General features: G+C 54.6%; 44 protein-coding genes and 1 tRNA gene (2 of these 45 running past the window's edge). 19 read left to right on the plus strand and 26 right to left on the minus strand.

Features of this window, described 5'->3' with window-relative positions; all coding sequences use genetic code 11:
* Both IPM28_03700 and IPM28_03705 read left to right on the plus strand, forming a co-directional pair.
* A protein-coding gene (locus IPM28_03700) for a protein kinase (GenBank protein ID MBK9172097.1) crosses the window boundary here: on the plus strand, positions 1 to 2,912 show its 3' portion. The gene continues 1,432 nt to the left of window position 1, outside the view; the window shows 2,912 of its 4,344 coding nt (coding positions 1,433-4,344); its start codon lies off the left edge, out of view; its stop codon occupies positions 2,910 to 2,912.
* Positions 2,913 to 2,976: 64 nt separating this feature from the next.
* Positions 2,977 to 6,888, plus strand: coding sequence for a protein kinase (locus IPM28_03705; GenBank protein MBK9172098.1), 3,912 nt, complete (start codon positions 2,977 to 2,979; stop codon positions 6,886 to 6,888).
* A gap of 8 nt (positions 6,889 to 6,896) precedes the next feature.
* Here IPM28_03705 and IPM28_03710 read toward each other — a convergent pair whose 3' ends face one another.
* From IPM28_03710 to IPM28_03720, 3 genes are all read right to left on the minus strand, one after another.
* A complete protein-coding gene (locus IPM28_03710) occupies positions 6,897 to 9,209 on the minus strand; it encodes an alpha/beta hydrolase (GenBank protein MBK9172099.1) in 2,313 nt (770 codons plus the stop codon).
* Between the two features lie 133 nt (positions 9,210 to 9,342).
* Positions 9,343 to 9,804 (minus strand): hypothetical protein, encoded by a 462-nt coding sequence (locus IPM28_03715; GenBank protein ID MBK9172100.1) that lies wholly within the window; start codon positions 9,802 to 9,804, stop codon positions 9,343 to 9,345.
* A gap of 90 nt (positions 9,805 to 9,894) precedes the next feature.
* Positions 9,895 to 10,944, minus strand: coding sequence for a hypothetical protein (locus tag IPM28_03720; GenBank protein MBK9172101.1), 1,050 nt, complete (start codon positions 10,942 to 10,944; stop codon positions 9,895 to 9,897).
* Positions 10,945 to 11,075: 131 nt separating this feature from the next.
* Here IPM28_03720 and IPM28_03725 point away from each other — a divergent pair, with 131 nt between their 5' ends.
* Positions 11,076 to 11,768, plus strand: a complete 693-nt coding sequence (locus IPM28_03725) for an SDR family oxidoreductase (protein ID MBK9172102.1) — start codon at positions 11,076 to 11,078, stop codon at positions 11,766 to 11,768.
* 58 nt (positions 11,769 to 11,826) lie between these two features.
* Here IPM28_03725 and IPM28_03730 read toward each other — a convergent pair whose 3' ends face one another.
* On the minus strand, positions 11,827 to 13,260 hold the full coding sequence (locus tag IPM28_03730; protein ID MBK9172103.1) for a DUF4412 domain-containing protein: 1,434 nt from the start codon (positions 13,258 to 13,260) through the stop codon (positions 11,827 to 11,829).
* Between the two features lie 158 nt (positions 13,261 to 13,418).
* On the opposite strand from IPM28_03730, the gene IPM28_03735 reads away from it, so the two are divergent.
* Positions 13,419 to 13,991: a sigma-70 family RNA polymerase sigma factor gene (locus IPM28_03735; protein ID MBK9172104.1), complete on the plus strand. Its 573-nt coding sequence runs from the start codon at positions 13,419 to 13,421 to the stop codon at positions 13,989 to 13,991.
* Here IPM28_03735 and IPM28_03740 read toward each other — a convergent pair.
* From IPM28_03740 to IPM28_03755, 4 genes are read right to left on the minus strand one after another with little or no spacing between them, the layout of a single operon-like run.
* On the minus strand, positions 13,988 to 15,643 hold the full coding sequence (locus tag IPM28_03740; GenBank protein ID MBK9172105.1) for a SpoIIE family protein phosphatase: 1,656 nt from the start codon (positions 15,641 to 15,643) through the stop codon (positions 13,988 to 13,990). The two genes, IPM28_03735 and IPM28_03740, sit on opposite strands and share 4 nt — an antisense overlap.
* Positions 15,644 to 15,654: 11 nt before the next feature.
* Complete coding sequence (locus tag IPM28_03745; protein MBK9172106.1) at positions 15,655 to 16,170, minus strand: RDD family protein; 516 nt, start codon at positions 16,168 to 16,170, stop codon at positions 15,655 to 15,657.
* A gap of 18 nt (positions 16,171 to 16,188) precedes the next feature.
* A complete protein-coding gene (locus IPM28_03750; protein ID MBK9172107.1) occupies positions 16,189 to 18,495 on the minus strand; it encodes a protein kinase in 2,307 nt (768 codons plus the stop codon).
* 28 nt (positions 18,496 to 18,523) lie between these two features.
* Positions 18,524 to 18,988 carry an FHA domain-containing protein gene (locus IPM28_03755; protein MBK9172108.1) on the minus strand — a complete coding sequence of 155 codons (465 nt, stop codon included), beginning with the start codon at positions 18,986 to 18,988 and terminating at the stop codon, positions 18,524 to 18,526.
* Between the two features lie 424 nt (positions 18,989 to 19,412).
* On the opposite strand from IPM28_03755, the gene IPM28_03760 reads away from it, so the two are divergent.
* From IPM28_03760 to IPM28_03780, 5 genes are read left to right on the plus strand one after another with little or no spacing between them, the layout of a single operon-like run.
* Positions 19,413 to 20,951 (plus strand): efflux RND transporter periplasmic adaptor subunit, encoded by a 1,539-nt coding sequence (locus tag IPM28_03760; protein ID MBK9172109.1) that lies wholly within the window; start codon positions 19,413 to 19,415, stop codon positions 20,949 to 20,951.
* 31 nt (positions 20,952 to 20,982) lie between these two features.
* Positions 20,983 to 21,723 (plus strand): ABC transporter ATP-binding protein, encoded by a 741-nt coding sequence (locus IPM28_03765; protein MBK9172110.1) that lies wholly within the window; start codon positions 20,983 to 20,985, stop codon positions 21,721 to 21,723.
* Positions 21,720 to 22,436, plus strand: a complete 717-nt coding sequence (locus IPM28_03770) for a hypothetical protein (GenBank protein ID MBK9172111.1) — start codon at positions 21,720 to 21,722, stop codon at positions 22,434 to 22,436. Before IPM28_03765 ends, IPM28_03770 begins: the two co-directional genes overlap by 4 nt.
* Positions 22,437 to 22,484: 48 nt before the next feature.
* Positions 22,485 to 23,720 (plus strand): ABC transporter permease, encoded by a 1,236-nt coding sequence (locus IPM28_03775; protein MBK9172112.1) that lies wholly within the window; start codon positions 22,485 to 22,487, stop codon positions 23,718 to 23,720.
* A gap of 1 nt (position 23,721) precedes the next feature.
* The gene (locus tag IPM28_03780) at positions 23,722 to 24,981 is read left to right on the plus strand and encodes an ABC transporter permease (GenBank protein MBK9172113.1); all 1,260 of its coding nucleotides are present in this window, start codon (positions 23,722 to 23,724) and stop codon (positions 24,979 to 24,981) included.
* Between the two features lie 54 nt (positions 24,982 to 25,035).
* Here the strand turns inward: IPM28_03780 and IPM28_03785 are convergent, their stop codons facing one another.
* From IPM28_03785 to IPM28_03795, 3 genes are all read right to left on the minus strand, one after another.
* The gene (locus tag IPM28_03785; GenBank protein ID MBK9172114.1) at positions 25,036 to 25,833 is read right to left on the minus strand and encodes a YIP1 family protein; all 798 of its coding nucleotides are present in this window, start codon (positions 25,831 to 25,833) and stop codon (positions 25,036 to 25,038) included.
* Between the two features lie 141 nt (positions 25,834 to 25,974).
* Positions 25,975 to 26,961, minus strand: a complete 987-nt coding sequence (locus tag IPM28_03790; GenBank protein ID MBK9172115.1) for a dipeptide ABC transporter ATP-binding protein — start codon at positions 26,959 to 26,961, stop codon at positions 25,975 to 25,977.
* Between the two features lie 16 nt (positions 26,962 to 26,977).
* Positions 26,978 to 27,982, minus strand: coding sequence for an ABC transporter ATP-binding protein (locus tag IPM28_03795; GenBank protein ID MBK9172116.1), 1,005 nt, complete (start codon positions 27,980 to 27,982; stop codon positions 26,978 to 26,980).
* A 201-nt stretch (positions 27,983 to 28,183) separates the two neighbouring features.
* Here IPM28_03795 and IPM28_03800 point away from each other — a divergent pair, with 201 nt between their 5' ends.
* The gene (locus tag IPM28_03800) at positions 28,184 to 29,905 is read left to right on the plus strand and encodes a S41 family peptidase (GenBank protein ID MBK9172117.1); all 1,722 of its coding nucleotides are present in this window, start codon (positions 28,184 to 28,186) and stop codon (positions 29,903 to 29,905) included.
* 77 nt (positions 29,906 to 29,982) lie between these two features.
* Here IPM28_03800 and IPM28_03805 read toward each other — a convergent pair whose 3' ends face one another.
* Both IPM28_03805 and IPM28_03810 read right to left on the minus strand, forming a co-directional pair.
* On the minus strand, positions 29,983 to 30,150 hold the full coding sequence (locus tag IPM28_03805; protein ID MBK9172118.1) for a hypothetical protein: 168 nt from the start codon (positions 30,148 to 30,150) through the stop codon (positions 29,983 to 29,985).
* 46 nt (positions 30,151 to 30,196) lie between these two features.
* Positions 30,197 to 31,633, minus strand: a complete 1,437-nt coding sequence (locus IPM28_03810) for a M28 family peptidase (protein MBK9172119.1) — start codon at positions 31,631 to 31,633, stop codon at positions 30,197 to 30,199.
* Positions 31,634 to 31,717: 84 nt separating this feature from the next.
* Between IPM28_03810 and IPM28_03815 the strand changes: the two genes are divergently transcribed.
* Both IPM28_03815 and IPM28_03820 read left to right on the plus strand, forming a co-directional pair.
* Positions 31,718 to 33,748: a S9 family peptidase gene (locus tag IPM28_03815; protein MBK9172120.1), complete on the plus strand. Its 2,031-nt coding sequence runs from the start codon at positions 31,718 to 31,720 to the stop codon at positions 33,746 to 33,748.
* A 1-nt stretch (position 33,749) separates the two neighbouring features.
* Positions 33,750 to 35,432, plus strand: coding sequence for a M1 family metallopeptidase (locus tag IPM28_03820; GenBank protein ID MBK9172121.1), 1,683 nt, complete (start codon positions 33,750 to 33,752; stop codon positions 35,430 to 35,432).
* 432 nt (positions 35,433 to 35,864) lie between these two features.
* Here the strand turns inward: IPM28_03820 and IPM28_03825 are convergent, their stop codons facing one another.
* The 3 genes from IPM28_03825 to cyoE are packed head-to-tail and all read right to left on the minus strand — an operon-like array spanning position 35,865 to position 37,964.
* A complete protein-coding gene (locus tag IPM28_03825; protein MBK9172122.1) occupies positions 35,865 to 36,311 on the minus strand; it encodes a DUF420 domain-containing protein in 447 nt (148 codons plus the stop codon).
* A 22-nt stretch (positions 36,312 to 36,333) separates the two neighbouring features.
* On the minus strand, positions 36,334 to 37,059 hold the full coding sequence (locus IPM28_03830; GenBank protein ID MBK9172123.1) for a cytochrome c oxidase subunit 3: 726 nt from the start codon (positions 37,057 to 37,059) through the stop codon (positions 36,334 to 36,336).
* A gap of 2 nt (positions 37,060 to 37,061) precedes the next feature.
* Positions 37,062 to 37,964, minus strand: a complete 903-nt coding sequence (gene cyoE, locus IPM28_03835) for a protoheme IX farnesyltransferase (GenBank protein MBK9172124.1) — start codon at positions 37,962 to 37,964, stop codon at positions 37,062 to 37,064.
* 164 nt (positions 37,965 to 38,128) lie between these two features.
* Between cyoE and IPM28_03840 the strand changes: the two genes are divergently transcribed.
* The 3 genes from IPM28_03840 to IPM28_03850 are packed head-to-tail and all read left to right on the plus strand — an operon-like array spanning position 38,129 to position 41,970.
* Positions 38,129 to 39,676 carry a cytochrome c biogenesis protein ResB gene (locus tag IPM28_03840; GenBank protein ID MBK9172125.1) on the plus strand — a complete coding sequence of 516 codons (1,548 nt, stop codon included), beginning with the start codon at positions 38,129 to 38,131 and terminating at the stop codon, positions 39,674 to 39,676.
* Positions 39,677 to 39,687: 11 nt separating this feature from the next.
* Positions 39,688 to 41,286: a cytochrome c biogenesis protein CcsA gene (gene ccsA, locus IPM28_03845; protein ID MBK9172126.1), complete on the plus strand. Its 1,599-nt coding sequence runs from the start codon at positions 39,688 to 39,690 to the stop codon at positions 41,284 to 41,286.
* A 6-nt stretch (positions 41,287 to 41,292) separates the two neighbouring features.
* Positions 41,293 to 41,970, plus strand: a complete 678-nt coding sequence (locus IPM28_03850; protein MBK9172127.1) for a tetratricopeptide repeat protein — start codon at positions 41,293 to 41,295, stop codon at positions 41,968 to 41,970.
* A gap of 1 nt (position 41,971) precedes the next feature.
* Here the strand turns inward: IPM28_03850 and IPM28_03855 are convergent, their stop codons facing one another.
* From IPM28_03855 to IPM28_03865, 3 genes are all read right to left on the minus strand, one after another.
* Positions 41,972 to 43,015 (minus strand): hypothetical protein, encoded by a 1,044-nt coding sequence (locus IPM28_03855; GenBank protein MBK9172128.1) that lies wholly within the window; start codon positions 43,013 to 43,015, stop codon positions 41,972 to 41,974.
* Between the two features lie 48 nt (positions 43,016 to 43,063).
* Positions 43,064 to 43,519 carry a GNAT family N-acetyltransferase gene (locus tag IPM28_03860; GenBank protein MBK9172129.1) on the minus strand — a complete coding sequence of 152 codons (456 nt, stop codon included), beginning with the start codon at positions 43,517 to 43,519 and terminating at the stop codon, positions 43,064 to 43,066.
* Positions 43,520 to 43,617: 98 nt separating this feature from the next.
* Positions 43,618 to 44,928 carry a PDZ domain-containing protein gene (locus IPM28_03865; GenBank protein MBK9172130.1) on the minus strand — a complete coding sequence of 437 codons (1,311 nt, stop codon included), beginning with the start codon at positions 44,926 to 44,928 and terminating at the stop codon, positions 43,618 to 43,620.
* A 187-nt stretch (positions 44,929 to 45,115) separates the two neighbouring features.
* Here IPM28_03865 and ruvX point away from each other — a divergent pair, with 187 nt between their 5' ends.
* Positions 45,116 to 45,511, plus strand: coding sequence for a Holliday junction resolvase RuvX (gene ruvX, locus IPM28_03870; protein ID MBK9172131.1), 396 nt, complete (start codon positions 45,116 to 45,118; stop codon positions 45,509 to 45,511).
* A 26-nt stretch (positions 45,512 to 45,537) separates the two neighbouring features.
* On the opposite strand, the gene IPM28_03875 is transcribed toward ruvX, so the two are convergent.
* Positions 45,538 to 47,907 (minus strand): penicillin acylase family protein, encoded by a 2,370-nt coding sequence (locus tag IPM28_03875; GenBank protein MBK9172132.1) that lies wholly within the window; start codon positions 47,905 to 47,907, stop codon positions 45,538 to 45,540.
* Between the two features lie 48 nt (positions 47,908 to 47,955).
* On the minus strand, positions 47,956 to 49,377 hold the full coding sequence (locus IPM28_03880) for an aldehyde dehydrogenase family protein (GenBank protein MBK9172133.1): 1,422 nt from the start codon (positions 49,375 to 49,377) through the stop codon (positions 47,956 to 47,958).
* A 161-nt stretch (positions 49,378 to 49,538) separates the two neighbouring features.
* Between IPM28_03880 and IPM28_03885 the strand changes: the two genes are divergently transcribed.
* Positions 49,539 to 49,615, plus strand: a tRNA-Arg gene (locus IPM28_03885).
* 90 nt (positions 49,616 to 49,705) lie between these two features.
* On the opposite strand, the gene IPM28_03890 is transcribed toward IPM28_03885, so the two are convergent.
* From IPM28_03890 to IPM28_03910, 5 genes are all read right to left on the minus strand, one after another.
* Positions 49,706 to 50,647 carry a hypothetical protein gene (locus IPM28_03890; GenBank protein MBK9172134.1) on the minus strand — a complete coding sequence of 314 codons (942 nt, stop codon included), beginning with the start codon at positions 50,645 to 50,647 and terminating at the stop codon, positions 49,706 to 49,708.
* A 1-nt stretch (position 50,648) separates the two neighbouring features.
* On the minus strand, positions 50,649 to 51,521 hold the full coding sequence (locus IPM28_03895; protein ID MBK9172135.1) for a hypothetical protein: 873 nt from the start codon (positions 51,519 to 51,521) through the stop codon (positions 50,649 to 50,651).
* Entirely contained in the window at positions 51,522 to 53,066 is a 1,545-nt protein-coding gene (gene hutH / locus IPM28_03900) for a histidine ammonia-lyase (protein MBK9172136.1), read from the minus strand. It abuts the gene before it with no gap.
* Between the two features lie 361 nt (positions 53,067 to 53,427).
* Entirely contained in the window at positions 53,428 to 54,702 is a 1,275-nt protein-coding gene (locus IPM28_03905; protein MBK9172137.1) for an imidazolonepropionase, read from the minus strand.
* Positions 54,703 to 55,170, minus strand: coding sequence for a hypothetical protein (locus IPM28_03910; GenBank protein MBK9172138.1), 468 nt, complete (start codon positions 55,168 to 55,170; stop codon positions 54,703 to 54,705).
* Between the two features lie 96 nt (positions 55,171 to 55,266).
* On the opposite strand from IPM28_03910, the gene hutU reads away from it, so the two are divergent.
* Both hutU and IPM28_03920 read left to right on the plus strand, forming a co-directional pair.
* On the plus strand, positions 55,267 to 56,931 hold the full coding sequence (hutU, locus tag IPM28_03915; GenBank protein ID MBK9172139.1) for a urocanate hydratase: 1,665 nt from the start codon (positions 55,267 to 55,269) through the stop codon (positions 56,929 to 56,931).
* A gap of 289 nt (positions 56,932 to 57,220) precedes the next feature.
* Positions 57,221 to 57,671, plus strand: partial view of a hypothetical protein gene (locus IPM28_03920; GenBank protein MBK9172140.1) — the 5' portion only. 167 nt of this gene lie beyond the right edge of the window; 451 of the gene's 618 nt are visible here — the first part of the coding sequence; its start codon is at positions 57,221 to 57,223; its stop codon lies beyond the right edge, outside the window.

A 57,671-nucleotide genomic window follows, 5' to 3' on the forward strand; every position in this document is an offset into this window, starting at 1 on the left:
TCGATTCGGTCTCGACCGATCCGATCGCAGCCGGCACCGAGCTTAAGGTCGATTACATTCTCGATGGCAGCATTAAAAAGGCGAATGACCGGCTTCGCGTTACCGTTCAGCTGCTTGACGTCGCCGAGAATGCCGCAATTTGGGCGACCTCGATCGACGAAACACTTTCGGACGTCCTGACTCTCGAGGACACTTTATCAAATCGGGTGATCGAGTCGCTTTTGCCTCAATTGACCGGCAGTGAACTCGAAGAATTTGCAAAACGCGGTACCGATGTTCCTGAGGCCTTTGAACACTATATGCGGGGCCGATATTTCTTCAACTCGTTTACCGAAGATGGCCTTGCAAAGGCATTCGTAAGCTTTCATCAGGCGATCGCTGCCGACCCAGGCTACGCTCTCGCCCATGCCGGCATCGCAGACTATTACAATTGGCTCGGGATGATCGGCGTTCTGCCTCCGCAGGAGTGCTTCCAACCGGCCATCGCCTCGGCTTCGCGAGCGGTAGAGATCGATCCGCACCTGTCGGAGGCTCATGCAAGCCTGGGCTTTTCGCTTCACGCAGGTGAATACGATTGGTCGCGTGCCGAGCACCATCTCCTGACCGCCCTTGATCTTAACCCCAGCAATGCGAGCGCATATGTTTGGTATTCGATCGTCCTTTTTACAGAAGGTCGTTTTGACGAAGGCCTCGAATATGCGAGGCGAAGCATCGAGATCGATCCGCTTACGCCTTTCAATCACCACAATCGCGCGTGGGGACTCTATTACGCACGAAGATACAGCGACGCCGAGGCCCACTATCAGCGCGTCATCGCTGAGTTTCCCGATTATAGTTTTGGGCATTTCGGCCTTAGCAAGGTCCAGCGCCTGATCGGAAAGACCGATCTCGCGCTCAAGGAGAATTCACGGGCCCACGAACTGATGGGCGAGGGGATATTTTCGATGCTTGCCGAGGCCGAATGCCTGGCTGCGGACGGCCGGCAGGAAGCGGCTGTTAAAAAGATCGAACGGCTGAAAGAACTGTCGGCGGATCGTTTTGTCTCGCCTTACGGATTTGCTCTCGCATACATGTACCTTGATGATCGTGAAAATGCGCTCGCGCATCTTGAGCGTGCATTCGAGATGAAAGAGCCCTGGCTCAATTGGATGCACATCGAACCGGTATTCGACCCGCTTCGCGACGAGCCGCGATTTAGGTCCATCGCCGAAAAGATCGGTTACAACGCGTTCAAGGCAAACTATTCTTCGATCTACGACTCAGATAGATCGAATGATAAGAATCAGGCGACGACCGGTAGTCGATCTCGCGCTGTCCGGAGGCTCCATGATCGTACGACCTTGGTGATCGATGAAACGAGCATCACCGACAGCGGTGAAGGCGAAACCGGCAGATGGCCGCATCCGGCTGCCCGCTGGCGGCAGGCGGCCACCATCGGCGGCATCATCGCATTATTAGTAGTTGGCTATATCGGCGTTTCGAGATTTATTGCTCCTCGATCACCGGTTTTGCGTCCGATCGGTTATCAGAACCCGACCCTTGTCGTTCTTCCGTTTTCTTCGGATGAGCCGGAAGATTTTAATCTCGGCGTAGGCCTTGCCGACGCTCTAACGAACAAACTAGGGAACATTCGCAGTTTACGGGTTTTATCGGCGAATACGGGCCGGGCATTGGGAAGCGCAGAGCCGAAAGAGATCGCCGCTGACGTCGGTGCCTCATTCATTGTAAAAGGCCGTCTATTGCGGAACGATGGGCGGACCATCTTGTCAGCCTCGCTTATCAATACCGCGGCGGAAAGCCAGGTGTGGCAGGAGGATTTCGCCGCCGACAACGAAGACCTTTTCGGTATGCAGACACGACTTGCCGAACGAATATGGAACTCATTGGGCATCATTCCCCAACCGCTTGAGAGGCTTCAGGTCGAAAAGAGTTATACCCAGGATCCAGAAGCATATGAACTTTACTTGATCGGTCGATACCAGCTGACCCGCCGAACATCGGCAGATCTTCGTCAGGCTATTACTACGTTCGGCAATGCCATCAAACTTGACGTCAATTTCGCACCGGCCTATGTCGGAATGGCAGACGCCTACGCGCTCCTGAACCTCTACGATGTCGACCCGCCCCCGGACGCATATCAACGAGCCAAGGAAATGGTGACGCGGGCATTATCGATCGATGATGGGCTTGCTGAGGCTCATGCGACCAACGCCTACATCAAATTTTACGCCGATCGTGACCGTAACGCAGCCGAATTGGATTTCAGGCGGTCACTGCAGGTCAATCCCTCTTTGTCGCAAGCTCATCACTGGTTCGCATTGTTTCTCGCAGCAACGGGAAAAACCGTTGAAGCTCGCCAAGAGATCGAGACCGCCCGTTCACTCGATCCGCGCTCGTTGGCGGTCCTCTCGGCTATCGCAGTCGTGAACTTCTACACTGGCGATGTACAGGGTGCCATTAGCTCTGCAAATCAGACGCTCGAAATCGACAGGACTTTCGTGCCCGCCCTCAAAGTCAAGCGGTGGGCGTATTCGGTTTTGGGCGATCGACCGGCGGCTGCGGCAACGTTCGTAAAGGAAGTCAATTACAGCGGAGGATCCGAGGGCGATCCCGGGTGGCAGATCATCGCCGTCCAGGTCGGACGTGCAGGAGCCGAAAATGGCGAGGCAGCCGCACGGCTCGCGGCGGCCGCGGCCGCGCCCGAGATACGGGCGAACCCGTCGGTATACGCCTACGAGACCGCCCTTGCCTATCTTGCGCTTGGTGATAAAGAGCGAGCTCTCGACCATCTCGAACGAGCCGAATCATCGCGTGCTCATGGGTTCAATTTCGCGGAAGTCGACCCTCGGCTGGAATCTCTTAAACGCGAACCCCGCTTTACACGCCTTCTTGAACGCCTCAAGAACCCCTAGCGACCGCTTCCATCGCCCGCATTAGGAAAGCGGATTGACCGGCATCGAGACTGGTGGCAGAATTGTGTTTCTACCCCTACACGCTCTCGAACCCACGAATATGCCGCTGGCGGACGACAATTTGGGATCCACAATGATCGGCGAACGCGTCGGATCCTATCTTCTTGACGAGGAGATCGGCCGAGGCGGAATGGGCGCTGTTTACCGTGCTGTCCGCGTTGACGGGGAATTTGAGCAGGTCGTCGCGATCAAGTTGATAAAACGCGGAATGGATACGGACGCCATTCTCCGTCGCTTCAAACGCGAGCGCCAGATCCTGGCAACTTTAGACCACCCGAACATTGCCTATTTTCTGGGCGGCGGTTCGACCGAGAGTGGTTCGCCATATTTTGTAATGGAGTATATCTCCGGGCGTCCGCTATACGCGTATTGTGATTCTGAGCGCTTGGCGATCCGCGAACGCCTTCTCATCTTTCGGCAGATCTGCTGGGCAGTTCAGGCCGCACATGAGATACGCGTCGTCCACCGCGATCTCAAACCTTCAAATATAGTCGTCAGTGCAGAGGGTAGGCCAAAGCTGCTCGATTTCGGGATCGCAAAGGCACTCGAGGCCGACGCCGAAATGACCGACCACGAGCCAACCGCGACACAATTGCGCGTCATGACGCCCGAATACGCGTCGCCTGAACAGATCTCAGGCGAAGAAACTGGGCCTTCATCGGATATTTACAGCCTTGGGGTCATATTATACGAACTACTTACAGGCCATCGACCTTACATAATTCACCGAAACGACGACGCTAAAACGAAACAGATCATTACGGCAGAATATCCGCTCGAACCGAGTGATTCGATCGACCGCGGCGAAGGTCTCATCCCGATCGACGGCCGGCCTTCATCGATCGCCGACATTCTCAACCGGCGGCGTACCGACCTGACAGAGCTGCGGCGAGCGTTAAAAGGCGACCTTGACCGCGTGGTGCTCAAAGCACTTCGGAAATCGCCCGCCGAGCGCTATTCCACGGCCGCCGAATTCGCAGATGACATCACTCATTATCTCGAAGGAAAGCCGGTAAATGCCGAACATTACCAGCCTGGCCGCATTACGCGACACAGGCATGGTCACGACAAGCTGAGACTCGCAATACTTCCCTTTAATGTTCTGAGTTCGACGACCGGTGACGGAGGCGACGAATTTGTAGGTATCGGCTTCAGCGATGCCCTCATTTCGCGGTTGAGTGTCGTCAAGCGGCTTGTTGTCCGGCCGACGACATCGATCCTTCCGTTTTCTGGTTCCGATCCGTTCGATGCGGGCCGCAAACTCGACGTTGATTATGTACTTGACGGTAACGTCCGCATTTCCGGCGATCGTATCAGAGTTTCGGTTCAACTGCTCGACGTTAATGGCGGATCGACCCGTTGGGCGCGTGCTTTCGACGAAAGGACAGGTGACGTACTTGTGCTCGAGGATTCACTTTCCGAACAGGTTGCCCGTTCGCTGCTTCCTGAACTTACGTCCGAAGAACAGGTTCGCCTTGAACGGAGAATAACAAATAAGCCGGCTGCTTACGAAGCGTATCTGCGAGGGCGGTATTTCTGGAGTAGATTCACGGATTCTGATCTTCAGAAGGCGATCCGCGAATACAAACAGGCGATCGCGATCGACCCCGAATACTCGCTGCCATATATCGGCCTCGCAGAATTCTATATTTGGTCAGCGATCTTTGGTGAAATACCGGCGCGCGAAGCATTTCCGGAAGCGCGGAGTGCGGTTCGAAAAGCTATCGAGATCGATGGATCGATGGCGGAGGCCTATGCCGTTTCCGCATTCATTGAATTGCTTTACGGTTGGGATTGGCCCGAAGCCGAATATCTTGTGACCAAAGCATTGGATATCAACCCGAATTACGGGTTCGCACACGAATGTTATTCCAATCTACTCTGTTCGCAGGGAAGGTTCGACGAGGCAGTTGATGAGATAAAGCGTGCTGAATCATTAGATCCCGTCTCACCCCGTTCGATCTTGATGTCGGCCTGGACGCTATATCAGGCACGGCGTTTTGACGAAGCGGTCGCAGCCGCACGAAAAGCCAACGAAATGCAGCCTGATTTCCCTCAGGGCCTGCTTCATCTGGGGAACTGTTTGACCGCGGCCGGCGAGCATGACGAAGCTGTTACCGTACTGCGTCGAAGTTCTGAATTATGGGGCGGCTCGGGCCTGCCGCGGCACCTGCTTGCATTTGCGCGTGCGAGCCAGGGAAACCAGGTCGCGGTCAGCGCGATCCTCTCAAAAATGCTTGAAACGTCGAAGACCAAATATGTTAAGCCGTATTTCATAGCGATGTGTCATGTGGCGGCGGGTGACTTTGACACCGCGTTCGATTGGTTTAATTCGGCGATCGAGGCTCGCGACGAATGGATGGTCTGGTTTGGCGTCGACCCAAAGCTCGACGCGGTGCGAGACGATCCTCGTTACGCGGACCTGCTGCATAAGACCAACAATCCGATCGCGCACCGTTCCGGCCGTAAAGCCGCCGAAGATCCTACTACCGGCAGCAGAATCCGCTCCATCGCGGTCCTTCCGTTTCAACGGGTCACGGCCGGCGCTTCGGGCATAGACAGCAACGACTACCTACCGATCGGGATCGCCGATGCGGTTACTATGCGCCTCTCGAACGTTCGCAAGTTCCTGGTTCGTCCGACGAGCTCGGTCCTTCCCTTCGCGGCTGCCGAACTAGATTCGTTCAGTGCTGGACGCCAGCTCGCCGTCGAATTCGTCGTCGACGGCATCATTAGGCACGTCGGCGGAAAGATCGTCGTGACCGCACAGCTGCTTGATGTTAACGAGCGTTCGGTCCGTTGGTCCGCAAGCTTTACCGAAAGCCTCGCAGACGTGCTCGAACTCGAAGATACCATCTCCGAGCAGGTAACGAGATCTTTGATCCCGCAATTGACCGGCGAAGACCTCGATCAGCTTGCAAAACAGGGAACCCGATCTTCAGCCGCGTATGATGCTTATCTGCAGGGTCGCTATTTCTGGAATCAGTTTCGGCCGGATACATTTCCAAAGTCGATCCAGGCGTTCAGCCGAGCGGTCAAGATCGATCCCGGCTTCGCCCAGGCCCATGCGGGTATTGCCGACTTTTATGCGTGGGCTTCGATCTACGGACTGCTATCGCCGGGTGAGAGTCTCCAGAAAATGCACGATTCAGCCGCTAAGGCCCTCGAACTCGACTCCGACCTGAGTGAAGCACATGCGGCAATGGGGCTTTACTACTCGAACATGCAGCAATGGGATCGTGCTGAAGAGTTCTATCGACGGTCGATAGGGCTCAATGCACATTATCCCCTCGCTCACGAGTGGCTCTCGTCTGTTCTCGTGGCCCGGAAACAATTCGACGAAGGCCTACGCGAACTCGCCGAGGCTGAGAGGCTTGATCCGCTCTCACTTCGTCCAAAAGTACTTTCGGCATGGACGTACTATCAGGCACGTGAGTTCGATCTTGCCCGCGAAAAGGGCGAAGAACTTCTAAAGCTCAGTCCGACGTTCATGCAAAGCCATCTTCAGCTTGCCAATGTCCTCTGCGAGATCGGTGACGTCGAAAGTGCATTGCACCATGCCCGTCGTGCCGCTGAGATAGAACCGGGATCGCCGCTTACTTTACACCCGTTCTGTTTTGCTCTGGCGGCCGCGGGTGACATAAATGAGTTGATAACAATGTTGGAAATGTGGAAACAACGAGCTTCAGAGAATTATGTACCGCCGTTCTTTCTCGGCATGGCGTCATTAGCAGCGGGCGATAAAGATGCGGCATTCGAGTATCTCGATGCCGCTCGAGCCGAATTCAGCGCGTGGACGATTTGGTACTGTACCGAGCCAAAGCTGGACAGCATCAGGGATGACCCGCGCTATTTCGCCTTGATCGAAAAGATGAACGGGCCGAGCCCTCTTGAAAACAGGAGTGATGCTGAATAACGGCACCGTCAGCCGATATTGGCCCATGTCGTCAACACTATCTCAAGTTCGCGCGAGCCGGTATTCTCGACCACTAATTTCCACGTTCCGCCTTTTACCCGCTTATTGACAAATATCGAACGGAACAGCCCGCGTGCCTCCGACGATGTCGCGAGACTCTCGCCGGCGATCGTTCCATCGGCATCGACGAGCCGTACCGCGACCTCCTGAGGTGCGACGAACGTAACGCCGAAATTTGTCGAATCGCTGACGGGCAACTCGATCACGACCGTTTGACGGCCGCCTACCACAGCAGCCTTGGCAAATGGAGTCATGGTCCCGTCATCCGGTAACCCTCTTACACCACGGGTCCTCGTCAACAATAGTTCGTCGCTTCCGCTGTCCAGCAAAGCCGCTGATGTGGTTCCGCTACCGGGAATCTGAGGTACCTCTGGGTTATGGTTTCCCTTCGGTCCTATCGCGAGCCGCGGCTTTACGAATGATGAAAAATCAGAAGTCCCCGTAAGATCAGTGTGCAGGCTTTTTGACTTTGCGTTATCAGCGATCTGCCAGATCGCCGACGGCACAGGGACGACACCATCGTTCCAGACCAGGGTCTTGCACATTGTCGGCAGCGGGTCGCCCGCGAGTACCGAGAACTTTACGCCCTTGCGGTTCACGGTAGTCCGATTGAACTCGGCCACCACATCCTGCCGAAGCTGTCTCACCGCCTCAACCTTTTTGCCGAGAACCTCGAACGCGGTATTCATCACATCGGCACACGGTGAACCCATGTTCGGAGTGCCAAGCATGACGAGCCTTGACACCTGCGGGCGTCCATCGCGTCCGTTCATCGGCATCAAGCGGTTGATATAATCGCGTGCGATCAGGCCGCCCATGGAATGTGCGACGATATCAACATGCCATGCATTTCGGTCGCGTTGTGCGTACTCGATATAGCTTTTGACCTGTTCGGCATTTTGGGCGATCGTGTTGGTCGGCTGCGTTGACATGAAGCTGCCGCCGGTATTCATTTCGCCATGGGCCGGCTTTTCGCCGACCGGGAACGCTTTCCAGTCGTATGAATGCGATGTGGTAAGGATATTCTGCCAAGTTTCCCAAGCCTTCCAGTTGCTCCACAGGCCGTGGATGAGCACGAGAGGCTTTGGCGCAACCTTGACGTTCTTTGTCATTTCGTCGGTCTTTTTACCGTTTACCGTCAACTCCGCCTTGACCCGCTGAACGAGCCGCGGCCGACCGTCGTCATACCATGCGTATCCGGACGTATCCCATAAAATCTCGACGTCGCGTTCTTCTCCGGCTTCTAGCCTAATGCTTACGGAACTGTCTTTGATGGGAGTGTCGGCTTTCGCTCCGTCCCATTTATCGCCTTTATAGGTCTCTAGAAAATTCACGTCGGCGTATTTGGTCTCGCCTGAGGCATTCAGTACCTTTGCGGTCACCTTAACGAGGTTGCCGTCGATAGTACCGGTCTGTTCATTCAATTCACGCCACTCGTTCCAATTCGGAAACACCATATCGGCAAATTTCAGATCGGTCAAACGAACCGGCGCTCCGCACTTTTGCAGGCTCCAGGTTATCGTTTCGGTAACGTTCTGCCAGGTTCGCGAGTAAGAACCGCTGAGCCTGTTCGGGTCGCTGGGATCTACCCGATTGGTGCCGTCGCTGGTGAGCGAATTGCCTTCGATCGACGTCGGTGTCGCGGGCATCGTGAAGGATTTCCCTTCCTTTGGTGAACATTGGCCGCTGTAGCTTGACGTCTGCGATCCGGTGGTCTGGCCCTGGATCGGCGGTAACGCGACGCTTACTGTATAAGTTCCGTCCTGATTCACGCCGACAGAGACGTTCGCATCGACCGAACCAGTGCCGGATGTTTCGGTCTTTGTTTCCGAGACGCCGGTCATGTCGCGCCACGTTTTTCCGCGGTCGCACGAATTCTTCTCGACCGCTTTGACGGTCTCGTTTGACGTAAATTTGTGATCGACGGTCGCTCTGCCGATGCTCGATCCGTTTCGCGACGGATCCTCGAGCACCGTCACCTGAGCCTTGTAATCGTACTTCATCTCGAAGTCGGTCGTGTCCTTGCCGCGGCCCGAAACACGGTCAACCGTCTTGTTGTTGGTCATCCCCTGAGTTCTTGTATATTTGACCGTTCCGGTCCAGGCACCCGAACATTTCGACGCCTGCGACGGCTTGTTTGCGGCAACGGCACCTGCTGGTGCTCGGCGCGTTTGGCCAAACACTGAGATCGTGGAGTGCATCGAGATCGCGATCGTCGCGATCAATGCCAGGCTTGCGGTGATCTGACTTCTTCTTTTCATCATTTTCTACGTCGCTCGCGGACAAGGTGTTGGGGTCTCAAGCTCATACGCGAAAATAACGAAGAAATAATGTCACAAAAAAGAGGCTCATCAGCGAGCCTCTGCTTTAACTGTTAATTGATGATCGAAACCGCTATTTCAGATCGGCGATCTCAACCGAACCGTTACTCTCACAGAGTACGAACCTTCCGCTCGTGTATTTCTGGACGTTCGCGACAATGTGTTTGTCCGCCCACTCCTGCGGAAGCTGTGCCTTATCGATATCGCCTTGACCGCTGATCGCTTTCACGTAGGCGATATACTCCTTGACCTTCGAGTCATCATCGACCAGGATCAGCTGCGTGTCCGGTTCGGCGTCATGGATCTTTTGCGCCGTTTTGATCAGGTCTTCACGACTTAGGCCGGAAGGGATCTTGTAATACGCAAACTTGATGCCTTTTATCGTGTAGGAATCGAGTTTTGCTTCCTTCGCATCTGCCTTGCCCGAAGTGCCCTGGTTCCCGGTCCCCGAATTCCCGTTGCGGTCATCGGTGCACCCAAGGTTCACGGCGATAAGTGCGCTTACAACCAAACAGAGATTTAGTAGGTTTTTCATAATGTTCTGTCTCCTTCATGATCGAAGGCAAACCACATCCGGACGGTTCCCGATCAACTCACAAATTATAAGAACAAGCGACTACGCTTATTACCCTTTGACGGCCTCGACGATGCTCACCGGGCTTGAGGTCGGAATGATCCTTGACAGCCTGAATCCAGAATTCTTCAGGAGTTCTTGAAATTCGCTTGCCGTACGCTCGACACCTCCGGGTGACATCAGCATTTCGAGGTCGAGCAGCTTTCCGAAATGGGGCAGATCATCTTCGGGCAAAACGGCGTCAATAATCAATACACGGGCATTCTCAGGCATGGAAGCCCCGATATTCCGAAGTATATTCTCGTTGGTCTCGTCATACCAATCGTGGATGATGTGTTTCAGCAAATAAACATCAGCCGAGACCGGTATCGAATGATTGAAATCGCCTTCAACGATCGAAACGCGTTCCGCAACCCCGTAAGATTCGAACATCGCCGGCGCCCCGGCTGCAACGGCAGATAGATCGAAGAGCACGCCATTCGCTTGTGGATTTGCCTTTAAGATCGCGCCGAGAAGATGTCCGTATCCGCCTCCGATGTCAGCGATGGTCTCGGCAGCGGCAAAATCGTATGCATCGAGGATAGCGGGGATCGTTTGGTTTGAAAATGACGTCATCGCGCGATTGAAAATATCGCCCAACTCACGGTTCGTATTGAATAGATAAGGGAAGATCGGTTCGCCGTGAACAACATCCCAAGCCGGCTTGCCGGTTTTCACACTGTGAAGGAGATGGCCGTAAACACGCCAGTGTTCTTCCTCATTCATCCAGATCGCCACGTCCCGCGTCGACGCAGGATGATCGGACCGTAGAGTTTCCGACATTGGCGAATTTCCGTAGATCATTGGCTCAACCTCGGTAAATACGCCGACGCTCGTCAGACTGCGCAGTAGTCGATATAGCGATCTCTCATGCGTCGAGGTTGCAACGGCGAGAAACTCCGCCGAGCGTGGCCCATCCGCCAAGAGATCGGCAATTCCCAATTTTGCCGCAACGTATATGGCCTGTGAGACAAAGGCTCCGCCAACCAGGTCCATTAATTTCGCAGCCGGCGGTGCAGCCTGTTCTGCTGACGCGATCTCGATCGTTTCTTTCGGTATCACTTTATTTGCTCCTTCTAGTGGCATTTGAGTCGTGGGATCTTACCTTCGAACGCGTAATGATGCTCGAAATTCTATCAGAATCGTCCGGTGAAGATGCATCTGAATAACACAGGTCCTCGAAACCGAAGCTTATGGCAAAACGTTTCGTATTGATCGGCGGCAGTTATGGTATAGGAAATGAACTTGCTTCGCGGCTGGCTAGCGATGGGAACGACGTCTCGGTTCTAAGCAGAACTGCGGGTGATCTTGCCAACATCGCGGGCATTGACCATATAACATTTGATGCGCTGACAGATTCGATACCGAAGTTTGACGGGCCTGTCGATGGTTTGGCTTATCTGCCGGGAACCATAAATCTCAGGCCCTTTCATCGGCTTACCGACACCGATTTCCAAAATGATCTCAATGTCAGCCTCTTCGGCGCTGTTTCTGCCATTCGTTCATTGCTTCCGAATCTTAAGGAATCCGATTCCTCATCCGTCGTTTTGTTCAGTACGGTCGCGGTCAAGATCGGCATGCCGTTTCATGCTTCGGTCGCCGCGTCAAAAGGAGCGATCGAGGGGCTGACCCGTTCTCTCGCTGCGGAACTTGCACCTAATATAAGGGTCAACTGTATTGCTCCGTCGCTGACCGAAACATCGCTCGCCGAAAAGCTCTTGAATACTGAGCAAAAGAAGGAATTGGCTGCTGAACGGCATCCGATGAAGCGAGTCGGAACCGTCGATGATATTGCTTCTGTCGCTGCTTTCCTGCTGACCGGGAACTCATCGTGGATCACCGGTCAGGTCATTCACGTCGACGGCGGGATGAGCGCGATAAAATGACCGCCTGATCCAGGCGGCCATTTCCGTGACCTGCGTTTTCGTTCGCTCGCCGGGGAAGCTACCTTCCGATCGAGGCGGCGATCGATTGTGCGGCCTGTTCTACTACCTGCGAGATTATGTCATCTCCGTCGGATCTGGCCTTTACCTTGAATTGCTTTGAGAGGGCCGGCCCGCCGCCTACACGGCTAAGATCCAAGTCCAGCGTGATCTCGTCTTTGGACTTGATATTTGAAGAAACGCTCGTCGCCGATATCAAAGCCTGGGTGGCAACCTGACCAGCTATGTTGCCGACCGTGCTTCCGGTGTGACCGATCCCGGTTCTGGCGATCGCCGAACCGAGGGCTGATCCGAACATCTTCCCGAATCCTCCGCCGCCTTTCTTATGCGAGGCCGTGATATCGATCACAAAGTCGCATTCCTTTTCTTTAGCCTCTGCTTCACGTGCGGAAGCAAGCCTCGCATCGATCGCTACGACCTCGACGTTTGGCATTTTGAGGAACACCGTAAGGGTGTTTTGCACCGCATTCGCGAGTTCTGCTGCAGTAATACGGTCACCGACCGCCCCGGTCTTTACGGTTGCTAACCCGATCCGTGTCGTACCAGCGGGTTTCGCCGGAACCGGAGGAGCAGGAGCAGAAGCTGCAGCATTCGTTACCTGCACCGGGCTTTGCATACCGCTGACCGTTGGCTGCGTTAGATTGCTGCCTCTTGTAGCCTGCGGTGTTGCCGCCGCCGCATAGAGCTGTGACGGGTCGAAAACTTCCCGATAATCGGCAGGGACATCGAAAAGCGCCGCGTCAAGCTGCGACCTTGAGAGTTCGACGACCTCGGTGAGCATCGACATGACCTCTTTACCGCTCTCGTCGAACATGGTCATCTTTTCGTAGACCGGAAAGCCACGCGTGCCGCTACCGGTCTGCTTCATTTCAAACTTGTCCTGACATCCGCCGCCGTTCTTTGCTCCGTAGTTTCGCGGATCAAGGGTTTGGCCGCAATCGAAATTCTGTTCAAAATCGATATACCAACCGTCGGTTTCCATCCTGCTGTTCGTCTTGCTGCAGGCATCGGGCGAAGACTTTGTATCCATAGAAATGATCAGCCTTCGTGCCTGAAAGCCGAACATCTGCTTTCGCTCGCCGGTGTCTTTGATGTTGATCGTCGTGACAATTCGGCCGCCTTTTGTGACCGGTACATTTGTTTTGGTATTTACCGGCGATTTACCGGTCGTTTCGATCTCGCCGAACTCATTAACGACAAAAGTCTTTGTTGATGGGTTCATCTGGATCGCACGCCGAAGGTCACACTGCGTTATGTTGACCATCGAGCCGCCCATCGCGTCGGTGCGTTGACGCTTGCCCTTTATGTAGGTCGTATTTTCATACGTTTGACCGGCCATTGACTGCTTGGATCTTACCTTGACATCCGCAAATGCTGACTGGAACGACACAAGCGTCAGGATGATGACCGCGAACAGAAAGAACTGTTGTTTCATTATTGCCTCCGGAAAATATGATCTGGTGTCAGAGTTCGTCTCTCACCGGTAAACGCGTGCCGGGTCCGGAATTCGTATCTTGGCATTAAAAAGTCTGCGCGTTGATAAGCAACGCTCCATTGAATATAATCGCGAAGGCCCGTAACGAAGCCGCGATTATGACCAGCCAACAACCCAACGAGATCACCCAGATGCTCATCGAATTGACCGACGGTAATAAAGACGTCGTCAACCAGATACTGCCGCACATATACGACGAACTTCGGCGGCTGGCGGGAAGCTATCTTCGCAAAGAGCGTTCAAATCACACTCTGCAACCGACAGCCCTCGTCCATGAGGCGTACATGAAACTGATCGATCAACGACAGGTCAAATGGCAGAACCGGGCACACTTCTTTGGCATTGCGGCTCAGGTGATGAGGCGGATATTGATGGATCACGCCCGAAAACATCTGGCAAACAAACGCGGCGGCGATGCTGAGATCTTGCCGATCGAAGAGGAGATCCTTGTAGTTTCGCAGGACAGATCTGCCGAGCTCGTCGCACTTGATGATGCACTCGAACAGTTGGCGAAGATCGACCCGCAAAAGGCGAAGATCGTTGAGCTGCGATATTTCGGTGGGTTGTCGATCGAAGAGACTGCAGAAGTGATCGGCGTCAGCGTTCCGACCGTAAATCGCCAATGGAGAATGGCCAAAGCGTGGTTATATTCGCAGGTCAGCGGCGATTAGTTACGCTTCACGATAAGTAGTGTGATGTCATCGTTTGCAGGAGCTGTTTGTGTGAATGCAGAGAGCGACGATTCGACCTTATCGCGAATACCTGCTGCCGAGGCTCTTAGATTCTTGCGGATAACGTCGGTCAATCGTTCCATGCCAAACTCTTCGTCCATCGGATTGACAGCTTCCGACACGCCATCCGAATAAACAACGAGAACGTCGCCCGGCCCAAGGGTGATCTCGCCGCCCTCGTATTGGGCATCGGACATCAGGCCAAGCGGAAGCCCGCCTGAATCCAGCAGCGTGATCGTACCGTCGGCACGCCCAAGCAGCGGCGGATTGTGGCCCGCATTGATATATTTTAGATTCCCGCTCGCGGGATCCAACTCCCCAATGAAGAGCGTGACAAAACGGTTGGAGGGCGTGTTCTCTGCAAGGTAATGGTTGACCGACCTCACGGTCTCATCGAGCGTGCTCTTGGCGGAGATCTGAGCATGGATCGCGGCGTGCAGGCTGGACATCAACAACGCAGCGGCGGTTCCTTTACCCGATACGTCACCAAGCGCGACGACCATCTTGTCATCATGCCGTCCGATAAAGTCGTAATAATCGCCGCCGATCTCAAAACAAGAGAATGAGATCCCCTGAAACTCGTATCCTTCGACCTGCGGCGGAGCCGACGGCTGAAAACGCTGCTGAATTTCGGTCGCAAGCTCAAGCTCGCGCTCCATCCTTTCGCGTTCCATCCGCGATTCGATCAAGGTAGCGTTCTCGACACGGATCGAAGCCACCGATGCAAGCGTCGTCAGAATGTTCAGATGCTCTTCGGAAAATGTCGTCTCATACGTCGGCGAATCAGCATAGATCAACCCAAAGATATTTCGTTCATCGACGCTCAACGGTACCGCAAGTACCGAACGAATTCCCTGCAGCACCATTGTCTGAGTTCCAAAGCGCGGATCCTGCTGCGCATCAGCTGTAAGTACGGAACGGCCGTTCTTGAGCACTTCGTCCATCACGCTGTGGCTGACGCGGACCTCGCTCAAGGTCTCGTCGCGTCCTCGAACGCGGGCGACCATTATCCGCATTTCGTCGGGTGCGTTCTCGTCACGCAGCATGATGACGCATCGTTCTGCCGGAACTGCCTCAAAAACAAGCGATGCGACCTGATTCAGCGTTTCGTCGAGCCCGCTTGCTGAAAGCAGCGCGACTCCGACCTTGCTTATCAGGCCAAGCAACTCGGTTCGTGACGAGAACTGGCCCTTTAGCAGCTCTGTCGTCGGAATACGTCGGCTCTGAAATGAGATCGTCTTTGATGGATCTAGCGCCTCTGTCCGGTCGGCAATGAGCGTCGCACCCGCGGGAAGGCCCTTGATATCGCCATCGAACGTGATCTTGGTCTCGCCGATCTGTATCTCACCGCCGGTCGATAGCGGAACCCCCGCCTTCACCAAAACGCCGTTGTATCGTGTGCCATTGGCCGACCCCAGATCCTGCAGCCAGTAACCGTCGCCCTCGAGCCTGACCTCGGCGTGAAGACGGGAGGCAAATGCATCAGGGATACAGACATCGCTCCGGGCCGACCTGCCGATGGTCGTGCGCAGACGGTTGAGCTCGATCTTTTCGGGCTCGCCGGATGAATTTTTGATGATCAATCGCGCCATTAGGGAAAGTCTTAGTTCATTCTCCGCGAACGGTCAGCGAATATTACGACCGTTCCGAACAAATAATCGTGCAGAGCCCTGCCTTTACTGCTGAACAATGAGGTAAGGAAGCCCAGCCCCACAGATGCAAGCAGCAAAAGGTAGCCAACCGTCTGGCGCAGAACCATCGCCTTTAAAGACGGAGGGTTGCCTGAAATGTTAACGATCGTGATACCGGCGACCATCTTCCCGATCGATCGGCCGCCGATCGCCGGCAGGACGATCAAGTTTGCCATCGAGATCAGTACAGCCGTGATCCATCCAACATTGTTCAGTTCGCCATTCAGTAGCGAGGCACCGTCACTTCCCATCATCCTACCCAAAATGAGAAATACGACCGGCCCGACGACCACAAGCATGTAATCGATCAAGGCTGCTCCGCATCGCAATAGGAATGGAGCCCGCACAGCCTCGGGCGTAAACCCGACGATAGTCTCGACGGCACGTACCCGTCCTGCGCTTCCGCGGCTGATTGGCTGTGAGGTCATAGATGAGGTCATGCCGAACTAGCCAACAACAAAATGAAGCGTGGTATCGCCGATCCTCAGCTTGTCGCCGCTGACGATCGTATGCGGTTTGTGCGGTGCGAGCCTGACCGAATCGTTCGAAACGGCCGAAAGGATCGTACCGTTCGAGGACCCGAGGTCCTCGACAAGAAAATTCGAACCCTCTCGCCAAATTCGGGCATGACGACGAGAGATCTTCGTTTGCGGATCGTACTTTGACAGATCGACCTCTGGAAAAATATTGGACATCGGATCGCGCCGCCCGACAAGGTTCTCGTCCTTCAAGAGCGAGAATGTCGGAGCCGATAGTTCGCCGGTTCCCTCGACAAAAAGTTTTGCCGTAGCGGAACCCGACGAATAGATCCCCGAATGGACGCCCTGCTGTGCGATCGGCTGCTTCGAACCGCAAAAAGCGCAAAAAAGGTCGGTCGCGACGATCCTCTGCCCGCAGAAACCGCAAAATACGTTCTGGTTGGCCAGGCTCACTGAGGCCGGGATCTCCGAGACACCGTATGTCACCAGTCCGGCATTAAGGTTGCTGAGGTGCTCTTCGAGAACCTTGCGCATCTCGGCAGCAGACGTGAACCGAGAGTCGGCGTTGTACTCGACCGCCTTCATCAAGATTCTCTCCATCTGATCGGACAACTGCGGATTTATCTGCCGAGGCCTCGGGTTCTTCTGAAAATCGAATATCAGCAGAGGATTGCTCTGTGGGTCGGCACCTGTCATCAAATGAAACATCGTTGAACCAAGACTGTAGATATCTGACCGCGGTTCAACATTGCCGCTAAACAGTTCCGGCGGAGCGTATCCCATCGTCCCGACCGCCGTAACGCCTTTTTCTTCTTTCTGACTGATCGATCGAGCGATGCCAAAATCTATAAGCATCACGCGGCCCGAATTCCCATCGACCATGATATTCGATGGCTTAAGATCACGATATACGATCGTCGAAGGCTGGCAATGGAGATAGTCGAGGACGTCGATTATCTGGATCGCCCATTCGGTAACGGTCTTTTCATCGATCTTGCCCTCAGGTGCAGATCGCAGCCGGGACGAAAGATCGCCGCCGGAAATATATTTCATTACCAGATAGAAACGGCCCTCGGAGGCATCGTAAAAGTAATCGAAGATCGTCGGGATGGACAGATGGTCGAGCGAAGAAAGGATCATCGATTCGCGTTTGAAATCGTTTATCGCCTTTTCCTGCTGCTCGTCTTCGATATGTGCCTGGACCATCTCCTTGACGGCCCTCAGTACGCCGCCAAGATTATTGTCGCTTGCGAGATAGACGGCACCCATGCCGCCGCCGCCGATCTTTCGAATGATCTCATATCTCGAATTAAGTATGGTCCCTTCCTGCAGAGGCTTCAGCTTTGTCGATTTTCGTCCGTCAGTATCGCTGTCGCCGGTGGTCGACGATGTAAATGATCCGCCCGAGGTATCCACATTCGCCACCGCCGCCGGCGGTTCGGCAACCGGCGGGGTCGGCGGCTCCGCAACAGCGTTAGGCCGCTCCAGCTTCGTATCAGCTTCGTCCATCAGGTTCGGGATCTCGTTCTCCATTATCCTGACCGAATCAAATGTAGCTCCCGATCTGAACGGGTCATGGGCTGCAAGCTCGTCCGTCGGCATTTTTATCTCTGGCTCAGGCTCGAATTCGGCGGCAGGTTCCGATTGAGCGGCCGGAACGGCGGCGACATCCGTCGGAACTTCAGTTGCGACAATAGCCTCAATGACCGGCGTTTCTGCTTCAAAGGGAACCTCGATCTGGGCCGATCGTTCCGGTTCCGCCGTGCTTTCATCATCGATGATCGAGCCTTCGACTTCCGGTGAAGCATTCTCCCGCGGCTCTTCGGCCACTTCTAAAGGAACGGCCGCGATAGTGGCACCGTGCGACGAATCTACTAGCAGTTCATCGGCCTGAAACTCGGATGTCGACTTGGGGACGACAAAATCATTCGTCTTCTCTTTGTCGACGATATCGGTCAAAATGCTCGGCACCGGTACTGCGTCCACGTCTGACGGAAGCGCTTTTTCAGCAGCCGCATTTTCGATCACGGGGTCACCGGCCGATAACATGTCGGCCTGCGGCTCAGGCGCCGTCGGAGCAGCGGTTGACTTAGCCGCCAATCGGGCTGCTTCGTCCGGAGCCATCATTATCGTGCTCTCAAATGCTTCGTCCGGTTCTGCCGGGCTCTCGGCCGCCGGTTCGGGCATCGCAATTGGCTGCAGGCTAATACCACAGAACGGGCAAAACACATCGTTCTCCGATACTTCGGAACTGCATTCATGACAACTGATCATTTGCTATATTTGGGCAGTTTTCGTCTGCCTAACCGTCAATTCGAAATCTCAAGAAGGTCTTGCCGACAATGATCTCATCGCCCTCGTTAAGGACGTGCGGACTGCCGGGCAGAAGGCGGCGTCCGCGATTGACGAACGTGCCGTTCGTCGAACCCAGATCTTCGATAGTGTATGTGTCTTCATTTCGGCGGATCCGGGCGTGCCGGCGGGATACCTTTGCGTCCGGGTCGAACGAATCGAGATCAACGTCTGGAAAAATTCCGTTATCCGCATCCCACCTGCCAATGTACGATTCCACGGCGCTGAGCGGAAACTCAGTGTTCGCCGCATCACCACGCTCGATTATCAAGCGAGCGTGCATCGTACCGGCTGATGCGTCAGTTTTTTCACGGCCCGCATCGCCGTTGCTGTCGATCTTTTCAACAAGGGGCGGAATTCCGACCGACGTAACACTTGAACGGCGAAAATCAGGGCTGCTGATGGTCTGCGGCATCGGTTCCGGCACCCGGTGAACCGGTGCAGGTTGCGGCGGCGGCGCTTGGACGGAGGCCAATCGAGTTCCGCACTCATCGCAAAATCGCGAACCTTCAATACTCTGTTTTCCGCACGACGGGCAATTGTTCATTTTCGCAAAACGGCGCAGACCTTCGGGACCCAGGGAGCCCCTGATATAATAACCTGAAAAGCATTCTATCTCTTAATGTAAAATTCGTAAATCGGCTAGTGCATATCAATCGGCTTCCGAAGTGGCGCGATCGGCGCGGCAAGCTCGCTTCCGGCATATTGATGATCGCAGTTTTTTGAAACTTGGCCGAACATGTGGTCGTAATAACGGCTTGACGCGGCTTTGCGGTTGATAAGGGCACGTCTAGATTCACTTAAATTGTTCAAATCAGAAGAATAGAGGAAATTCAGATATGGCATTGAGCCGAAAGAAGAAGATCATCATCGGAGCGTCCATCGGCCTGCTTCTTGTGATCGTCATTGTTGCGAGCATCTTTGCGACCCGCAAAGATACGCCCGAGGTCACGGTCGTTAAGATCGAAACAAGGCCCGAGCTGCGATCGACCGTAACGTCGTCAGGCGAGATAAGGCCGATCCAATTCATGAACCTAACGAGCGAGGTCCAGGGACGCATCGAGGAGATCTACGTGAAGGAGGGTCAGAAGGTCAACAAAGGCGACCCGCTTGTTCGGCTCGACCCAAATCAGCTTGAATCGAGTACGGACGCTCAGTTTGCAGCTTTGCAGACCGCTCAAAATGATGTTCGCTCGTCTGAAACGCAGATCTCAGCCGCTCAAAACCAGTTGGCACAATCGCAGCAAGCTCTCAATGTCGCTCAAGTTGCTGTCGATAACGCAAGACAGGGAGTTGTGACCGCCCAAACCGAAGTCGACCGTGCTCAGGTCGAATTGAATGCCGCGAACCGCGAATTGCGCCGAAACGAGCAACTTCTCGAAAGCGGAGTCATCTCTCGTCAGGAATTCGATTCTGCTCAGGACCGTGTTGAGAATGCGAAAGTCGCTTTGAATACCTCAAGGGCAAGGCTTGAATCGCAGAAGATATCTATTCGCGACGCAACGGCGCGCGTACAGCAGCAGGAGGTTGCCGTTCGAGACGCCCGGCGGGCCGTAGAGACGGCAACGATAAACGTCCGCTCAACCCAGTCGCGTGCCGATCAGCAGGCTGCCGTTCTTCGTGGCCAGCGGAGCCAGCGCGACAAGACCCTGCAGGTTGCCCCGATCAGCGGCGTTATCGCCGAGATCCCCTCGCGTGTCGGTACATTTGCGGTCGCGGGACTGTCGACGACCGCTTTGTTGACTATCGCAGATATGTCAACGATAAACGTTGAGGTCAAGGTCGATGAGACCGAGATCGACAAGGTCGCCGTCGGCCAGAAAGCAAAGATCAAGGTAGATGCATTCGGCGAGACCGAGATCGAAGGCGAGGTTACTCAGAAAACCCCGCTCGCGGTCGGCAAGTCGCAGACGAGTGGCGGTCTCTCGACGAACATCAATGTACAGGAAGCTAAGGAATTTCGCGTCGTGATCCAGCTTACAAACCTCTCTGAGGAGGTCAAGAACGGTCTCAGGCCCGGAATGAGCGCGACGGCAACAATTACGACCAATACCGTCCCCAACGTGATCGCGGTCCCGTTGCAGGCGATCGTCGAGAAAAAACCGGACGCAACGCCGGAGCCTACGGTTCAGGGCAACGCCCCGACACCGGCTGACAGGCCGAAACCTATCAAGGGTGTTTACGTCCTCGACGGGAACAAGGCAAAATTCGTGGCCGTTGAGACCGGAATTACAGGCGAATCTGACATTCAGATCTTGTCGGGATTATCCGAAGGTCAGGAAGTCATCACCGGGCCGAGCCGGATCTTGAATACGATGAAGGAAGATACGGTCGTTAAGCGGCAAGTTAAGAAAGAAGGCGAAGTCGCGGCAAAATAGGTCGCACGCAGGATAGCTAATGTATAAATTCATGGAAAACGGAGAAAGCGAGGGTGCGGCCGAATCGAACGGAGCAACCGGCTCCAACGGCGCTCTTATCTCGATGCACAACATCTGGAAGACGTATCAAATGGGCGTCGAAGAACTCCACGCGCTAAGGGACGTTTCTTTCAGGGTCGAGAAAGGCGAGTACCTTGCGATCATCGGGCCCTCCGGCTCAGGCAAGTCTACGCTCATGAATTTGATCGGCTGTCTCGATTCGCCGACGAAAGGCCAATATTGGATAAACGGCCAGCTTGTCTCGGAAATGACCGATGACGAGTTGGCGCGTATTCGTAACAAGGAGATCGGTTTCGTTTTTCAGACGTTCAACCTTCTAGCCCGTGCCACTGCCCTTCATAATGTCGAACTCCCGCTGATATACGCCGGGCTGCGGGCGGGCGAACGTCACGAAAAGGCTCAGGCCGCTCTTGAGTCGGTGGAACTCGGCGACCGTGTCCTTCACCGTCCGAACGAACTATCCGGCGGACAGCGGCAGCGTGTCGCGATCGCCCGGGCGCTCGTAAATCATCCTTCGATATTGCTTGCCGATGAGCCCACCGGTGCACTTGATTCAAAAACGAGCGTCGAGATCATGGCTCTTTTCGAAAAGCTCCATGCCGAGGGCAACACCATCATTATCGTCACGCACGAACATGAGGTGGCCGAACGCGCTCACCGGATCATCACCATTCGCGACGGCCGGATCGAAAAGGACGAACAGGTGAGATGATCGAGAATTTGCCGGGACACGTCGGACCGGTGTTCATGATCACGACCTTTGTTTGCGTGATATGGTTTCTCCATATTATTCGATCGAACGCGGCTGATGCGCTTTCGGGCAAACTGCTACTATTTCTGATCCCGGCCTGGTTGATCTTCCAGACCATCATCGCGATCGGCTGCACATATCTGAACACATCCGCCTTCCCTCCTCGGCTCTTTTTGTTTGGCGCCGGGCCAGCCCTCATTCTCGTGATCGGATACCTTTTTTTTGCCCGAGGATCTCTGATCGCCAAAATGCCGCTTGGAGCCCTCACGGTCATTCACGTGATCCGGATACCGGTCGAGATCGTTCTCAGTTGGCTCCACGATGTAGGGTCAGTGCCCGCGATAATGACATATCACGGGCAGAACTTCGATATTATTTCAGGTTTGACCGCGCCGATTGTCTATCTCATCGCATTTCGCAAAGGAAGGGTAAATGTGCCTGTTTTACTTGTGTGGAACTTGGCGGGTTTGGCATTACTGTTGAATATCGTGATCACGGCTGTACTCTCCGCACCGACGCCGCTTCAGCTGCTGGCCTTCGATCAGCCCAATCGTGCGGTGCTGTACTTTCCTTTCATCTGGCTCCCGACGATCGTCGTCCCGATCGTTCTTTTCTGCCACTTTGCATCTCTTTACAAACTACTTGTGACCAGGCGGAGTGAATCTGACATCTAACTTTTCTGCGAACTGTGCGTATAATCAGAGCGTCGACCGTTGGATCAGATGAATTTCGCCGAAACACTTAAACTCGCTATTGCTTCGATCCTTGGAAACAAGCTTCGGTCATTCCTCACGCTATTGGGGATGATCATCGGCATGACCGCGTTCATGATCGTGCTTTCGCTGCTTCAGGGTTTCAATGGCTACGTGGATGAAAAGATCGCCGGTATTGGTTCCAATACATTCACGGTCATGCGCTTCGGCTTCGACGACTTCAAGGACAGCGACACGATCGCGGCCGCACAACGACGAAACAAGGAACTCGATTTTGCAGAGCTTGACTTCTTGAAACGCAATGCCCGACAGATAGGCCAGATCGGGGCAAAGGCCGGAAACACGACCCGCGACGTAAGGTTCGGGACTCAAACACTCGCCGATGTGTCGATCAGCGGCGTTGAGCCGGTGATCGCCGAGCTCGAGAATGTGGACATCGCAGAGGGGCGATACTTTTCCGATGCCGAAAACAGAAATTCTACCCGTGTGGCATTCGTCGGGGCCGATGTCGCGAGCAAGCTCTTTCCCAAAGGCGGTGCGCTTGGCAGCGAGATCTCGATCCAGGGCATTCCGTATCGCATTATCGGCGTTCAGGTAGCGAAAGGAAGCGTCTTTGGCCAATCGCAGGACAATTTTATCCTGCTGCCGATCGAGACCTTTGGAGCGAATTTTGGCGGATTGAAATTTAGCCGCGCGCCAAGTTTTATAGTCAGTCCGAAAGAGGGAGTGAAAATGGCCGATGCAGTGGACGAGGTCCGGAGCCTGCTTCGGATCAAACGAAAGCTCGAGTCTGGCGAAAAAGACAATTTTGGGATCATCACACCTGACGCGATCAGCGGCCTTCGGGACAGTCTCTTTGGGACGATCTCGATCGTCATCCTCATCGTACCTGCGATCGCGTTGTTGGTAGGTGCGATCGTGATAATGAACATCATGCTTGTTGCGGTGACCGAGCGTACGAAAGAGATCGGCATCCGCAAAGCGGTAGGTGCAAAGCAATCGGATATACTTCGGCAGTTTCTTTTCGAATCGGCGTTGCTTGCAGCTATCGGCGGGGTCATCGGCCTGGTTCTGGCTTTGGTCGCCGGCCAGGCGATCACGGCATTTGTGTTCCCGACACGTATCCCATGGTGGGCAGCCGTGGTCGCCATCGGTGTATCGGCAGCCGTCGGGATTCTGGCCGGATTGTTCCCTGCATGGAAAGCGGCACAGTTAGACCCGATCGAGGCGTTGAGGGCGGATTGAAATGACAGTTGCTACCAGCAGACTATACGAAAACCTGAAGATGGCGATCGACACGCTCCGGAGCAACAAGCTGCGGTCCTTTTTGACGATCATCGGCGTCGTGGTCGGCGTGATAACGGTAATGCTCATTTCGTCGATCATCTCAGGAATTCAATTGGCAGTTGAGCAGCAGGTCAAAGCGTTCGGAACACGATCGATCTTCGTTTACAAGATGGACGTGGGGATCCGGTTCGGTCGCCCTAGCCGTGAAGAAAGGATGCGGCCAAATCTTACGCTTGACGATGCCCTTGCGCTTAGGGGCCTATCAGAACTCGAAACGGCCGTGCCGCGATTGGATGTTTCGAGCGGACGTTTCGGCAACGCTACCGTCGTCTCAGCGGGCGGAAAGCAATCGACCTCGATCAATTTGATGGGTACGCTTCCTGAGATCGAAGCAGCGGGCACCGAAGAGATCGTCGACGGTCGATGGTTCACACAATCGGAAAACGACAACAAGAAGGACGTTTGCGTGATCGGTGATTTCGTCAGAGAGACGTTCTTTCCGTATCGAAATCCGGTCGGCGAGACCATCGAGATCAATGGACGTGCCTTTACCATTATCGGCCTTTTGCAGAAGAAGGAACAGTTTCTTGGCGGCGGAGGCGGGCGAGGCGATCAGAGCAATACGATCTATTTGCCGTTCGAATCGGCCGCGCGAATAAAGCCGAACGCCGATGATATCTTCATAATGGCGATAGCGCGTGAGGGCAGGCTTCGACAGGCCCAGGATCAGGTAGAAGATCTGCTTCGTGTTCGCCGCCAGGTCTCCTACGGCGAAAAGAACAATTTTTCACTTTCGACGGCAGACAGCATAATCGATCAGTTTCAATCGATCACGGCAGGCGTCGCATTGGCGATGGTGGTGATTTCCTCGATCGGCCTTCTTATCGGCGGGATCGGCGTTATGAACATCATGCTTGTGTCCGTCACCGAACGGACCCGAGAGATCGGCATTCGTAAGGCCCTCGGTGCCAAGCAGAGCGACATTCTGCTGCAGTTTCTTATCGAAGCCGGAACGCTCACGGGGTTCGGCGGTCTTGTGGGCTTGCTGATCGGATGGGCACTGACACAGCTTATCAGCCTCGTCTTTCCTTCGTACGTGCCTTATTGGGCACCGCCGCTTGGATTTTTCGCCAGTGTCCTTATTGGTCTCTTCTTTGGGCTCTTTCCGGCGTGGAAGGCCGCAAGACTCGACCCGATCGAGGCATTGCGTTACGAATAAAAAACCGGGCCCGTCGCTATTAACGGACCCGGCATTCCTTATTATCGTATCGGACTAACTTGGGTTTCCTGAGAAGAAGGCACCGATCACCCTGAAAGTAATCCCGATCAATGCGAATATCAGCGTAATTGCCCACGCCGATCCCGATGAGATCTTGTTCGTGATCCGAAGCCCGATCGCCGCCAAAACCCAACCCCATATCAAAAAGATGTCAAAGGCGCTGATGAGCGTAACAAGCACTGGGCTTGCGTCAGACCCAAAAAGGACCGATGGATTTGCATTGACGACGCCGCGCTGGCTTGCCGCAATATCTATGTCGTCGGGTGATTTGAAGAACAGTACTATGAAGTTTGCGATCATGCCGACCACACTCGGGGGCAGAGACGCATAAACCCATGTTGAAAGACCGTGCAGAAAGCCGCCGGTCCCGCCAAAAGCCTTGGCTCCAAGCCAATAAAACAGGCCGCCGACCAGCATCGATATCACGACCAGAAGAGGCATCACATAGCGTACTACGCTCCCGATCGTCATATTCATGTCGACCATGTTCGACTTTTGCTCGGGGCTCATCGACCCGCTTTGCGGGCTTTTGTCGATCTGCTCGGTCATGAACCGCCGCATACCAGCGTCACCGACCTTATAGTAAAGACCGAATGCAAATCCGGTGACAAGTAACGAGATGATGACCGTTGCGAGGACGAAACGCGGCTTTTTCCGCAGATCTTCAAAGGTCCGGCCGGGTTCAAGGAAGATATTCCCGAGCGTCGCAATTTCCGACATCTCGTGCGTTTCGACTACGATCTTCTCGGGCGGCGGCGGTGCCTCCCATTCTGCCTGATTTTCAGCTTCCATTCGTTTCTCTCCTGTAAATGGCGGTCTAGAGTGGACGACGTTTCGATCAGAGACAATACAGTCGTCAAATTGTGTTGCTGCTGCATCGTGACTTACGTAAAACCGAAGTTCCGCGTTTCAATTTTCTCGGCTCGTGTCGTTCTACAATTTTTCTCCAATACGGATACAGGCCGCCATGTGGCCTGTTGTGACTTCGACCAACGCGGGCTCGACGTTCGCGCATTCACCGATGGCGATCGGACATCGAGTGCGAAAGCGGCACCCCGACGGCGGATCTATCGGCGTCGGAACGTCGCCGGAAAGTATGATCCGCTCTCGCCGCTGCGTCGGGTCCGGCAGCGGGATCGCAGAAAGTAGAGCCTTGGTATAGGGATGCTGAGGATCTTCATAGAGTTCCTCTGCATCTGCGATCTCAACGATCTTGCCGAGATACATCACCGCGACCCGGTTTGAGATATGTTCCACCACCGCAAGCCCATGCGAGATAAAAAGATAAGTCAGCCCAAACTCCTGCTGCAGGTCCTGGAGCAAATTTACGACCTGCGCCTGAACCGATACGTCGAGTGCCGAGACCGGCTCATCACAAATGATAAGCTTCGGGTTGAGGGCAAGTGCACGCGCGATGCCGATGCGCTGCCGTTGTCCGCCTGAGAATTCATGGGCGTAGCGATCCATATACTTCGGATCGAGTCCGACCTTTGACAAAAGATCGGCCACCCGGTCGCGACGCTCCTGCCTGTTTCCGATGCCGTGGATCTTCAACGGTTCGGAAACTATACCGAGGATGCTCAATCGCGGATTAAGGCTCGAATACGGGTCCTGGAAAATGATCTGCATTTCCCGCCGCAGTAACTGCATCTCTCGATGTGGAAGCCCGACGATATTCTTGCCTTCAAACCATACTTCACCGCTTGAGGGCTCGTGAAGCCTGAGAAGACAGCGGCCGACCGTCGATTTTCCGCAGCCTGATTCGCCCACGAGCCCAAGCGTTTCGCCTGACGAGATCTCGAAAGACACCCCGTCGACTGCCCGCACCACGTCATCACTATCCTCCACTGGAAAATGCTTAACAAGATCGCGAGCTGCGAGCAATACGTCTCTCTGGGTTTTCGCTGCGACAGATTCCATTTGCTTGCTTCGAACGTTATACAGCCCCGATCGCTTCAACTCGGGCCGGTTCGTGGAGGACGCATCTGACTTTGGAACCGCCGCCAATTTCGTAAAGACCGATCTGTTCGACCGAACACCGTTCCAGCCGAAACTCGCATCGCGGTTCGAAATGGCAGCCGGGCGGCAGATCGGTCGGGCTTGGCACCACGCCTTCGATCGTCTGAAGCCGTGCGTTAGCCACCGTTTTATGAGCGTTCAGTTTCGGAACCGAATGAAGCAGCCCGCGGGTGTATGGATGCTTCGGGTCGCGGAACAATTCCGCTACGTCCGATTCCTCAACGATCTTTCCGGTGTACATCACACATACCCTGTCGGCAACATCTGCCACGACGCCAAGGTCATGCGTTATCAAAAGCACCGCAAGCTTACGTGATGTCCGCAGCTCATTGAGAAGCTCCAGTATCTGCGCCTGAATGGTTACGTCCAAGGCTGTCGTCGGCTCATCGGCGATCAGCAATTCCGGATCGCAAGCGAGGGCCATCGCGATCATCACCCGCTGCCGCATACCTCCAGAAAGTTGATGTGGGTAATCGTCCACGCGCCGTTCCGGTGAAGGTATCGCGACCTCGCGCATTGAGGCGATCGCGGCCTCGCGAGCCTGTTTCTTGTCGAGCTTCCGATGCAGCCTGAGCGCCTCTGCGATCTGTTCCCCGACCGTAAAGACCGGATTTAGCGACGTCATCGGATCTTGAAAGATCATTGCGATATCGTTGCCGCGTATTTGCCGCAATCGCTCGTCGCTCGCCGTCGTCAACTCTTCGCCTTTGAACTTGATCGAACCGGCCGCGATCTTTCCAGGCGGATAGATCAGCCGCATTATTGACAATGCCGTGATCGATTTGCCGCAGCCCGATTCCCCGACGAGCGCCAGCAATTCTCCCTCCTTGATCTCAAAACTCACGTCGTTTACCGCCCGCACCAGGCCGGCACGCGTCGGAAAATGGGTCTGAAGTTCCTTTACCTCAAGAAGATCGGTCATCGCGGTCTGATAAGAAGTGCCGAAAACGACCAGAACATCGATCGGCTCAAACAAGTCTACCGTAATTCTCGTATTCGCTGAAACCGCCAGAACACGGGATTTCTGGAATCGGAAGCAACTATTTTCGTCGCAATTTACTCAAATGAATGATATTCTTAACGTCGATCGGCCGTTCCTCAAAACCCAAGGGAGATCTTATTTGTGAAGTTACGTATTAATATTTCATTCCTTGCAATAGTGTCGCTCGTTTTCGCTGCCGGGGCCTTTGCGCAGACGCAAAGCGCATCCAGGCCGTCGCAGAACACACCGGCAGTAACAACATCCACAAAAAAAGCTGTCACAGTCGAGAACATCGAACAGGATGTCGCCGAAGCTCTTTCGCTCATCGAATCTAAGCACGTCGTTGGAAAAAAGATAAATTACAACGACGTTTTTAAGAGTTCGATCGACGGTATGCTCCATTCGCTCGATCCGCATTCGAATTATTTCGATGCCAAGGAATTCGAACAATTCCGGACCGATCAAAGCTCTCGCTATTTTGGGATCGGCGCGACCATCGGCGATCTTAGCGACGCCCAGGGCAACGTCGTTGCAACATACATCCGCGCGACCTTCGAGAATGCGCCCGCAAATCGTGCAGGATTGCGATTCGGCGACAAGATCGTCGAGGTCAACGGAACGTCGATGATCGGAAAGCCATTTTCAGAGGTTCGCAACTTTCTGCGAGGGCCTCGCGGCACCGCGGCTAAGATCGTTGTCGAACGACATGGCAGCGGCAAGCGTGAAACTGTCGAGATCGTTCGCGATGCCGTTCCGCAGCCATCAATAGCCGAAGCGTATATGATCCGTCCGGGCGTCGGCTATATCGCGATGACCGGCGGTTTTAATCAGACGACCTACGGCGAGTTTGCCGAAGCAATGCGTACGCTAAAGGCAAAGGGGATGAAGCAGCTTGTTCTCGATCTCAAGAATAATGGCGGCGGCCTTGTTGGTCAGGCCTATCGCGTAGCGAACACGTTCCTTTCTACAGGCCAGACAGTTTTCACACAAAAAGGCAGGCTTGAAGGCACGACCGAACCATATCGTGCCGAGAACCCCAACCCTGAGTCGATGCCGATCGTTGTCCTTGTCAATCGAAATTCAGCATCGGCATCCGAGATCCTTGCGGGAGCGCTGCAGGACCACGACCGTGCGCTGATCGTCGGCGAAACGACCTTCGGCAAGGGATTGGTGCAGAATCCGTTCATACTCGATTACGGTTCGATGCTTTTGCTAACCATCGCGAAATACGAAACGCCTTCTGGCAGGCTCATTCAGCGCGATTACTCTGACGGCAATTTGTACAGCTATTACACCAAGGGCGGGATCGGACGTGATGATGAGACCGGGCCAAAGCAGAATGGTCAGGAGAGCAAGACAGACTCGGGACGCGTGGTTTACAGCGGCGGTGGAATAACACCTGATGTTGAGGTCAAGGCCGATACCATTCCGGTCGAACAAGCCCGATTTCAGCAGCGTCTGACCAACCCGATCTTTGCGTTCGCGCTTGACCTTGCATTTGGCAAAGTAAAGGGCCTCGAATCATTCAAGATCGATCGTCCGATCACGTTCTCTTACGACCTCGCTCCGGCCGACCTTGTGATTTCCGACACGGTTTTCGAGAGTTTCAAAAACTTCGCTGTCGAAAAATATAAATACACGCCTGCTCAGATCGAGAAGGAACGCAAGTTCGTCGAGCGGGTGCTTCGTTCCGAACTCGTCACCGCCGCCTACGGCAGTACCACATCGTTTCAGGTCTTCAATGAGTATGACAACCAGCTGATGCGTGCGATCGAACTGCTGCCTCAGGCTCGCCAGCTTGCGATCGATGGTGCGAAGGCACGTTCAAATGCGACAAGCAAGAATACCGGCGCGAACAAATGACACGGCACGATTCTCGTTAAAAAAAACGGTGTCTCGAACGAGACACCGTTTTTTTCATTGCGAAGACTCTGAAGTTCTCAGCCGAAAAGCCAACCGATCAGATAATAACCGCCAATTACCGCACCGGCCAGGATCGCGACCAACAGAACGATCCCGATGCCGACGAACAGTTTGAACTTGCGGTATCTGTTCTCATCAGGCGGCGAAAGCTGGTTCTGCGGAAAATATGGCGGAGGTCTGTTCATAATTGTTGGATTAAGTCTGACACATCAGCGACCCGATTCCAAATAGCTATCGCGGAAGCGGCCTTTCAAGATTCGCCAGGCCATAGGCCATCACCGCCATTACCGAACCGACGCGGGCGAGTTCGTCCGGTTTCACCTTGTCAAAAGTGTCGGCCGAATTATGGTGGTAGTTAAAATAAGTTCGAGTGTCGAACCAGGGAGCGAACGAAGGAACACCAAGCCGTGTGAGAGGTCCGATATCTGCACCGACGCCTGTTTCCATCCGGGACAATCCTGAACCGTGATGTCGCAATATCGCGGAAAGCGGTGCGAAGAACGGCATTGCCTCGGGCTTTCCGGCAAAAAGGAACCCAAGCGGATGCGAGGCTCCGAGGTCGCTCTCAAGTGCGGCAAAATGATTCTGAATATTCGCCGATTCCGCAGCCGCATACTGCGTCCCGCCTACCAACCCGTTTTCCTCATTCATATAAGCAATGAACCGGATCGTCCGTTTTGGCCTTAATTTGAGTTGGCCCAGAAGGTAAGGCACCTGCATTGAGACGGCGATGCCGGTTGCGTCATCGAGCGCTCCGGTTCCGAGGTCCCACGAATCGAGATGGCCGGAAACGATAACGATCTCATCAGGCCGGTCAGATCCCTTTAGGTCCGCGATAACGTTATAGCTCGTCGCATCCGGAAACGTCCTTGGGGTCAGCACAAGACGAATGTTGGTCGGGCCCATGCGGACCAGATGATCGATAAGGTCGGCATCCTCGCTCGAAACGGCAGCAGCAGGTATTTTTGGGACGTTCGTGTCATAACGCATCGCCCCTGTATGAGCAAGCCGATTCTGCGAACCGCCGGCCGAACGGACAAGGGCCGCAACGGCCCCGAGACGAGCAGCGGCAATGGCGCCGCCAGATCGAAACTGGACCGCTTGACCATACGCCTGGGAACCAAATCCGGCTGCAGCCATCTGCCGATCAAATTTCCCGTTGAAAAGCACGATCTTGCCGGCAACGGCGCTGCGGCCAAGAGCATTAAGCTCTTCGTAACTGCTTACGACCACAATTTCTGCGGTCAAACCGGATTCGGGCGTTGCAATACTTCCGCCGAGAGCGGTCAATACGACCTTTTGAGTCGATCCGGGTGCCATCCCTACGAATTTTACAAGTTCGCCCGTTTCTTTGCCGCGTTCCCAATGCGGCACTTTTAGCTCCTGCAAACGCACTTCGAGCCCGAGCTTACGCATCTCTTCGGCGACGTACTCGACCGCTCGCTGAGCTTGAGCCGATCCTGAAAGCCGCGGCCCGATATTGTTCGTTAAATAGGCCGTCTGACGATACGCATAGTCGCTGGCGATCGCGGCATCACGAACCGCCTTGAGTTCAGCCAGCGTTTTTTCGGAATAAAGAACGGGCGTAGGTGAGGCGGCCTGTCCGAAGAGCGCAGCCGAAAAACAGAGAATGGCTAATGCTGTCAACGATATTCGCATGGCCAACATCTTAGCTGATGCGTTAATCATTGCCAAAGTTATATGCAATAATAGGGGTGTTCAACCAATAAAATAAGATCTTCGGTGAATCAAATGAAACGTTCAATTCTGTCGGCTTTCCTCCTGTTCACGTTTGCCGCTGTCGGCGTAGCCCAAAGCACCTTCACATTCGACGACCTTGTTGCGGTCAAACGCGTTGGCGATCCACAGGTGTCGCCCGCCGGCGATCTGGTCGCATTTACGATCGGCACTGTCGATAAGGCCGCCAACCGTACACTCACACATATTTACACCGTGCGTCTTGACGGTTCAGGATTGAAACAGATCACCTCTGGCGACCGTTCGGCGTCGACCCCACGATGGTCGCCGGACGGAAGGCAGTTGGCCTTTGTGACCGGCGGACAGATCTGGCGAATGGACGCCGACGGCGACGACAAGGAGCAGATAACCAGGATCTCTACCGGAGCCGCTAATCCCGTTTGGTCGCCCGACGGCAAGTGGATCGCATTCAGTTCTGAGGTCTATCCGGAATGTACGACCGATGAATGCAACAAGGCCGAAGACGCCCGAGTCGCCGCAAGTAAGGTACAGGCAAAGGTAGCCGAGCGGCTGTTGTTCAAGCATTGGAACGAATGGCGTGATCGTAAGCGGACACACGTCTTTGTCGTCGCAAGCAACGGCGGAACTGCAACCGATCTGACACCCGGCGACTTCGATTCGCCGCCATATTCTGCATCGACCGGCGTCGATTACGCCTTTTCACCGGATTCGACCGAGATCGCATTTCTCAGGAACTTTGACCCCGTTGAAGCAACCTCGACAAATAGCGACATCGTAGTAATGTCGCTTTCGACAAAGTCGCAAAAGAACATCACCCAAAACAATAAGGGCTACGATGTCGAACCCGTTTATACACGAAATGGCAAATACATACTTTTCCGCTCTCAGGCGACGGCGACGTTCGAGGCCGATCGATGGCGCATCATGCGGTACGACCGATCTTCGGGCGAAACCGTCGAACTGACCCGCGGTTTTGACCAGATGGCCGATCACATCGTTTTGTCGCCCGATCAAACGACGGTCTATTTCACAGCCGGCGAACGCGGAAGGTCGCCGATCTTCAGCGTTCCGGTTGAACCCGATCTTCGCCTGCGGATCGCAACCCATGTCAAGAAGGTGCTCGGCAATGGCAGCTTTAGCAATTTGAGCATCACGCGCGACGGCCGCCGGTTCGTCTTTGTCAAAAGCTCGATGAATGAACCGGCAGCGGTCTTTTCCGCGCAAGTCGGTTCGGCGGAGTTCAAGCAGATCAGTCCGCCAGATCGAAAGTTTCCCTTCACAACTGTCGAGGAGACGGAATGGCGCGGTGCATTGAATCGAAACATTCATGGCTGGGTGGTGAAGCCGATCGGCTTCGACCCTTCAAAGAAATATCCGCTTATCGTATTGATCCACGGCGGACCGCAGAGTGCGTGGAATGACAGCTGGGGCTACCGATGGAATCCGCAGATGTTCGCTAATGCCGGCTATGTCGTCTTTATGCCAAACCCACGCGGCTCGACCGGCTATGGCCAGCAGTTTGTAAACGAGATCTCAGGTGATTGGGGCGGCAAGGTATTCACCGATATCAAGAACGGCGTCGCCGAGGTGATAAAGCGGCCCTATATTGACCCAAACCGGATCGGTGCTGCAGGTGCGAGTTACGGCGGTTACATGGTCAATTGGATCCTCGGACACAACAATGACCCGCGTTTCAAATTCAAAACACTGGTTTCGCATGCCGGCGTCTATAATCTCGAGAGCATGGCGACAGCGACGGAAGAGATCTTTTTCGTTAACTGGGAGTTCAAGGGAATGCCGTGGCAAAACCCGGTGCAGTATCAGAGATGGTCGCCGAACAAGTTCGTCAATAATTTTTCGACACCGACGCTCGTCACCGCCGGCGAACTCGATTACCGCGTGCCGGTCGATCAGAGCCTGCAGTTGTTTACGACGCTGCAGCTTAAAAAGGTCGAGTCGAAACTCATTGTATTCCCCGACGAAGGCCATTGGATCCTAAAGCCGCAGAATTCGGAATTTTGGTACCGCAATGTCATCGAGTGGTTTGGAAAGCACTTAAAGTAACATGATCCTCACGAAACTTTCAGGCGTCGTAATTTGTCTTGTAATCTTTTTCTCCCATTTTGCCGCCGGTCAAAAACCCGTTGCCGATCTTGACCGTCCGAGCGATTACGACGTTCAGCATTATGTGCTGCGTATAAGTTTTGACGAGACGACTCGGACGGTCTTTGGCGATACATCGGTTCACCTTAAACCGGTCGGGAATGAACTCGACACCATCGTCCTCGACCAACGCTCGATCAGCTTCGAAGCGGTAACGCTCGAACCATCGGGGGCAAAACTCACGTTTGCCGTCAAGCCTGACAGAATAGACGTAAAGCTCGATCGGCCTTACTCGCCGTCAGAGACGGTCGTGCTTCGCTTCAAGTACTCAGCCAAGCCCAAAAAGGGCGTCTACTTCATAGAAGAAAAGAAAGATAAAGGCAGCGTCGTCAATCCGGCCCAGATCTGGACACAAGGCGAACCCGACGAGGCGCGCCATTGGTTTCCGTCGTTCGACTTCCCTTCCGACAAGGCTACGACAGAACAGATCATCACGGTAGGCAAACCGAAAACGGTCATCGGAAATGGTGAATTGGTTTCCAGAAAGGAAAATGCTGACGGAACGGTTACCTATCATTACCGAATGGCGATACCGCACCCGACATATCTCGTCTCGTTCGTCATTGGCGATTATGTACGGGTGGATGACAAGTTTCGCGATATCCCGCTCGGGTATTATGTTTACCGCGGTACCGAACCGATCGTCCCTAAGGCCTACGGCAAAACAAAGGACATGCTGAGAATTTTCGAGGAGATCACAAAGGTCGATTACCCATTCAACAAATACGATCAGACGATCGTTTCCAATTTCACCTTTGGCGGTATGGAGAACATCACGGCTACGACCATGGCCGATACCGAGATCTTTCTTGCGAATTTCGATTTCATGCGCGGAGCCGTCGAGGATCTGGTCGCGCACGAGATCGCTCATTCGTGGTTTGGCAACAATGTGACCTGTAAGAACTGGGCCGAATTATGGCTGAATGAGGGGTTTGCGACCTTCATGGAAGCCGCCGTTCGCGAAAGGCTCTATGGACGTGCCGATTACATCCGTAAGATCGGTGTCGATGCTGAGAGCTTTATTGCAGATGCCGCGGTCAATTCAAAGCCGATGGGTTTGTACAATTTGACTGCCGGCAATGTCGATGCTCTGTTTGACCGTCCGGCGGTCACGTACAATAAAGGAGGTGCGGTGATCCATCAGCTTCGTGAGCAGGTCGGCGACGAGGCCTTTTGGAAGGCAGTGAATCTCTATCTCACCCGCCATCGATTTGGCTCGGTCACAACGCCGGACCTGCAGAAAGCGATGGAAGAAGTTTCGGGACAAAAACTTGGCTGGTTTTTCGAGCAGTGGGTTTACGGCACCGGCCATCCAAAGCTCACCATCCGCCAACGATTCGACGAAGCCAGAAAAGAACTCGTCCTTGAGATCGAGCAGACGCAGAAAGGTGCCCTTGTGCCCGAGGTTTTCCGCCTGCCGCTCGAGATCGAACTCCGATTTGCTGAAGAGCCCGCAAGGATCGAAAAGCTCGATATCAATGCTCGCAGGCAAACGATCTCGGTTCCGGTCGGATCAAAACCCACGTCCGTGAGCTTCGATCCGGCTTCGAAATTGCCGTTGACGATGATAAAGGCTCAGCAATAAGGTAGATGTCGTCGATCTCAGCCTTTTAGAGACGAACATCCTTTTAGATATCTTGGATTCGCAACTGTTGAAAGCAGAACAAAAGAAAAATCCCGCAGCCGTTGCTGCGGGATTTTCCCCTTTGAGAAGACCGGTGTCTGCTTGTTGTGTTGAGAAAGCAGAGCGCGAAGCACACACAAAATCGCGACTTTAACGTCAATTCGTCTGCAGTAACTCCTTTGCCACACCTACGAGGTTAGCTGACGGGCTAGGAACGAAAGATTATCCCCGCGTCTACTTAGCATCGACGCTTCGCCCCCTGTCTTGCGATCGCTCGCTCGACCCTGGTTCCCCCGCGTTTCCCGAAACAACGGGCAACTTCGGTGATCAACTTTTCAACAATTGCAGATTACACCAATCTTCGGGCTATTTCAAGGTTTATCCGAACTTTTTTCACCGACCTGGGAAAAGGTGGTACAGCATCACATAAACAATAACCCCTGTGGCTGAAACGTAAAGCCAAACGGGCAATACGAGCCTGGCTAAACGGCGATGTTTCTCGTCCATTCGCTTAAGCCCCCGAAAAAGTATTACAAGTACGAATGGAGCGACCAACGCCGCCAGGATCGTATGCGATGTCAGTATTGTGAAATAGATCGGACGCACGATACCCTCGCCGGTAAAGCGTGTCGGTCCAAGCCCGAAATAGTATGTCCTAAGGGCATGGTGCGTCAGATAACTCACCAAAAATAGTGCGGAGACGATGCATGCCACAAGCATGCACGCACGATGTCGCTCTATCTTGCGGGCCTTTATGAAATAGAAGCCCGTGATCACAAAGAGTCCGCTCAGGGCGTTCAATCCGGCGTTCAGATGAGGAAAAATGTGCAGGTATTCCATTCTTTTGCGATCGATATCAGGTTCAGGTCCAAAAACCCAATAAAACGAAAAGTACGAGCCAAAGAACACCCATAAAATGCCAATACCAACCGACCGAACGGGCGAGATTGCGGCGGTATTCAACTTCTTTCGCAGCCGAGGTGTCGTTCCACGACCTTAGCAGGACAGCTCCAAGGGCTACTATCCCGCCCAATACATGAACGGCGTGAACTCCGGTAAGGATGTAAAAGAAGCCGGCGTACGGGTTCCCGTAAACGAGTATTCCGCTGGTCGATAAGGCGAACCATGCTATCAGCTGCGACGAAATGAACATCGCCCCGAGAACGGTCGTCGCGATGAACCATTTTCGTGCATCGCCTTGCCTTGAGGCGTCGACCGCGGTCTTGGCCAAATGGTACGTGATGCTGCTTAGCAGTATCAGTATCGTGCTGACCCAAACAGCCGTCGGCAGAGCGAACGGCCGCCATTCAAGTACGTTATTCGTTGCTATCACAACGTACGCTCCGATAAGCCCGCCAAACGTCATCAGGACGATCACAAGCAGGAACCAGGTCACGACCCGGGATTTATCGCGATCCTGATCGTCTTCATCGTAGAGGCGGCCATCAAAGAACTCATTTTTCTTCGGGTCAGGCCAGTTTGGACCACTATCGCCCGACCCCGGATCGTCACCACCGCCGACAGCAACTGCAAGCCTTTCCCGCAAACGCCGGCGTGTCTCGACGTTGTCGATAGTATCTGGGTTCATCATCAGCGGTTGTCCAATACCAATAAACCGAAAATCAGGGGCAAATAAAGTACCGAGACCATTAACAGCCGACGAGCCTTGCTTGTCGACTTTGCCCGTGCCGTAATAATGCTCTCGCTCAGGAACCAAATACCGAGCAGCGAGGCCCCGACCAGATACGCCGTACCGGCAAATCCGAGAAAAAAAGGAGCAAGGCTGACCGGAAGGAGCATAAAAGCGAATAGAACTATCTGGCGGGCGGTAATGCGGCCGTCGCGGTCCACAACCGGGAGCATTATTATCCCAGCCTTTGCGTATTCCTCACGATACATCCACGCTATCGCGAAAAAGTGAGGAAACTGCCAGAGAAACAACATTATGAAGAGCGCCCATGCACCCAGCGTGATCTCGCCGGAAGCCGATGTCCAACCCATCAACGGCGGCATCGCACCCGGAATCGCGCCGATCGCAGTCGAGGCGGACGTCCGCGTCTTCAGCGGCGTATAAAGAAGCACATACCCGACTATAACGACCAAACCCAACAATGCCGTAAGTGGATTTACGAGGTAGAACAAATAGACTTCCGCGATGATGCACTGAAGCAGACCGAAAATGAGTGCTTCGCCTGACGTCACGCGTCCGGTCGGAAGCGGACGCTTTGCGGTTCGTTCCATCAGTACGTCGATCCGCCTTTCGAGCCATTGATTCAGCGTAGCAACACCGAATGCTAACAAGGCGATCCCGATCATCGCATTGGCAAATCGAACATAGTCGAGCGTACCGACTGAGCCGACATAGAAACCAGCCGCCGCCGTGAGGACCAGCATGAATGCTATCCTCGGCTTCGTCAGTTCGATATATGCCGCGATCTTGTCGCGGACACCAAGGACTTTTACTTGTTCGATATCAGCTGCAGCCGTTTCCATTGATAAGGGCCTGGTTCGGTGGATAAAGGAGAAGAATACAATTTCAAACGGGGAATTCAAAGCCGAAAGCCGTTGCCGAACCTTCTTTGACTTAGAAGAATCCCTTATTTGCCGGTGCGGTGACAAAACAGCGGCTCTAAGCTATTATTTTGTTAGATAAAATAATGGCAGCTTCTGAAGAGACCATCAAGGCAGCTCGTGTTAAGGACCGTCCTACGGCCCCGCTGTTGAATCGATTCATCGTTCTGATCAGTTCGGTCCGTTTCGGGGTCGTCTTACTTTGCATTCTCGTCGTACTTTCGATAATCGGGATGCTGATCGTTCAACAGAACGTCATTCCCGGATTCGACACGTATTATGCTTCCCTCACCCCGGCCGAACAAAAGGTCTTTGGCTTTCTTGGCCTCTTCGATATCTATCACAGCTGGTATTACAACCTGATCCTCCTGATCTTGTCGTTGAATATCGTCCTCGCTTCGATCGATCGGTTCCCGTCCGTCTGGAAGGGTTATTTCAAGCGTCCGAAGTTGAATGCGACAAAACCCTGGCTTCTCAACCAACAACAGAACGCACAGGCTGAATACATCGAGGCGAACGCACCAGAATTGCTTGAAAAGGTAAAACGTGCATTTGCCAAACATCGTCTTCGTCCGGTCGTGACCGAACGCGACGGAGCAACATTCGTATTTGGAGAATCCGGCCGGCTCAACCGCCTGGGCGCGTACATTGTCCATGTTGCATTACTGACGCTGTTCCTCGGACACTTTGTCGCTTTGCAGACGGGTTTTGACGCCGATGTCCGTATGATCCCGGGCGACACAACGGATCAGATCCAGATGATCCGTTTCGACCTTGACAAGAAGGAGAAATTCAACGTTCAGGTGCCGTTTTCAATGACGTGCACTGACATTCAGCAAAAGCTTATCGATCAGCGTGGCTCGATCGCGGTAACGAATACACTCGATTGGCGAACGCAGATGAGGGTTGATGATCCGGAATACGGAACGACGATCGCCGACATAAGCATGAATCAGCCTTTCGATTATCGCGGCTATCGCTTCTTTCAGGCCCAAACGATCCCGGTCGGCAATGCCAGGACCATTAAGCTCGACGTAACGCCGGTCGACGGCGGCGATGCGATCAGGCTTGATATTCCCCGCCTCGGCTCGACCCAGATGCCCGACGGGACGTTCGTTGAGTATGAGGAGTTTCTTCCTGATTTTACGTTCGGTCCGGATGGCAAACCTGATACGCGTTCGGGCGATTACAACAACCCCGTTGCCGTGCTTGGCGTAACGCGTCCTGGCGAAGAACGTATAAGGGTCTTTGCATTCGGTTCGAATGTTCCGGACAACATCCCGGTCGCCGCTCCAAAGGCAGGTTTCAAGTGGCGATTGTCGGAGTTTGAAAAGTCGCCTTTTGCTCACGTCCTGTCAATAAAGTATGACCCTTACCACGGTGCATTCATCGCGTGGTATTTCGGCGGTTTCGGATTGATGTTCGCATTGTCGTTCGTCTTCTTTTTTTCGCATCGTCGCGTCTGGGCAATGATCGAGGAAACGGACGGCCGGGTATTTATGACCCTTGCCGGGAACGCCAACCGAAATCATGCGGCGTTCGAAGAGAAGTTCGCACGCATTGCCCGCGAGCTCGACGTCCCGGTCGCAATTGCGGAAGAAGAAAGCGAGACGCAACAGCAAGTTGATGATTAACGAGGTAATTTATGGCTAGAGAAGTTTACGATATCGAGATGAGCGGTTCCTGGCGGTCGTATCTCCCCGCGATCATTTCTATCGGCGGGGCTTTCGCAGTTTTGGCCCTTCGCGTGCAGATGGGCAGCGGTTTTATATCCGACGGCGCGCTGATGATGATCGCCCTCGCATGTTATATCCTGGCCGCGCTCTTTCAATTGACAAATTTATACGCGCCGTCTGAAATGGCCCGCAAGATCGGTCTTTGGACCGCAACGCTCGGTGTCTTTTTCAACCTCTCAAGCTGGTTGGTCCGTTGGGTCGCCGCCTATGAACGCGAGATCGCGATGCTCCGCGCCGGCGGAAGCGATGAGACACCTTGGGTATTCCGGTATGTCCCGTTTGCGAATCTTTATGACCTCAGCATTGCGTTCGCATTCGGCGCGGGCATCGCGACCCTGATGCTGGCCCGCCGGAAGAGTTTTCAGGTTCTCAGCGCATTCACCCTGCCGCTCGCCGCCTTGATACTTACTCTTGCCCGCTTCATCGGCGACGAATTCATCGATCTGCCGCCGGTGCTTGATTCTTATTGGAGGCCGATCCATGTCGGCGTTGCGTCGCTGAGCTACGGCGTCGCCCTTGTGTGCTTTGCGATCGCCGTCATCTACTTACTGAAAGACCGTGTAAAGGTCGAAGCAATGGCTATTTGGTCAAGCGTTTTCGCATTTAGCGTGATCGCGACGATCAGCAAATTCTCGGTACTTACGGAATTCGTTTACCGGGCCGGGCTCTTCCTTCCGAACCAGTCAGGCGGAAAGCCTTTCTCAGCCCCGTTCCGACTCGAGATCCCTTATGTCGGTGAAACGCTCGTGATAACGGCCGTCTTACTGGTCGGGGTCGTTGCGTCGTTTCTCATCTATTTGAATAACGAGAATGCCGCGGCCAAGAAGGCCGGACACATCTTGCTTAAATTGTCCCTTGTTGCCCAGATCATTGCGATCGCATTTTTGGTTTCCGGGATCAGATCAGGCGGCAACGTCGCTGAAAGGCTTCAGGCTCAACTCGCAGCCGATCCATCCCAGTATGTGACAGCCGGCCGCGCGATCGCGGAACGCGAAGACCTCTCGGCTCAGGAGTTCGCTGCTTTGACCCCGATGCAGTTCGAGCAGGCTGGCCGGTCGTTCCTTCAATCTTCGGGCAGCAAGCTCTTTCTCAGCCTTCGGACAAACCCTGTCGAACTTGCCGGGTTGATCACGGGGCTGGCCGCGACTTTCTTTGTGATCCTTTTTGGGTTCCGCACAGAAAAGCTGATCGAGCGCCTCCCGAGCCTCGAATCGCTCGATTCCCTGATGTACAAGACTGCGTGTCTGGCATTTGCCGGACTTGCTATGCTCCTGATCACTGGTGCTATCTGGGCAAACGAATCCTGGGGCAGGCCCTGGGGATTCGATTCAAAGGAGACCGGAGCTCTGGTCGCCTGGCTGACGTATGCGGCATTTCTCCATACCAGAATATCGCGCGGTTGGAGCGGACGGAGTTCGGCGTATTTCGCTGTACTCGGGTTCTTGCTCGTCATCTTCACCTATCTCGGGGTCAGCTATTTATTACCAGGGTTGCACAGCTACGCCTAAGAACTGATGCAAAAACACGTAATTACAGGCATCTTGGGCTTGGTGGTCGGAGGGGTAATAGGGTTCTGGGGTGCAAACGCCCTTAACCGAACAGGATCTGAGATCGCTGCGCCGTCCGGAAACAGCCTTACGGTGGGTAGCGGCTCGCAGTCGGTTCAGGCGAACGGTGCGGGCATGTCTCAGGATGTTGCCGATACGCTTGCGGCAGCTGAACGTGAGCCGGGTAATTTCGTCGTTCAAATGAAGACCGGCGACCTTTACGCTCAGATCGGCCGGTTCGAGCAAGCGATCGAATTCTATAAACGCGGCCTTGCACTTCGGCCGAACGATAAACAGGCTTTGCTTGTCGTCGCAAATGCCTATTTCGACGCAGGCCAATATGAGGTCGCCGGCGATCATTACGCAAAGGTTCTCGAGATCGAGCCGGGCAACATCGCCGCGAGGACCGATCTCGGAACTACTTACGTCCTTCGAGCCTCGCCTGATTACGACAGGGCGGTAAAAGAATTTGAGGTCGCACTTTCGACCGACCCTAAACACGAACCTTCCCTTTATAATCTCGGCATTGCGATGGCCCGCAAGGGTGATCAGGCAGCGGCCGAATCGGTCCTTGCCCGGCTTGAAAGTGTAAATCCTTCGAGCGATCTGATACCGAAGCTCAGGCAGAATATCGCTCGAAAATAGGCTATTCGATCCCGACGCGTTTGATATCGACCATCGAGTAACGGCCGATCCGGCCTGACCGGTCGACCACGGTCAAAATCCCTCGGTCGACGGTAAATCTCAGTATTTCGGTCATCGGGCGTTCGACCCTCGAATCGTCCTTAAAGACAATAACGAGCCTGAAGTCGGCCATCGGATCCCGCGTTTCAGCTTCGGGCTCGACGGGCTTCGTTTCGGGTTCAGATCCGGCCTTTGCGGCCGCATCACGTTCAGTGCGCCGAGCGGTTCTGGCACTTCGTCGGGCGGTCGACGGTTTTGTTGCAGGCAGTTTTGGATCCGCCGCAGTTTTTCGAGCCGTAGATCCGCTTCCCGCGGCCGCGGTCTCGTTCGGTTCCGGAAGCGTCGATTCGACGATCACCCGATTACGGACCGTTCGGCCCGGAGCTGACGTCTTCGGCTTCTGCATTGCATCGGGCAACGGATTTTCAGTCGGTTCCTGAGCCTTTTCGGTTTCTACTTTTGCGAGGTCGGTCGTAACATCTCCCGCCGACACATCCGAATCGTCCTTCCGCGCAGCCGTTAAAGGTTCGGCCTCGGACGATCTCTTCGCGACCCGCGGCGGCTCCGGAACGTCGGCAGGCGCGGCAGCGACAAAGCTTCCGGCGAACTTGATCTGGATCGTCGCAGGGTCATCATTCGGGGAGCGGCCCTGAACCCGAAGCAATAATTTCTCGGGCTTTCTCAGGTAAAGGACTCGTCCTGTCTCGCCATCTCCGACGTCGGCATAAACGACGATCTTTGACAGCAACCGAAGCCCATCCCGGACGAAAATATCAATATCGCCATTGAGATTCTTTGTAACAACGTTTACGAATATATCGCCCTGCGTCCCGTCAAATGCGTAATAATAGCTCGTTAGACGAGCATCTCCGACGGCGCGAGGCTCGATGGTTGCCCTAAGTTCATTGGTTGTTAACGGGGTCGGAAACGCCTGCTCGACCGATTGCGCATTACCGGCAATGAAAAAGGCGAGAACCAGTAAGCCTGTCGGCATCGCGGTTCGCATTCTATTCTCAACGCGCCTTTTATATCGATCCGGTGTCATTTGATGCGGCTAGAGCGCTTTACGCAGATGAACAAGTCGTGATGTGACGTCGTATCCGAGCCTTCGATGTGCCTCAAGGCTAAGTTCGTTGCCGACCTCGGCATCAGAGGCCATTTCGGTACAGCCCTTGTCCCGAGCCCAGCTCTCGGCAAGCCCTACAAGAGCGCTCCCGATGCCATTTTGTCGATGCGACGGATCGACGAACCAGCCTTCCAGATAGCCCACGTGATCGGTTTCGCAGTCTTCGACGAAGGGCCGAATGCTTGCTTCCAGAAACCCGACAAGCTCGCCATTACCACGGTCGGCGACGAAAACGGCTTGTGAATCGCCGTGTTCGATGATCTCAAGCATCTCTGCTTTATGATCGTCCTCATGCGTGCCGTCCCAAAGTGCCGTCCTCAAACGGAGCCATTCGGTCAGGTCCGTTTCGACAAGCTGCCGAACGTCAATGTTGTCCGATTCCATTAAATGCGATTTTAACAGGGATGTCGGGTGCGAACAACAACTAAAAAGGCCGAACATCAATGCCCGGCCTTTGGTCGATCTGCTCGGTCAGGCAATGACTATTCCCCGGCCTTGGTCGCCTGCGATCTGTCCTGGAGAAGTTCCAGCGCTTTCTTCAGCTGCACATCCTCAGCCGCGGGCTTGGCCTTCTCGGCCTTCGGTGTCGGGGTTGCTGATGGTGGTGTACCGGCAGCGTTCTCGTCCTGCTGATCGATCAGTTCTTCGACCGCTAACGGTTCCGGAGTATCAGGACGCTTGACCTCGACGGTAGGCTTAACGCCCATCGACGCACGGTCATCACCGAGGAACGGAACGCCCGAAGGCGAAGCCCATTTCGAGACCGTGAGAAGCAGTCCGTCTCCGCCGCGGAGAGTAAAAAGCTGCTGTTCCGTACCAGCACCGAAACTACGTTCGCCTACCACTTCGCCACGCTTTCGGTCGGCGATCGCTGAAGCGACTATCTCACCCGCTCCGGCCGTGCTGAAATCGATAAGTGCGGTCATCCCGCCGTCAAAAAGAAACTTTGCCGGATCGGCGGAAAAGGTCTTGGTCACGGTATTATCGCGTCCGAGTATCCTCGCCAGTTCGCCGTCCTTGATGAACAGATTGGCAACGGCAACGCCTTCGGAAAGCGTGCCCGTCGAAACACCCCTAAGGTCGAGGACGATCTTTTGAACTCCCTGCCGCGTGAGCGACGTGACCTTTTCGCGGATGTCGTCAGCTGCGCCGGTTTCTAAACTGTATACCTTAACGACCCCGACGCGGCCCGATTCGACACGAGCCTCTGCTGGCGGAAACGAGTGAGTTCCGCGATTGATCTTCAGCATCTGCGGCTTTTCGCCCGAACGCAGTACCCGCATACTGACAACGCTTCCAGGATCGCCGAGGATCATTTGACGCGCATCATAGAGCGAAATGTCACGGGTCGCCTTGTTCTCAATGTATTCGACCACGTCCCCGGCCTTAAGTCCGGCCTTTTCCGCGTTCGAGCCCTTGAGCACAGAAATAACATAGAGGTATTGGGAAACCTGCGAGAATTCAGCTCCGATCCCGACCTTTTTGGATGATCCGTTAGCATTGAACTCTTTGACCTGATCGACCGTCAAATACGATGAATAGGGATCAAGGCCCGAAACCAGCCCTCGCAGCGCACCGAACCGGACCTTTTCTAGATTCGGTTCGTCAACGTAATCGTTCTGAATATGCTGGAGCACCGACTCGAAAATGCGGATCTGGGTGCCGGCGTCATTGATCGGCTGCTGTGCCTGGGTCTGGAGCATTGAGCCGACGAACGGCAGGCCACCGACAAGCACATAACCCGCGATCAGGGCCGAGATCAGCAGTGTCCACATTTTTCCTCGAAATGACATATAATACCTCGTTAAAACTAACTGACACGTTATACGCAGAAACGCCTATTACAGGTTTCGCCTAACGCTTCACAATTATCCGACATCGTAAGTATTGGTGCAACAAAAACAAACAACTAATCCTCAGGAATTTACAGATGTTTTAAGCATCCCGCGGCAAGGGCGCGTGCTGGCGCTGGATCCCGGCATGAAACGCATCGGTGTCGCGGTTTGTGACGAAACGCAATCCGTCACGAGAACCTTGCCCCGCATCGAACGAGCGTCATGGAAGAAACTGCTTATTGCAGTGAAAGACATAGTTAAGGATTCTGATGCCGTTGGGCTGGTCATTGGTTTGCCGCTAGAATCGGATGGAAGCGAAAGCGAAATGTCGGCCGAAGCCCGGCGAATGGCACACAGCTTCGCCCTTTCGCTTTCGATCCCGGTCGTTCTACAAGACGAGAGGGTGACCAGCTATGAGGCGAAAGGGAGGCTTTGGGCCGCCGGAGCCTCGATCGGAGCGGCCCGCGACGCGGTCGACAGCGAGGCGGCATCGATAATTCTCAATGATTTCATCACCGATGGCCGCCGATCGATCAGATAGCGGATGTGCTTTCGCGCGGGTGAAGCTCAGTTTGTCGGCCCATACCTGACAACGCTTACCGCCGCCGATTCGACCGCTTTCGGGGTGAACGGAACGACTGCCGGTTTTCCGGTGCTCCAGGCGGCGAACTGGTCCTTGAAGTGAGGCGATCTCGGGTCGCCGCTCTGGCCCAGCGGTATGACGAGCCGTGTTGCATCCCAGTTGCCGGGCGAAGCAACGTGTCTCATCGATACGTAAGATGCGACATTCGGTGTTTGCCCGCTGCCCCCGATCGGCTGATTCGGTGTTGCGAACTGGCTGCCGATAAGCGGTGCCGCCGCAAGCGGATGCGGAAAGCGCGCCGCCGAAACGCTTCCCCAAACCCATTTTGCCGGGTCCGCACCGTATCGGGTCGTAAAGGTCGCGGAACTGCTGTCATTGCATGACCGGAGCAATGCGCCGTAATCGGCAAACTCCTTCGGCAGCCAGCGAGCCGATCTTTCTGCGACTGCCCAGAACAGGATCCGTTCCCGAATTGCACTGGCTGGAACGGGCTTGTTTGCCTCGGCGATCTTGTTCGCAGCACACGATCGGATCTCGTTCACGAACAACGCTGCCCGCGAATCGGGCGTCATCCGGCCGTCCCATTCGCTCACGAGCTTCAGGTTCTCATCCGACGCCGCTTTCATCGAAATGATCTCTTTTGCCAGCATAGCGAGCGGAATGTTATAAACATCCATCTGTGCCGCCGTGGACGAGTCCATCGTTGCTTTCGTATCCGCGGAAAGCAGATCATGTAATCGGCGCGCACGCCATGGCGGGGCGAAATCGCGGACGAGCTGCGGGTATTTATAGTCCATCCCCGCAATACGCTGATTCGCCGTCATTATGAACCCCGAAGGCGGATTAAAGAGGTTGGGTAGTTCGTTGAACGGGATCGAACCGACCCAATCGCCGTCTGACGTCGAACCGTCGTATGGCAGCGAGCCGTCACCCTTTCTTCTCAAAGGCACTTTACCGGCCGTATGCCATCCGATGTTTCCTTTGACGTCGGCAAAGATGAAGTTCTGCATCGCTCCTGCATAGTTGCTCAGAGCCGATCTGAAGCCGTCCCAGTCCTTCGCCCGGTTGAGGTAAAAGAAGGCACCGAGGTCGTCGTTCTTACTCTCGGATGCCGTCCACTTTAGCGAATACCTCTTTCCGTTCGCGTTTATGATGACCGGACCATTGCGGGTTACGGTAACCTCAAATGATTCGACCGTGGTAGCAGGCGAGAGCGGATTGGCTCGAAACCTGATCTCTTCTTTTCGCACTACAGGAGCCGCCCAGCCTTCCGGCGTCTTGTATTCACCTTTCTCATTGAATGTCTCAAGATACAGATCCTGCACATCGGGGCCAACATTGGTCGCGCCCCACGCGATATGCTCATTGTGACCAAGGACGACGCCCGGAACGCCGGGAAACGTAACGCCCGCGACCCGCATTGTGGGGGATGAGAGATGTGAGATGTACCAGATACCCGGAGCTGCAGCCAAAAGATGCGGATCGTTGGCAAGTATCGGTTTGCCGTCGGCAGTTCGCTTGCCTGAGATCACCCAGTTGTTGCTCGCCGCAAGTTCCTCGGCAAAAAACCCGGCCCGCCGCAACGATCTCTCACGTATCGCAAGATCGGCCTCTGCCTCGTCGACCGCCTGATCGTTTGGCAGATCGGTTCGTTCCCCCACTTCGCTGTCGTTTCGCCGAGTCCCGCTGGACGCAACGCCCGAAGCCTTTGCAGCGCGGGCATCCTTTCCGAAAAGCACTACGTCGTACGGCGTCACCTTGTTGGTTAGATCGGCATACTTGATCGGGTCGATGCTCTTCAAAGATTCGCGCAAGAGGTCGCCTTGATATGTGCTCGAAAGAGCTTCCGCGAGTATCTTGCCGATGACGATCGAATCTGCCGGTGTCCACTCCCGTGGCGTATACTGCAAGATCTGAAACTCGACCGGCAGAGATCTTGGTTCGAGCGATCGAATGTAGTCGTTGACGCCGCGGGCATAATCGGCCAACGCCTGCCGAAGCTCGGGCCTTAGATTTGAAACGCTTTCTTCGGCGATATGCGCAAATCCGAACCGTCTCCAACGCTTATCCTCTTCGAGCGTCGTCCGCCCAAATATTTCGGCAGTCTCGCCTCGGGCGACGCGTCGCAGCAGATCCATTTGCCACAAACGGTCACTGGCCGTCACAAAGCCCTGAACGTAATAGAGGTCGGCGTCGGAGCGGGCTTCGATATACGGTATCGAACGTGCGTCACGGCTAACGGTAACTGCTTCCTTAAGTCCGTTAAGGCTCGATCTTGTCGGCTGCCCGAAAGACGAAACGGTTGAGAATAGCAAGACAAATGCGAAAAACGCGGGAATTAAGCGAGGATTCATTTTGAAAATATAGCAATTAAAGATCTCAAGTAAAAGCGATGCGATCGATCACGGCTGCGTTACGATAAGCCGCATCTCGGTCATTTCTTCCATCGCATAGCGTACTCCTTCGCGTCCGAAACCCGAGTCTTTGACGCCGCCATACGGCATATTATCGACCCTGAAAGTAGGAACGTCGTTAATGATCACACTCCCGTATTCCAGATGCCTCGCTGCAAACGCGGCATTTCTGAGATCATTCGTGAATACGCCGGCCTGCAATCCGAATCGTCCGAGGTTTGCCATCGCGACAGCATCCTCAAAATGCGAGAATGGTTCCACGACAGCGATCGGTGCGAATGCTTCTTCGGCAACGACTTTTATCGCAGGCATGGTCTTCGTCAGAACAGCTGCGTCGAGCATTTTTCCGCTGCGCGCTCCGCCGCTGACGAGCAACGCTCCGCCATCTACCGCTTCCTTGATCCAGCTTTCAGCCCGGATAGCGGCATGCTCGTCGATCATCACGCCGATCTCGGTCGCCTCATCGGACGGATCGCCTTTCTTAAGGTTTTTGGCGCGTTCGGCAAACGCGGCAAGCCATAGCTCATATTGCGCCTCGTGGACGAAGATCCGCTGGACCGAGATGCACACCTGTCCGCTATACGCAAAGGCGCCGATCAGGCATTTCCTCAGCGAGGCCTCAGTATCGGCCGATTCATCGACGATCACCGAGGCGTTTCCGCCGAGTTCGAGCGTCACGAACTTTTTCGCCGCTTTCGCCTTAATGTCCCAACCGACCGGTGCGCTGCCGGTGAACGATATCATGTCGATCCGATCGTCGCGGAATGCGGTATCAATGTGAGAGACACTCATCGGTACGACCTGAAGCGCGTCTTTGGGCAGGCCGCTTTCCAAAAATACCTCACCGAGCAGCAAGGCTGTGAGCGGCGTACGGTCGCTCGGTTTTATGATGATCGCGTTTCCCGATGCCAGCGCCGGTGCGACCTTATGGGCGACCAAATTGAGCGGGAAATTGAAAGGCGTGATGCCGTAAACTACGCCCCGCGGGATTCGCAGTGTATGCGCCGTCTTTCCGCGTCCGATCGCTTGAGTATCGACCGCAACGACCTCGCCGATAAACCGCTCGGCCTCACCGGCGGCCCAAGAAAACGTTGCGATGCAGCGTTCGACCTCGCCTCGGGCGTACCTTATCGGCTTTGCCGATTCCACAATGATCGTTCTGATAAATTCTGCTTTTCGACCTTCGATCGCGGCGGCGATCGTCCTCAGGCCCTTAGCGATTTGAGATCTTGAAAGTCCCCCCATCGCGGTCGCACCTGACATTGCGTATCCGATCGCGGCCTCAAATTCCCCTTCGTTCGCCGAATGAACCTCCGCCACCTTTTCGCCGTTATGCGGTGAGACGATCTCGATCTGTTCGGTCGCCGATCTCCACTCTCCACCGATCAATATCTTCTTAGGTTCGCTCATCTCTAAGACTATTTTCGAGGATTTTGCTGGCCGTACCGCCGTCCGATAGTTCGAAAGATCCCGCGATGAACCAAGAACTTATTTTCATCCGTCGCCCTTCGATCCCTGCTCCGATCGCTGTTTGCAAAATGGCGCTTCGCGAATTAAACTCTCCTAAGCGTGCACCCGTAGCTCAGCTGGATAGAGTATCTGACTTCGAATCAGAGGGTCGCAAGTTCGAATCTTGCCGGGTGTACCATTTCCCTCACGACGTCGTCCTGCTTTATGTCAGATCGCTGAACTTCAAGGCTACATTGCCGAATTCCGACTCCTCGCTCATCGAACGCCATTACATATCCGGGACCCAGAAGGTTCTCCCGCCGCTCGAAAGCTTTTTGAGCCCTAGTCCCGACAGTTCGCTTTCCTTTACACCGAGAAAGGTAAAATGCGGAAGGTCGGATGCAACGGTCTGAAACCATCCGTTCTCAGCCATGATCGAGCGTATAGCGGCATTGTCGTGCTGTTCGCAATCGAAGGCCAGCAATGAAAGGTGCTGTGAGGTTCCCGGCGGCGCGACCGAGTAGATTATCGATTTCGAAAGATCCTTTGCGAAGAAGATCCCTTTCTCTTCCAGCTTGAGGACTTCGGTCACCTGGTCAAACGTGGCCATCGCCTTGATGCGGTCGGCGTCAGCCTGGCTGATCTTTCCTTTGGCGGTCCAATGCTTCAACGCCGGATCGACGCGGCTGTTCCATAAGCCGACCGTCTCGCTGTAGGTCCGTTTTGCCGAATCGGCCCCGCGCGGCGTGATCTTTTGCCCGGCGGCAGCCGCAGCTTTGACGGCATTTTGCAGGCCATCCATGGCGGCCGCCTGCAGCTCCATCGAAAAACTTCCGATCATTTCACGCCTTGTTTTCAATGTCGATTGAAATGCCGCGACCTCCGATTCGTTCCTGAATACGACCTTTTTCGGCGGAGTTACACCGCCGCGGGCCAGGAAGACCGCACCGTATTCGCGAAGTAGTTTCGTGCCGACATCGTCCGCCGGCTGTTCGAATCCGTCAGGCAGGTTTGCCTTAAAACCGGTTTTCGTCTTCTCCGTTTCTGCGCTATTGGCGTTGTTCGTCTTATTCGTGTTCATTTCGCGGTCGGCGTTTGTCCTATTGGCGGCGGGTTCGGTCCGATAGTTCGTCGGAGGATCGTAATTCGGCCGTGTCGGTTCTTTCCAGCAGCCAGTCAGCATTCCTGAAACGATCGCGGGAGCAAGGGCGACTAATAAACGGTTCTTCATATTATCTTTCGAAATTCGGGATCCAGAACGTGAATCCTTCCTTTACGGTCGCGACAAGTCCTCGTTTAGGCAACTCGTCTTCGTCAAGTCCGAGATAAGTGAAATGCGGTGTGTCGTCGATGATCGTCTGAAACCAGCCGTGTTCGTTCAAGATCGACCTTACTTCTTTGCTGCCAAATTCCGCGACATCGAGAGCGATCATCGAAAGATGCTGCGATGTTCCCGGAGCGGCGACGGAGGAAAAGATCGAACGGTTGAAACCGGTGCTGAACCAGATCGAGTCCTTTTCCCATTCGATGACCCTGGCAACCTGATCGATGGTCTCCATCTTCGCGGCGGCGGCCGCGTCGTCAGCACTGATCTTGCCGCGAGCGACCCAATGTTTGAGCGCCGGGTCGAAACGCGATTTCCAGATCCTGAATGTGTCGGCGTAGCTCCGCTTCGATGCTGAGGCTCCACGTGGTGTGATAGACAGCTTTCGTTTTGCGGCCGCCGCACGTGCCTTCATCAGCGCATCCATCGCATCGGCCTGCAGTTCGACCGTCCGTTCACCGATGACCGCGGTCCTCGAACTGACGCCCGCCTGAAATGCCGCTACCTCGTCTTCGTTGGCAAACACGCATCGGTCGGGAAAACGGACGTCTGAGGCAGCGATGAACATAGCTCCATAGTCCTTGAATACCCGCTTCGCCACCACGCTGGTGTCGATCGGGCAGATCTCGCTGAGGTCACGTTTTTTTGCCGCCAGGCGCTTCTCGACGTATGCGCGAAAATCAACCGTCTTCGCCTCCTGGGACGCCGAGGGAACGGCTAAAGCGCCGCCGATCAATACGACGGCAGCGATGGCATTGAATATCGATCTATGATTTTTCATTTATTCATTGCCCCGGCCGAAAACAAATTCGCGGACGATCCTGAGCGCGGAATTCATGTGATTCTTCATATATTCGTCTTTTTGTACGAACGGGATATCCGTCCGAATTCGCTCGTAGATCGCCTTCGTCCCGTCACCGAGCTGTTTGTCTCTGCCGATCGCATCTCTTCTGAAATCGACGCCTTGTGCCGCGCAGAAAAGCTCGATGGACAATATCTGGGCCAGATTCTCCGATACCTGCCGCAGCTTCAAAGCCGCCGTTGCACCCATCGAAACATGGTCTTCGACATTCGCCGAACTTGGGATGGTATCTACGCTCGCCGGGTGTGCCAGTACCTTGTTCTCGGTGCACAGGGCCGCCGCCGTATATTGAACGATCATGAAGCCCGAATTCAGGCCGCCGTTTGGCGTCAAGAATGCCGGCAGAACGTGTGCGTTCGAAGCCTCGTCGGTAAGCCGCATGATCCGCCGTTCGGAAATATTACCGAGCTCGGCGAGCGCGATCGTCAAATAATCGAAGGCAAGAGCAAGAGGTTCGCCGTGAAAATTACCGCCGCTGATCACTTCGATATTGCCTTCTTCATCCTGAAATATCAGCGGGTTATCTGTGACCGAATTGAGTTCGATCTTTATCAGCCACTCGGCATACGCAACCGCATCGCGGCAGGCTCCGTGAACCTGCGGCATACACCTGAGTGTGTATGCGTCCTGGACGTTTGCGGGATCGAACCCCCGGACAAATTCGCTTCCGTTAAGAATCCGCCTCAGGTTGCGCGCACATTCGACCTGTCTCGGATGCGGCCGGACCGAATGAACTCTTTCGTCAAACGCCGAAGCCGTGCCATGAAGCGCTTCGAGGCTGAGAGAGCCGGCAACATCGGCAAGTTCAGCAAGCCTGATCGCCTTTGCCGTCTCAAGCAGACCGATGGCCGTCATTACGGTCGTACCATTGGTCAGTGCTAGTCCTTCCTTGGCTTTGAGAGTAACCGGTTCAAGGCCGGCACTTATTAGAGCATCGCCGCCGTTCATCGTTTCGCCGATGTATTCCGCCTCGCCCTCACCTATCAGGACACACGCAAAATGGGCAAGCGGGGCGAGATCACCGCTGGCGCCGAGGCTTCCCTTTTCAGGTATGACCGGATGAACACCGCGGTTCAGGCATTCGAGGATCAGTCCGAGCGTCGCAAGCCGTATTCCCGAAAAGCCGCGGGACAGAGTATTCGCACGGATCAGCATTATCGCCCGCACGGTCGGTGTATCGAATGGGTCGCCGACACCGACCGCATGGCTCAGAACAATATTTCGCTGCAGTTCCTCTACCTGCTCGCGGCCGATGATCTTGTCTTTGAAAGCTCCGAAACCCGTGGTGATACCGTAGGCAACCTCTCCGCGTTCGAGCAGCCGATCGACCGCCGCCGCCGCCCGATTGACATTCGCCTTCGCCCGCTCATCAAGCACCACGCGCGGCTCGCCCGGCCGCCCATAGGCAACCGCCAGCACCTGCTCAAAGGTCAGGCTTTCGCCATCAAGGACAATTTCGTTCATCTTTTCCAAAACTCTGTCCGATTTTTATTCGTTCGATATTGATATTCGCGCCAGTCAATAATTTTGTTGTCATCGAACTTGATCCATACAGTGCCGTGATAAATATGGGTTCCCTTGTAGGTATATTCCGCACAGCCGAGTTGCCGAGATTCGTCGAAGATAGCGTTGTGAAATTTGCAAGACTGCGGCTTAGCGTCGTCGTCCTCGAAAAATCTTAACAACGATGCATTGTCCCGAAACGTGTAGTTCAGCCCATCTGAGTAAAACAATTTGCCGGCAAACTTTGCGGCAACGCTTTTATAATCTCGCGTTGACCAGCCTCTCGCCATTTCCTCCAACATCGATGAAAACTCGTTGCTCGTCACAGGCAGGCCTCACCGTTCTTGAAAACCTCATTGACCAAATTACCGCCAAATTCGTATGCTATCTGGCGATAATCTTCACAATCACACATTAGAAAGTCTGCCCTTTTGCCAACCTCGATCGACCCGTGTGTATCTCCCAGACCGATCGAATATGCTGCATTTATCGTTGCCGCGTTCATCACCTCAGTCGGCTGCAGCTTCTGATACCTGCAAGCGATGGCCATCGCCATTGGCAACGAGGGGCACGGTGCCGAGCCGGGGTTATAGTCGGTCGTCAGCGCCACCGCACAGCCCGTGTCGATCATTTTCCTCGCGGGTGCAAATTGCATTTTGCCGCCGTTGAAATTCTCGGTCGGAATGACGACGCCGACCGTATTGCTTGCGGCAAGAAACGTGATCTCTTCATCGGAGATCGCATCAAGATGATCGATCGAAACCGCATCGTGCTCGACCCCGAGCCGCGAACCGCCAAGATTGGTGAACTGATCTACATGCGCCTTCAGCCGAAAACCAAGCTCCTCGGCCGAGGCGAATATCCGCCTCGCATGCCCAACATCAAACGCATTCCGCTCGCAAAAGATATCGGCAAAGAACGGCGTGCCTTCGGCGGCAAAGTGCGAGCCCGAATACCAGTCCCACGCCCGCGGCAGCATCTCGCCGCAGATCAGTTCGACGTAGCCGTCCGGGTCATTCTTAAACTCCGGCGGAACCGCATGGGCCGCAAGAAACGTCGGCACAATTCTGATCGCGTGCCGCTTCTCCAATGCCTCGATCACCCGCAGCATCTTCAGCTCCGTCTCGGTGTCGAGCCCGTAGCCGGTCTTTATCTCGCAGACGGTGGTGCCGCATGCGAGCATCTTATCGAGCCGGCCGAGTGCCGCGTCGATCAACTCCTCTGCCGTAGCAGCCCGCGTATTCCGGACGGTCGAAATTATCCCGCCGCCCGCGGCCAGAATATCCAGATATGCCGAGCCCTTTATCTTTAGCTCAAACTCATTAAGCCGGTCGCCAGCGTAAACGATGTGTGTGTGCGGATCGACAAAGCCCGGGCATACGGCTCGCCCCTCGGCATCGATCGTCTCATCTGAGGTAAATTCGGCAAGAATATCGGCAGAGCCGCCGACGCCGACGAATCGCCCGTCTGAGATTGCTGCCGCGCCGTCATAAATGATGCCGACATCGAGCATCGCCTCGCCGCGTTTCGGTTTTCCGCCGGAAGCGCAGGTAACGAGCTGACCCGCATTGTGAACGATAAGGTCGGCGTGCGGCATCTAAAGCGACTTCTTCGCGATCTTGCCGTGGGTTTCGGTCACCTGCATCAATGCCGCCGAACCGTACCACGGAACGTAGTCAACGATGAAAATTCCTGACTTGATCGATGGATCGGTCTCGGCAAGCGCCTTTGCTTCGTCGATCGTCGTCACGGCCAGAATGAACAACCCGCGAAACGTCTTGTCATTCGAACCGAACGGCCCGGCAATGGCGAGCTTGCCCTCGTTCGCAAGCCGCGTCATATTGGCAAAATGGCCTTCGAATGCCTTTTTCCGCTCGTCGCCTTTGACGATCGCGTCGTTCGGGCCGGTTTTTAGGATCGCCAGCACGTATTGCCGCATGCCGATATCATCAGCCCCGAGTTTCTTTGCCAGTTCCGCGTCATATTTTGGGTTTACCTTGGTTTCCGGCGTTTGGGCTGACGATCCGGCCGCGATGGCGAGCAGCACTCCGGCTGCAATGATCATTATGCTCAAATGTCTCATAAGAACCTCGCAATTATTTCGAAGATATTAGCACGTTTTCCGCCGGAGTGAATTTACGGCTATGATATTCCAAATGCTATGAAACGAGAGATCCATGCCCCGACGGGAACCAAACTCCATTGCAAGAACTGGCTGATCGAAGCCGCGTACCGGATGATCCAGAACAATCTCGACCCGGACGTGGCGTTTGACCCCGACAACCTTATAGTTTACGGCGGTCGCGGCAAAGCGGCTCGCAACTGGGATTGCTTTGATGCGATCCTAACGAGCCTCAGCGAGCTGAACGAAGATGAAACCCTGCTTGTGCAATCGGGGAAACCGGTCGGCGTATTCAAAAGCCATACGGACGCGCCTCGCGTCCTGATCGCTAATACGAACATCGTCCCGCATTGGGCGACTCAGGAGCAGTTCGACCAGTACGAACGCGACGGCCTGATGATGTACGGCCAGATGACCGCCGGTTCGTGGATCTACATCGGCACGCAGGGCATCCTGCAGGGAACGTATGAGACCTTTGGCTCGCTGGCCCGGCAGCACGGCTGGGGCGACCTGAGCGGCAGGCTCGTTCTGACCGCCGGCCTTGGCGAGATGGGCGGTGCACAGGCGCAGGCGATCACCTTCAACGGCGGCGTCGGCATTCTTGTCGAGGTCGATCCGTGGCGGATCGAAAGGCGTCTGCAGCTGAAGCAGGTCGATGTGGCGGCTCGCGACCTCGAGCACGCTATCGAACTTGCCGGATCGGCGGTACAGAAACGCGAACCGAGGTCGATAGCGCTTCTCGGCAATGCGGCCGAGGTCCATTGGGAATTGATCGAAAAGGGCATCTACCCGGACGTCGTGACCGATCAGACGTCGGCTCACGACGTGCTTTACGGCTATATTCCCATCGGAATGTCGGTCGACGACGCAAACGAGTTCCGCAAAACGGATCCGGTAGAGTACGAACGCAGGGCGATGGACTCGATGTCACGCCACGTCGAGGCAATGCTCGAATTCCAGCGTCGCGGCTCGGTCGTTTTCGATTACGGCAACAATCTGCGTCAGCGTGCGAAAGACAACGGCGTCGCCAACGCCTTCGATTATCCCGGCTTCGTCCCCGCGTATATACGGCCGCTCTTCTGCGAGGGCAAAGGCCCGTTCCGCTGGGTCGCACTCTCGGGCGACAAAGAGGATATCTACAAAACGGACGAGGCGATTATGAACCTCTTTCCCGAGGACGATCATCTCGCCCGCTGGCTGACGATGGCTCAGGAACAGGTCGAATTTCAGGGCCTGCCCGCACGTATCTGCTGGCTCGGTTACGGAGCAAGAGCAAAGGCCGGTCTGAAACTGAATGAGATGGTCGCGAGCGGCGAGCTGAAAGCACCGATCGTCATCGGCCGCGATCACCTCGATTGCGGCAGCGTCGCCTCGCCGAACCGCGAGACCGAGGCGATGAAGGACGGCTCGGACGCCATCGCCGACTGGGTCTATCTCAACGCCATGATAAACGTTGCCGGCGGCGCGACCTGGGTCTCGCTCCACCACGGCGGCGGCGTCGGCATCGGATATTCGCTTCACGCCGGACAGGTCATCGTCGCTGACGGCACCCCAGAGGCAGCCCGCCGCATCGAACGCGTCCTCACGACCGACCCCGGCATGGGCGTCATCCGCCACGCCGACGCCGGCTACGAAGATGCAATAGAATTCGCGGACAAGAATGACGTAAACATTCCAATGAGAGGTATCCCCAGTGAGCTTTGATCTTTATTTCTACACACGCAAAGAGCATCTATTCGATGCTTCCAAGGTGGAATCATATCTTGTGAAAAACGGATGTGTTCGGGTAAGCGAGGATGAGCAATGGGTTTACGAAAACGAAGATACAGACGTCTATTTTGACTTCGAACGCCAACCTGAAAATGACGACCCCGAAGATAACAAAACGTTCGAGAGTTTCGATGACTTTAATAACACTCGTTACTCGTTCAGCCTGAATTACATTCGCCCGAATTTTTTCGGATTAGAGGCTTTCCCATTTGTTGAACTAATGATGAGCGAACTTGATCTTTTTGCGCTGAACCCTCAATCGGACTCTGAGATCGAGATACCCCGACGACAAACGGCAGGGGAATATTATTCGAACTGGTCCAATACCAACCTAAGCGTTTCTGGCGACCATTTTGATTATTTCGACCTGCTCCACTTTCCACTCGAAAAATCGAATGAGTATTGGCGTTACAATTTTCATAGAAATGAAATGCAAGATAAATTGGGCGACGATTACTATGTCCCTACCCTTATCTTGGCACGACAGGCTTCTACAGGTGAGCCAATAACCATCTCTACTTGGACCGAACACATCCCAAATGTTTTCCCGCCTGCGGATTATTTCCTCATAAACCGCAAGAAACGTAAGTTGTTTCGCACCGCTGAAGAATCTGGTCTTATTTCACATGAATCCTTTATTCGGGAGTTCGGCTCTTACCTCGAACCATTCGACT

Source organism: Chloracidobacterium sp. (genome assembly GCA_016716305.1).
Taxonomy (GTDB): domain Bacteria; phylum Acidobacteriota; class Blastocatellia; order Pyrinomonadales; family Pyrinomonadaceae; genus OLB17.

Coding starts and splice junctions, on each gene's coding strand:
- IPM28_03710 (MBK9172099.1), bottom strand. CDS start 9,209: ATGAAAAGAAGAAGTCAGATCACCGCAAGCCTGGCATTGATCGCGACG.
- IPM28_03715 (MBK9172100.1), bottom strand. CDS start 9,804: ATGAAAAACCTACTAAATCTCTGTTTGGTTGTAAGCGCACTTATCGCC.
- IPM28_03725 (MBK9172102.1), top strand. CDS start 11,076: ATGGCAAAACGTTTCGTATTGATCGGCGGCAGTTATGGTATAGGAAAT.
- IPM28_03730 (MBK9172103.1), bottom strand. CDS start 13,260: ATGAAACAACAGTTCTTTCTGTTCGCGGTCATCATCCTGACGCTTGTG.
- IPM28_03735 (MBK9172104.1), top strand. CDS start 13,419: ATGACCAGCCAACAACCCAACGAGATCACCCAGATGCTCATCGAATTG.
- IPM28_03740 (MBK9172105.1), bottom strand. CDS start 15,643: ATGGCGCGATTGATCATCAAAAATTCATCCGGCGAGCCCGAAAAGATC.
- IPM28_03745 (MBK9172106.1), bottom strand. CDS start 16,170: ATGACCTCACAGCCAATCAGCCGCGGAAGCGCAGGACGGGTACGTGCC.
- IPM28_03750 (MBK9172107.1), bottom strand. CDS start 18,495: ATGATCAGTTGTCATGAATGCAGTTCCGAAGTATCGGAGAACGATGTG.
- IPM28_03755 (MBK9172108.1), bottom strand. CDS start 18,988: ATGCCGCAGACCATCAGCAGCCCTGATTTTCGCCGTTCAAGTGTTACG.
- IPM28_03760 (MBK9172109.1), top strand. CDS start 19,413: ATGGCATTGAGCCGAAAGAAGAAGATCATCATCGGAGCGTCCATCGGC.
- IPM28_03765 (MBK9172110.1), top strand. CDS start 20,983: ATGGAAAACGGAGAAAGCGAGGGTGCGGCCGAATCGAACGGAGCAACC.
- IPM28_03770 (MBK9172111.1), top strand. CDS start 21,720: ATGATCGAGAATTTGCCGGGACACGTCGGACCGGTGTTCATGATCACG.
- IPM28_03775 (MBK9172112.1), top strand. CDS start 22,485: ATGAATTTCGCCGAAACACTTAAACTCGCTATTGCTTCGATCCTTGGA.
- IPM28_03780 (MBK9172113.1), top strand. CDS start 23,722: ATGACAGTTGCTACCAGCAGACTATACGAAAACCTGAAGATGGCGATC.
- IPM28_03785 (MBK9172114.1), bottom strand. CDS start 25,833: ATGGAAGCTGAAAATCAGGCAGAATGGGAGGCACCGCCGCCGCCCGAG.
- IPM28_03790 (MBK9172115.1), bottom strand. CDS start 26,961: ATGGAATCTGTCGCAGCGAAAACCCAGAGAGACGTATTGCTCGCAGCT.
- IPM28_03795 (MBK9172116.1), bottom strand. CDS start 27,982: ATGACCGATCTTCTTGAGGTAAAGGAACTTCAGACCCATTTTCCGACG.
- IPM28_03805 (MBK9172118.1), bottom strand. CDS start 30,150: ATGAACAGACCTCCGCCATATTTTCCGCAGAACCAGCTTTCGCCGCCT.
- IPM28_03810 (MBK9172119.1), bottom strand. CDS start 31,633: ATGTTGGCCATGCGAATATCGTTGACAGCATTAGCCATTCTCTGTTTT.
- IPM28_03815 (MBK9172120.1), top strand. CDS start 31,718: ATGAAACGTTCAATTCTGTCGGCTTTCCTCCTGTTCACGTTTGCCGCT.
- IPM28_03820 (MBK9172121.1), top strand. CDS start 33,750: ATGATCCTCACGAAACTTTCAGGCGTCGTAATTTGTCTTGTAATCTTT.
- IPM28_03825 (MBK9172122.1), bottom strand. CDS start 36,311: ATGGAATACCTGCACATTTTTCCTCATCTGAACGCCGGATTGAACGCC.
- IPM28_03830 (MBK9172123.1), bottom strand. CDS start 37,059: ATGAACCCAGATACTATCGACAACGTCGAGACACGCCGGCGTTTGCGG.
- cyoE (MBK9172124.1), bottom strand. CDS start 37,964: ATGGAAACGGCTGCAGCTGATATCGAACAAGTAAAAGTCCTTGGTGTC.
- IPM28_03840 (MBK9172125.1), top strand. CDS start 38,129: ATGGCAGCTTCTGAAGAGACCATCAAGGCAGCTCGTGTTAAGGACCGT.
- ccsA (MBK9172126.1), top strand. CDS start 39,688: ATGGCTAGAGAAGTTTACGATATCGAGATGAGCGGTTCCTGGCGGTCG.
- IPM28_03850 (MBK9172127.1), top strand. CDS start 41,293: ATGCAAAAACACGTAATTACAGGCATCTTGGGCTTGGTGGTCGGAGGG.
- IPM28_03855 (MBK9172128.1), bottom strand. CDS start 43,015: ATGCGAACCGCGATGCCGACAGGCTTACTGGTTCTCGCCTTTTTCATT.
- IPM28_03860 (MBK9172129.1), bottom strand. CDS start 43,519: ATGGAATCGGACAACATTGACGTTCGGCAGCTTGTCGAAACGGACCTG.
- IPM28_03865 (MBK9172130.1), bottom strand. CDS start 44,928: ATGTCATTTCGAGGAAAAATGTGGACACTGCTGATCTCGGCCCTGATC.
- ruvX (MBK9172131.1), top strand. CDS start 45,116: ATGAAACGCATCGGTGTCGCGGTTTGTGACGAAACGCAATCCGTCACG.
- IPM28_03875 (MBK9172132.1), bottom strand. CDS start 47,907: ATGAATCCTCGCTTAATTCCCGCGTTTTTCGCATTTGTCTTGCTATTC.
- IPM28_03880 (MBK9172133.1), bottom strand. CDS start 49,377: ATGAGCGAACCTAAGAAGATATTGATCGGTGGAGAGTGGAGATCGGCG.
- IPM28_03890 (MBK9172134.1), bottom strand. CDS start 50,647: ATGAAGAACCGTTTATTAGTCGCCCTTGCTCCCGCGATCGTTTCAGGA.
- IPM28_03895 (MBK9172135.1), bottom strand. CDS start 51,521: ATGAAAAATCATAGATCGATATTCAATGCCATCGCTGCCGTCGTATTG.
- hutH (MBK9172136.1), bottom strand. CDS start 53,066: ATGAACGAAATTGTCCTTGATGGCGAAAGCCTGACCTTTGAGCAGGTG.
- IPM28_03905 (MBK9172137.1), bottom strand. CDS start 54,702: ATGCCGCACGCCGACCTTATCGTTCACAATGCGGGTCAGCTCGTTACC.
- IPM28_03910 (MBK9172138.1), bottom strand. CDS start 55,170: ATGATCATTGCAGCCGGAGTGCTGCTCGCCATCGCGGCCGGATCGTCA.
- hutU (MBK9172139.1), top strand. CDS start 55,267: ATGAAACGAGAGATCCATGCCCCGACGGGAACCAAACTCCATTGCAAG.